Genomic DNA, 54766 nt, shown 5'->3' with positions numbered 1-54766 from the left:
GCCTGCAGCAGAGTCTCGGCGGGGCCGGCGACGTCGAACAGGTCGAGCACGACGAAGTTGTCGACGCACAGCGTCCGGCCATGGAGGAGCTGCGGTTCGACCGCGTAGGAGAACAGGCCGTGCATGTACCCTTGCGCGTTCTGCACGGTCATGATGCCCCTGGCCGCGGGCAGGCCGTCCGTCCCGGCGCCGCCCCCGCCCCCGTTCCCGGCCTTGGAACTGCTGCCCATGGTTGCGCTGTCGAGCAGCGCTGCGGCAAATGCGCGCCATTGGTCGATCCCCAGGCCCGGCGCGATGGCGCAGACCAGCGGATAGGCCTGGTCGATCTGGCGCCGACCAAGGGGTTTGGCGATGAAACTGTCGTCCATTTCAGTCCGGCCGATTGCAAGGACACTGAACGATGGCAGCCCCGGGCCGCAAGGGTCGTTGACGTAGATCAATGTTGCTGAAGCCCCCCATACACATAGTGTGCGCCATTGGAGACAGGCGCGCCCGGCGTCCCTTTCGGCATTTCCGAGTGCAACCTGTCCCGCTCCTTAACAGTACGTACCCAGTGGTGGTGCAACCCAGAAGGCGCGGCCCCACGGCCGCCCGGGGCAAACGGGAGAGATTGTATGACATCAGCGACTCTGACTTCAGGGGCCACCCTGGGCAGCCAGCGGGTGTCGGAAGACGTGCGTTACAATGAGGACGCCATCCGACTCTTCGTTATCGCTGCAGTGTTCTGGGGCGTGGTCGGTTTCCTGGCCGGCACCTTCATCGCTCTGCAGCTGGCCTTCCCGGCGCTGAATCTCGGGCTGGAGTGGACGAGCTTCGGGCGTCTGCGCCCGGTCCACACCTCGGCCGTGATTTTCGCGTTCGGCGGCAACGTGCTGCTCGCCACCTCGCTCTATTCGGTCCAGCGGACTTGCCGCCAGCATCTCTTCGGGGGCGAAGGGCTGGCGAAGTTCATCTTCTGGAACTACAACATCTTCATCGTGCTCGCGGCGCTGAGCTACGTCCTGGGCTACAGCCAGGGCAAGGAATACGCCGAGCCCGAGTGGATCCTCGACCTGTACCTGACGGTCACCTGGGTGGCCTATGCGGTCCAGTTCATCGGCACGGTGATGACGCGGCGCGAGTCGCACATCTATGTGGCGAACTGGTTCTTCATGGCGTTCATCCTGACCGTCGCCATCCTGCACATCGGCAACAACGTCAACGTTCCGGTGTCGCTGTTCGGCATGAAGTCCTACACCTACGTGTCGGGCGTGCAGAGCGCGATGGTGCAGTGGTGGTACGGCCACAACGCGGTCGGCTTCTTCCTGACCGCCGGCTTCCTGGGCATCATGTACTATTTCGTGCCCAAGCGCGCCGAGCGGCCGGTCTATTCCTACCGCCTGTCGATCGTCCACTTCTGGACCCTGATCTTCCTCTACATCTGGGCCGGCCCGCACCACCTGCACTACACCTCTCTGCCGGACTGGGCGCAGACGCTGGGCATGACCTTCTCCGTCATGCTGTGGATGCCGTCCTGGGGCGGCATGATCAACGGCATCATGACCCTGTCGGGCGCCTGGGATAAGCTGCGCACCGACCCGGTCCTGCGTTTCCTGGTCACCTCGGTCGCCTTCTACGGCATGTCGACCTTCGAAGGCCCGCTGATGTCGGTCAAGCCGGTCAACGCCCTGTCGCACTACACCGACTGGACCGTCGGCCACGTGCACTCCGGCGCTCTCGGCTGGGTCGCCTTCATCTCCTTCGGCGCGATCTACTATCTGGTTCCGGTGCTGTGGAAGCGCTCGCAGCTCTACAGCCTGCGTCTGGTCAGCTACCACTTCTGGACCGCCACCATCGGCATCGTGCTGTACATCACCGCCATGTGGGTGTCGGGCATCATGCAGGGCCTGATGTGGCGCGCCTACGACAACCTGGGCTTCCTGCAGTACTCCTTCGTGGAGACCGTCGCGGCGATGCACCCGTTCTACGTGATCCGCGCGATGGGCGGCGTCCTGTTCGTCACCGGCGCTCTCATCATGGTCTACAACCTGTGGCGCACGGCGAAGGGCGATGTCCGCATCGAGAAGCCCTATGTCACCACGCCGCACAAGGCGACGGTCGGCGCGGCCTGACGCTAGGGAAGGATGCGAGAAATGGCTCAGGATAAAAAGGGCTTCAGCCACGACCTGATCGAGCGGAACACCCTTCTGCTGATCGTGCTCGTGCTGATCACCGTGTCGATCGGCGGTCTGGTTCAGATCGTCCCGCTCTTCACGATCGAATCGACCATCGAGAAGGTGGAGGGGGTCCGTCCCTACTCCCCGCTCGAGCTGGCCGGGCAGAACATCTACTTCCGCGAAGGCTGCTACAACTGCCACAGCCAGCAGATCCGTCCGTTCCGTGACGAGGTCGAACGCTATGGTCACTACTCGCTGGCGGCGGAGTCGATGTACGACCATCCGTTCCAGTGGGGCTCCAAGCGCACCGGTCCCGATCTGGCCCGCGTCGGCGGCAAGTACTCCAACGACTGGCAGGTCGCCCATCTGGTGAACCCGCGCGCGGTCGTGCCGGAGTCGATCATGCCGACCTACGGCTGGATGAAGGACCGTCCGCTGAGCTACGGCGACATCGCCGACCACCTGAAGACCCTGAAGATCGTCGGGGTGCCCTACACCGACGAGCAGATCGCCAACGCCAAGGCCGACCTGGAAGCGCAGAAGAACCCGGACGGCGACACCGCCGGCCTGACGAAGCGCTACCCGAAGGCCGTGGTCGCGAACTTCACCGGCAGCAAGACCGTCACCGAAATGGACGCTCTGGTTGCCTACCTGCAAGTGCTGGGCACCATGGTGGACTTCACCAAGTACCAGTCCAAGCAGCTGCAGCAGTAATCGGGGGAGGAATCCATGGACTTGGATTCGATCACGGTGATGCTTCGGTCCTTCTGGACGGTGTGGTTGATGCTGCTGCTGACGGGCATCCTGGTTTACGCCATGTGGCCCGGCAACCGCCGCACCTTCGACGACGCCGCCCAGATCCCGCTCAAGGATGATGGTCAGGAGCTTTAGACCATGGCACAGAATTACAAGGACGAGCTGTCCGGCGTCGAGACCACCGGCCACGAGTGGGATGGACTGCGCGAGCTGAACAATCCGCTGCCCAAGTGGTGGCTGTATCTCTTCTACGTCTGCATCGCCTGGGCGATGGCCTATTACGTGTTCTACCCGGCCTGGCCGCTGGGCAAGACCTACACGAAGGGCATCCTCGGCTATTCCCAGCGCGAGGAACTGGACACCAAGCTGGCGGAAGCGAAGGCCGGCCAGGCCAAGTACCTGACCGCCATCGCCGCCAAGTCGGTCGACGAAATCCAGAAAGACAAGGACCTGCTGGGCTTCGCGATGGCCGGCGGCCGTTCCTACTTCAACGAGAACTGCGCCGCCTGCCACGGCGCCGGCGGCCAGGGTGCCAAGGGCTTCCCGACGCTGGCCGACGACGTGTGGCTGTGGGGCGGTGCCTCGGCCGACATCTACAAGACCATCCAGCACGGCATCCGCTCGGATGACGGCGACACCCGTGGCACCCCGAACGTCGGCATGACCGCCTTCGGCAAGGACGGCATCCTCACCCGCGATCAGATCGATCAGGTGACGGACTATGTTCTGTCGCTGAACGGCAAGACCGCCGACGCGGGCAAGGCCGAAAAGGGCAAGACCGTCTATGACGAGAACTGCGCCGCCTGCCATGGCGACGCGGCCCAGGGTGCGGTTGCCGCCGGCATCGACGGCGTCGGCGCCCCGCCGCTTCGCCAAGCCAACTGGCTCTACGGCGGCGACAAGGCGACGCTGATGGAGACGGTGACCAACGGCCGCGCCGGCGTGATGCCGGCCTGGTCCAAGCGTCTGGACGACGCGACGATCAAGTCGCTGGCGGTCTACGTCCACAACCTGGGCGGCGGCAAGTAAGCCGTCCAACCGGGGAACCGGTTCGGAACTGACCGGAAAGGCGTCGGGGGGCACTCCCCGGCGCCTTTTTCTTATGCGCAACTGGCGGTCGGACGGCCGCTTCGTTAACTTCCTGTCATTTGATCCATCGCAATGTACCTGCGGCAATCGGTCGCCATAGTGCCTCCCGACCGGCCACACACATCGTCGATCGAACGCCGCCGATCGAAAGCAGCCGACCAGTCGAAGGGCAGCCACCGACCATGAGCATCAGCACCGCCACCGGAAACCGCCCCGTCCCCCCGAAGCGTGGCAAGGCGCCGCGCCAGCCGGGATGGTACATCCCCTGGATCTTCGTCGGCGTCTTCATGATCGTCCTGGCGGTGAACATGGTGATGGTCCATTTCGCGATGTCGAGTTGGACCGGAGTGGAGACCGAGAACCACTTCATCAAGGGGCTCGGCTACAACAACGACCTCGCCGGCGCCCGCGCCCAGGCGGAGCGCGGCTGGCAGGTCGAGCCGCAATTCACCAGCACCGAGCCGCGCAAGGCGGTGATCTCCATCACCGCGCGCGACAAGCAGGGTCATGTCCTGAAAGACGCCACCGTCACCGTGACGATGATCCGCCCGACCGCCGAAGGGCACGACAAGAGCCTGACGTTGCCCTATCTGGGCGAGGGACGCTATGGCGCCCCGGTGGAGCTGGATCTGGAAGGCCAGTGGGACATGCGCTTCGTCATCACCCACGCCACCGGCGACTATCAGGACCAGAAGCGCGTCTGGGTGCAGTGACGGCGGCGACACCGCCGCGACCGGGACAGTCAGGGTGACGTTGAGATGACCGTCTGCCTCCATTGCGGACAAGAGCTGGGCGAAGGCGCGCAGAACGGGACGACGACCGCCGGTGCCGTGACCGCCGGTGACGGCGCCGGTCCCTTCTGCTGCACCGGCTGTGCCGCCGCCTACGACCTCGTCCGTGGGCTGGGGCTGGAGCGCTATTACGAGCGCCGCAGCGTCGATCCCACCGCCCGCCCGCTGCGCCCCGACGAGACCCCGGCCGCCGATTACGAGCCGCATGCGCGCGAGGAGTCCGACGGCAGCCGCAGCCTGCACCTGATGGTCGACGGCATGCAGTGCGCGGCCTGCGTCTGGCTGATCGAATCGGCGCTCAGCCGGCAGCCGGGCATCAGTCAGGCCCGCATGAACATGACCACGCGCCGGCTGACCGTGCGCTGGAAGCCTGAGGAGACCGACGCCAACGCGGTGGTCGGCACCGTGGCGCAGTTGGGATACCGCGCCGTGCCCTTCGACCCGGAACGGCTGGGCGGCGCCCAGGCCAAGAGCGAGAAGGAGCTGCTGCGCGCCATGGCGGTGGCCGGCTTCGCCATGGGCAACGTCATGCTGCTGTCGGTGTCGGTCTGGGCCGGCCACAGCCAGGGCATGGGCTCCGCCACCCGCGACCTGATGCACTGGATTTCGGCGCTGGTCTGCATGCCGGCCATCGCCTATGCGCTGCGGCCCTTCGCGCGCTCGGCGCTGTCGGCGCTGCGCCATGGCCGCACCAACATGGACGTGCCGATCACCATCGGCGTCCTGCTCGCCACCGGCATGAGCCTGTTCGAGACGATCCACAGCGGCGAGCACGCCTATTTCGACGGCGCGGTGATGCTGCTGTTCTTCCTGCTGATCGGCCGCTATCTCGACCAGCGGGCGCGCGGGCGGGCGCGGTCGGCTGCGGAACAACTGCTGGGCCTGCGCGCCAACGCCGTCACCATCCTGAACGCGGACGGCACCAGCGCCGTGGTCGCGCCGGAGCAGGTCGGCCCCGGCAGCACCATCCTGGTCGCCGCCGGCGAGCGCATCCCCGTCGACGGCCGGGTGTCCGACGGCGTGTCCGACCTCGACACCGCGCTCATCACCGGCGAGACGGTGCCGGGCACCGCGCGGCCGGGCGATCAGGTCTTCGCCGGCACCCTGAACCTGACCGCGCCGCTGCGCCTGACCGTCACCGCGGTGGGGGAGGGCACGCTGCTGGCCGAAATCGTCCGGCTGATGGAGGTGGCGGAGCAGGGCCGCGCCAAATATGTCGCCATCGCCGACCGGGTGTCGCGCCTCTACGCCCCCGTCGTGCATCTGACCGCGCTGACCACCTTCGCCGCCTGGATGCTGCTGGGCGGGGTGGTGTGGCAGGACGCGCTGATGAACGCCATCGCCGTGCTGATCATCACCTGCCCCTGCGCGCTGGCGCTGGCCGTGCCGGTGGTGCAGGTGATCGCCAGCGGTCGGCTGATGCGGCAGGGCACCCTGCTGAAAAGCCCGACCGCGTTGGAACGGCTCGCCGCCATCGACACGGTGGTGTTCGACAAGACCGGCACTTTGACCGAGGGGCGCCCGGTGCCGCAGCTCGACGGATTGCCCGCGGAGGATCTGGCGCTGGCGGCCTCGCTCGCCGCGGCCAGCCGCCATCCGCTGGCCCGCGCGCTGGCCGCCGTCGCTCCGGAGATTCCGGTGGCCGCCGGTGTGCGCGAGATCGCCGGCGCCGGCCTGTCCTTGCAGACGGCGGACGGCGAGGTGCGGCTTGGCAGCCGCCGCTTCACCGGCGCGCCGTCGGATGCCGAGGATGCCGCCGGTCCGGAGCTGTGGCTGGCCCGTCCGGGCGAGGAGCCGCGTCGGATCGTCTTCCTCGACGCCCCGCGTCCGGATGCCGCCGCGGTGGTGGCGGCGCTGAAGGCGCGCGGGCTGGAGGTGAAGCTGCTGTCGGGCGACCGCAAGGGCGCGGTGGCGGCGGTGGCGGAGCGGCTGGGCATCGCCGATTGGCGGGCCGAGCAGACGCCGGCCGACAAGACCGCGGCGCTGGCCGACCTGGCGGCGCAGGGTCGCACCGTGCTGATGGTCGGCGATGGGCTGAACGACGCCCCGGCACTGGCCGCCGCCGCGGTTTCGATGTCGCCCTCCACCGCGGTGGATGTCAGCCAGACCGCCGCCGACGTGGTGTTCCAGGGCCGGCTGCTGCGCCCGATCGTCGAGACGGTGGAGGTTTCCCGTCGGTCCGGCCGGCTGGTGAAGCAGAATTTCGGCATCGCCCTGGTATATAACCTGTGCGCCGTGCCGCTCGCGATGGGGGGGCTGCTGACGCCGCTGCTGGCGGCGCTGGCCATGTCGTCCTCGTCGCTGATCGTCATTCTCAACGCGTTGCGGCTGGCCCGCGGCGCCGTCGTCAAGGATCTTCCCGTGCGGGACAACGCTGCGCGGGAAGCCTCGGGTAAGGATTCGGGTGATGGACGAGCTTCTCTATCTGATCGCGATCGCGCTGAGCCTGGGCGGTCTGGGGCTGGGGGCCTTTCTGTGGGCGCTTAAGTCCGGCCAGTTCGACGATCTGGACGGGGCGGCCCACCGCGTGCTGTTCGACGACGATCTGCCGCCGCCCGCCCGCGCCGGGCATGAAGCGGCCAAGCCGGCGGAGGCCGGGCGCGGGCAATAGGCCCACATTCTGTGCGGGCAATGAAAGGGACGTATGCGTGCGAGGTTGCGATTCCGAGCGATTGCCACCAATATGAGCGCATGCGGAATGAAAGGCTGGGTTCGTCCATGCCACCCTTCGATATGGTTCGCGCTCGCGATAAGAGCGCTGCGACGGAAATGAATCCCTGCGGGGCCTGTCCCGTGCGCAGCCTGACGGTGTGCGCCGCGCTGGAACCCGAGGAATTGCGCCGTCTTGCCGACATTCTGCAGAATGTGCGCATCGACGCCGGCCACACCCTGTTCGCCGAGGGTGACGCCGCCGACGCGCTCTACAACGTCACATCGGGCACGGTGAAGCTGTACAAGCTGCTGCCGGACGGGCGCCGCCAGATCACCGGCTTCCTGGTGACCGGCGATTTCCTGGGGCTGGCCGTCAACGACAGCTATGCCTACACCGCCGAGTCGGTGACCAGCGCCTCGCTCTGCCGCTTCCCGCGCAAGAAGATCGACGCGCTGCTGGAGGAATTCCCCAAGATGCAGCGGCGCCTGTTCTCCATGGCGTCGAACGAGCTGGCCGCCGCGCAGGACCAGATGCTTCTGCTCGGCCGCAAGACGGCGAAGGAGAAGATCTGCTCCTTCCTGCTGATGCTGTCGCAGCGCGCCGCCCGCCGCGGCCACAAGGAAAACCCGGTCTTCGTGCCGATGAGCCGCGCCGACATCGCCGACTATCTCGGCCTGACCACCGAAACCGTCAGCCGCACCTTCACCCAGCTGAAGACCGCCGGGGTGATCTCGCTGCAGGAAGGCAACAAGGTCCTGATCGCCGACCTCGATGCGATGTACGATCTGGCCGAAGGGGCCTGAGTCCCTCGCCTTCGCCGGGTGCGGGCGTGTCGGGCAATCTTTCCACGGATTACACGGATTTAGACACGGATTTCACGGATGTTCCTCCGCAAAGCCGCAGGCTTCCGGAGAAGCATCCGGTCCGGCAAGCCATAAAAAATCCGTGTAATCCGTGCCTAAATCCGTGTGGATCTTGCCGGCTGCGCCCGCAAGCCGGCAAGGATCTGGCGCGGCATTGCGGAGCGGTCAGTCCACCGGCCGCAGTTCGAACAGCAGCCACACCAGCATCGAGACCACGAGGATGGCGCCGGCCTGATGGGCGGCGGCGATGGGGATCCACACCACGGTCAGCAGCGTGGCGATGCCCATGGCGATCTGCAGCAGGACCATGGCGCCCGATGCCAGGGCGGCGCGGCCGGCGCGGCCGGGCAGGCGGGCATTGACGACGCGAGCGGCCAGCACCAGGACCACCACGCCGGTCAGGATCGCCAGCACGCGATGGATCAGCTGGATCGCCGCGGTGTTCTCGAACGGGTTGATCCACCAGGGGGTCAGCGTGTCGACCTCCGGCGGGATCCAGTGGCCGGCCATCAGCGGGAAGGTGTTGTAGGCGAAGCCGGCATCTGATCCGGCGACGAAGGCGCCCCAGACGATGGTGACGGCGACCAGCCCCAGCGCCCAGCGGGCATGGCGGCGCAACGGCGCCGATTCCGGCCGCCAGCCGGCCAGCGGCAGCGGATCGAGCAGGCCGAACGCGGTGCGCAGCAGCAGGCCATAGATCAGGATCGCGGTGCTGAGATGCAGGGCCAGCCGGTAATGGCTGACGTTCGGCGAATCGACCAGCCCGCTCTTCACCATGAACCAGCCGATGCCGCCCTGCAGCCCGCCCAGCAGGAACAGCCCGGCCAGCTTCGGCCAAAGCTCTGCCGAGATGCGGCCCTGCATCCAGAAGCGCAGGAAGGGGATCAGGAAGACGAAGCCGATCAGCTGGCCCCACAGCCGGTGGAACCACTCCCACCAGAAGATCGACTGGAAGCCGGCCAGATCCATGTGGCTGTTGTAGATGCGGAATTCCGGTGTCGCTTTGTACAGGTCGAAGACGCGGTTCCATTCCGCCGAGGACAGCGGCGGCAGGATGCCGATCAGCGGCTTCCACTCCACCATCGACAGGCCGGATTCCGTCAGCCGGGTAATGGCGCCGATCACGGCCATGGCCAGCACCATGGCGGCGCAGACCAGAAGCCAGACGGCGATCGGTCGGTTCGGATTCGGGCGGGTGGAGGCGGCGAAGCTGTCGGAGGCGAAGGCGGTCAAGGCGGCATTCCGGAGCACGGCGGTGGGATGTTCGCCAATGTGGTGCGAACATCCCGTCCCGTCAAACTCCTCGTGCCCGGCGCCTCTTATCCGGGGCCCGCCGAGCGGCGGATCAGACGGTGCCGTCGGCGGTGGTCACCCCGGTCTGGGGCTGGGCGGTCTGGCCCTGGAACAGTGCCTCTTCCGCCGCGCGGCGGGCGACGAGGCCGGCCAGCTTGGTCGGCTTGCCGTTCACCGTGGCATAGACCCAGCGGCCGAACTGTTCGGCGGCCCCGGCGTAATCGCCGGCATTCAGCAGCTTCAGCAGGGTCGAGCTTTGCAGGCTGCCGGCGCCCAGGTTGAAGACGAAGGAGGACAGGGCGCCGCGCTGGTCGTCGTTCAGCGCCACCTTCACCAGCCCGTCGACGCGGCCCGCCGCCTCGGTCAGGTCGCAGGCGAGAAAGGCGTCGGCCTGCTCGGCGGTGATGGTCTGGCCCATCTTCACCCCGGCGGTGTGGCCGTAACCGATGGTGGGAACGCCGGCCGGGCAGAGATAGGCGTTGAGGTACAGGCCCTCGAAATGCTTCACGAGATCGACCGCGGCTTGGCAGACCGGCTTGGTGGTCATGGATGCTAACTCCCGGTTGGCGCGCCGGGCGGACACCCTCCGCCCGCAACGGGAGCGATCCTAAGCGAGATACGCGCTTAGCGGGAAGGATAGAATGCAAATTGTCGTAATTCGGCGAAAGCCCACCGGATGGGCTGCCGGAGAGTCCCGGAGAGTCAGGGTGTCAGCGTCTGCGCGGCGCCGAACAGCACGAACAGGGCGAACAGAAGCGCGAACAGCCCGGCAATGGTCGTGACCTCCAGCAGCGCCTCCACCAGCCGGCTCTCGCGATTCCGCCAGTCCACCGCCTTCCGTTTCGCCGCCATCGTCCCCTCCACCTCTGCAGCCCCGGTATTCGCTAAAATTTTAGCGAATACCGGGGCGTGGTGCTGTGACGGCAGTCACAGGGGGGAAGGGAGTTGGCCGGGATCAGTGAAGGCGGAAATCGGCGGCAGCGTGGCGAAGCTCGCCGGGGGTGATCAGGGTCTGGCTCGCCAGCCGCACCGAATGCAGCTTGCCGTCCAGATTGCGCTGCCAGAAATCGAGGAAGCGGCGCAGCACCGGATAGTCCGGCGCCTGGTCCAGCTCCTGCCACAGGTAGCACTGCAGCAGGCCGGGATGGTCCGGCATATGATAGAGAATCTCGGCGGTGGTCAGGCGGAAATCGCGGAGCTGGAGGCTGAGATCGGCCATGCGCGGTCTCCCGTTCGGTTGGGGGATCGGGTGGGTCTGGCGGTGTCCGGTTCCTCCCGGTGCCGTCCCGGTAGGAAGGCAGGCGCCGGAACGGTCGGGTCCTTCGTGACCGTTTGAAGAAATCTTGCCGCGGGGCAGGGCGGGGCGCAATGGAAAATATCAAGTTATTTCAGTGTGTTAGCAGCATGTTTCGGTGAGTGCTGCCGACATTCGCGACAAATTCCGAAATGAGCCTCTTGAATCCCCAAACCGCTTCTATTAGCTGTCTGGCACTCGCCGGGTGGGAGTGCTAACAGCCGCCGCCCGCGCCAATTCACGTCAGTCAGAACCAAGCCTTGATCCAAGGAGGCATTCCATGAAGTTCCGCCCGCTGCACGACCGCGTCGTCGTCAAGCGTCTGGAGTCCGACACCAAGACCAAGGGTGGGATCATCATCCCCGACACGGCCAAGGAAAAGCCGCAGGAAGGCGAGATCATCGCCGTCGGCCCCGGCGCCCGTGACGAGTCGGGCAAGGTCGTGGCGCTGGACGTCAAGGCCGGCGACCGTATCCTGTTCGGCAAGTGGTCGGGCACGGAAGTGAAGATCGAAGGCGTCGATTACCTGATCATGAAGGAATCGGACATCATGGGCGTCATCGAGGCCTAAGTCCTCCGCCCGTATCCTTCGAAATTTACAAGTTAAAGGAATCGAGACATGGCTGCCAAAGACGTCAAGTTCGGCCCCACCGCGCGCGAAAAGCTGCTGCGTGGCGTTGACATCCTCGCCGACGCCGTGAAGGTCACGCTGGGCCCGAAGGGCCGCAACGTCGTGATCGAGAAGTCCTTCGGCGCTCCGCGCATCACCAAGGACGGTGTGTCGGTCGCCAAGGAAATCGAACTGTCGGACAAGTTCGAGAACATGGGCGCCCAGATGGTCCGCGAGGTCGCCTCGAAGACCAACGATCTGGCCGGTGACGGCACCACCACCGCCACCGTCCTGGCCCAGGCCATCGTCCGCGAAGGCGTGACGAAGGTCGCCGCCGGCCTGAACCCGATGGACCTGAAGCGCGGCATCGACATCGCCGTCGCCGCCGTCGTCGCCGACATCCAGGCCCGCGCCAAGAAGGTCACGACCAACGACGAGATCGCCCAGGTCGGCACCATCTCCGCCAACGGCGAAGCCGAGATCGGCAAGATGATCGCCCAGGCGATGGAGCGCGTCGGCAACGAGGGCGTCATCACGGTGGAAGAGGCCAAGAGCCTGGACACCGAGCTGGACGTCGTCGAGGGCATGCAGTTCGACCGCGGCTACCTGTCGCCGTACTTCATCACCAACGCCGACAAGATGATCGCGGATCTCGAGAATCCGTACATCCTGCTGCACGAGAAGAAGCTGTCGGGTCTGCAGCCGCTGCTGCCGGTCCTGGAGTCGGTCGTGCAGTCGTCGCGTCCGCTGCTGATCATCGCCGAGGACATCGAGGGCGAGGCTCTGGCCACCCTGGTCGTCAACAAGCTGCGCGGCGGCCTGAAGATCGCCGCCGTGAAGGCCCCGGGCTTCGGTGATCGCCGCAAGGCGATGCTGGAGGACATGGCCATCCTGACCGGCGGCCAGGTCATCTCGGAAGACCTCGGCATCAAGCTCGAGAACGTCACGCTCGACATGCTGGGCACCGCCAAGAAGGTCGTGATCTCCAAGGAGACCACCACGATCGTCGACGGCGCCGGCGAGAAGGCCGACATCGAAGCCCGTTGCGGCCAGATCCGCGCCCAGGCCGAGGAGACCACCTCGGACTACGACCGCGAGAAGCTGCAGGAGCGTCTGGCCAAGCTGGCCGGCGGCGTCGCGGTCATCCGCGTCGGCGGTGCGACCGAGGTCGAGGTGAAGGAGCGCAAGGACCGCGTTGACGACGCCATGCACGCCACCCGCGCCGCGGTGGAAGAGGGCGTGGTCGCCGGTGGCGGTTCGGCCCTGCTGTACGCCGGCAAGGCTCTGGACAAGCTGGTCCCGGCCAACGACGAGCAGCGCGTCGGCATCGACATCATCCGCCGCGCCCTGCAGGCCCCGGTCCGTCAGATCGCCTACAACGCGGGCACCGACGGTTCGATCGTGGTCGGCAAGCTGCTGGACCAGAACGACGCCAACTTCGGCTACGACGCCCAGAAGGGTGAGTTCACCGATCTGGTCGCCGCCGGCATCATCGATCCGGTGAAGGTGGTTCGCACCGCCCTGCAGGACGCGGCCTCGATCGCCGGCCTGCTGATCACCACCGAGGCGATGATCGCCGAGAAGCCGGAGAAGAAGGCTGCTCCGGGCGGCATGCCGGGTGGCATGGGCGGCATGGACGACATGGGCTTCTAATAGCCCACTGTCCGGCTGTCGGTCGGTTCGGAAAGGGGCGCCTCCGCAAGGGGGCGCCCTTTTTCTTTTGCCCGGAGGGATGCGGGGGGAGCGGGGCATACAGGCATGCAGCTTGGTGTTGAGCCACTCCGCCGAACCGCCGGGCACCGCTTTCAGCGTCATCCCCGAAGGCGGGGATCCAGCCGTTTCAAGCACTTGCCCCGAAGGCCTGGACCCCCGCCTTCGCGGGGGTGACGGTCGATGAGGTGTGATTCAGGCCTCAGTCGGACGTGCGGCGCCTGTGCGAGTGCCGATGGGCCGTGACATCCCGCCATCCTGAAATGTCAAGGCGAACTCCGCCTTGCTTTGCCGCGGTCGCCTCCCAATAATCCGCCCCTCTCTTGCCGGGTGCCCCAGCGTGGGGCGCCGGCCTCCTGACTTCCGTATATTTTAACGAGGGCCTGTTCCATGCGCTCCTTCGAGGGCCAGCATTCCGACAACGTCGCCATCAAGCGCACCCGCGAGCAGAAGCAGCGCCAGCTGGTTCAGCTCAAGGAGCAGCTGGCGACGCTGAAAGCCCACGCGGCCCCCGCCATCCGTGAAGCGTTGGTCAAGCGCATCGCCGAACTCGACGCCGAACTGCGCCAGCCCGCCAAGCCGCCCCGCGAAGGTCGTGAGGGCCGCGAAGGCCGCGAGGGTCGTGGTGGCGAGGGCCGTGAAGACGCGCCGCGCCATCCCCGCCGCGAATCCCGCCCCAGCGTCTTCCGCGCCGAAGACAGCAGCGACCGCGCCGGTGCCCTGTCCGCGTCCAGCGTCTTCGCCTCGCCCCGCCGCCGCAGCTAGAGCTTCCTGCGTTCAGTATGAAACGCAGGAAGCTCCAGCCATATGTTTGGCGATCGGAGTCACGCTTCAAATCGATGCCGATTTTACGCGATCCGATCTAACGCACGGACAGCCCGATGCCCGCCGACCGCGTCGCCTCCGCCAAAGGTTCCCGTCTGGCCGATCAGGCCTGGCTGCTGATGATGCTGCCTCCCCTGTTCTGGGCTGGCAACGCGGTCCTGGGGCGCGCGGTCGCCGGGGCGGTGCCGCCCATCGGGCTGGCCTTCTGGCGCTGGTGCCTGGGCATGCTGGTGGTGCTGCCCTTCGCCTGGCCGCATCTGCGCCACGACATCACGCCGATCCTGGCGCGGTGGAAGAGCGTCCTGTTGCTGGGCACGCTGGGCATCGGCATCTACAACACCTTCCAATACATCGCGCTGAACACGACGACCGCGCTGAACTGCGTGATGCTGCAGTCGTCGATGCCGGTGATGATCGTGCTGATGAGCCTCGTCCTGTTCCGCGACCGGATCGGGGCGATGCAGGGGGTGGGGATCGCCGTCTCCCTGGTCGGCGCGACGACGCTGATCTCGCACGGCGATCCGGCGACCCTGCTGGGGCTGGAACTGAATGCCGGCGACGTCTGGATGCTGGCGGCGGTGGTGATCTATGCCGCCTATACCACGCTGCTGCGCCGCCGGCCGGCGATCCATGGCCTGAGCTTCGTCGTTGTCACCTTCGCCATCGGCGCGGTGGAACTGCTGCCTTTCTATATCTGGGAGAGCCTGAGCGGGCACCCGGTGCAGGCCAGCGGCATCACGCTGCTGGCGGTCGGCTATACCGTGCTGTTCCCGTCCATCGCCGCCTATCTGTGCTTCAACCGGGCGGTGGAGCTGCTCGGTCCCAACACCGCCGGTCTCGCCATCCATCTGGTGCCGGTTTTCGGCAGCCTGCTGGCCATCCTGTTCCTGGGCGAGCAGCCGCATCTGTATCACGGGGTCGGCATCGCGCTGATCGCCGCCGGTATTGTCCTGGCGACCCGCCGCCGGGCCTGAGCGGGGGCGGGAACTGGGGCTGGCTCGGTAATAAAGTTACCGCTAAAGAGAAATTTTCGGGCTGCGTCGGCGAAATAAAAAGCTGGGAACTGATTGTTTCCCATGGGACAAAGTTGGGAGGGTGTTTTCCGCGGACTGGTAATCGGTCCGGGAGAAGAACTTGCGAATATACTTGCGAAGTTCGCCATCCGGTTTTTTCCCGCGCCGCGGGATAGCGTCTTGATTGGGCTTCTTGTTCGGGTGTTCGCCCGTATAATATCCCCGATATCCTTTTAGACACCCCCGCTATCCCTCGCGCCTGCGGCGGTCAATAAGGGACGACCGCTAAAATACGGGTCATGGCGGCGGTTCGGTGTCGGATCGATCGTCATGTGGAGCCGGCGCTGTTCGCCGGTCCGATGTGGTGGAGGTCCCAAGATGCCCCTGCAAATGTCCGCGCCCGCTTACCAGCAAGCCGCCTGCCTGGTTCATATCGTCGACGGCGACCTGCTGTCGCGCAGCACGCTCTCGCGGGCGCTGGGCGCCGTCGGTATCGCCTGCCGGGTCCACAGCACCGCCGCCGATGCGCTGGCCGTGCTGGGCACCGCGTCCTCCTGCATCGTCCTGCGCAGCGACCTGCCGGACATGACCGCCATCGAATTCATGTCCGAGGCCTCGCTGCACGGGCATGACCTGCCGGTGCTGGTGGTGACCGAGCAGGGCGACGTCGACGCCGCCGTGGCCGCGATGAAGGCAGGCGCCATGGACTGCATCGCCCATCCCTTCGCCATCCCGGCCTTCCTGGAGCGGCTGCGCGCCTGTCTCGCCTCCGGCAATCCCCAGGCCCAGCAGCGCGACCGCAGCCGCGACGCCGTCCGCCGGCTAGCCCTGCTGAGCCGCCGCGAGTCGGAGGTTCTGGAACTGATCGTCGAGGGCAAGCAGAGCAAGACCATCGCCTGGGAACTGGGCATCAGCATCAAGACGGTGGAGGTCCACCGCGCCCGCATCATGGAAAAGACCGGCTGCCGGTCCATCGTCGGGCTGGGCCGCCTGTGGGAGGCGGCGGAGATGCTGCGCGGGCGCGACCTGCTCCATGGGCTTCCCGTCCGCCAGCCGGCCCAGCCTGCACTGATGGAAGTGGCTGCATCCTGACGCAGGGCACGAGGCGGAATCCTGGAAGTTGCGCTTCGTCCGGTTCCGGCCGGGCGAAAAATGAGACGAGACGTGTCCTTTACGTGGGCTTGACCACAAGAGGATTGTAATGTTCTGGCGATGAGCAACCAGAACGCCGACAGGAGCGGTCCTATGTTCCCCGATCATGGTCACCGTCGCATCACCGTGGCGTCGCCCGACGACATCGCCACGGCGCGTCGGATCGCGGCGGAGCGGGCCGAGGGCGTTCTGGCGGCCGACGAGGCGGCCCGGCTGGACCGGCTGGTGGCCGTGCTGGCCGAGCATGCGCTGGGCCGGCCGGACGGGACGCTGCTGATCGCGCGGATGCGGTCGGGCGCCGGTGTCGAATGCCTGGCCTACGACCGCGATCCCGCCACCGCCGAACTGCCGGCGCCTGATTCGCTTGCCGGGGTCGGCATCGCGCTGGAAACGGTTCGGGCGCAGGCCGACCGCTTCCACATCCATGTGACGCCGGGCATCGGCTCGGCGCTGCTGGCCCGCGTGCTGCGGCCCGGGGCGGACGACGCGCCGACCGCCGACGCCATGGTGCAGACCGGGACGGTCATGGTCGAGCGGAGCGGGGGCGAGGCCGCGCGGGGCGGCCCCTTCATCGACCATTGGTTCGTCGGCTGCGCGCCGGCCCGCGGCGAGTACGGCCCCTGCGGCATCGCGCTGATGATCGACGGCGACACGGTGGCCGGCGGCAATGCAGGCGTGGCTGCCGGAGCCGGATCCGATGCCGGGGGAGGTGAGGTCTATGGTCCTCCTCCCTATCCCCCCACGGTGATGACGCCCGCGGTGATCCGGCAGGTGGAAACGGTGGTCGCCGCCACGGTGCCCGGCCTGCCGGCGCCCATGGTGGTCAATGCGATCCGGCGCGATTTGAAGGGGCGGCCCGAACTGGGGCTTTCCGAGGACAAGACCCTGGCGCAGATCGGACGGGCCGCCGTCGCGGTTCTGCGATTCGACGCCAAGGCCGTCGACTATACCGCGCTCGGCACCGTGGCCGGGGCGGTGGTGCGCCCGCAGGAGCTGACGGCGCTCGGCGCGCGCTGGGCGATGATCGGCTTCAACCCGCTGGCCCCGGCCGCCGTCCATCTGCTGTGGGGACCGGGCGACCATGTCGTGCTCTACACCGGCGGATGCGCCCGGCTGCCCGCCCTGTTCATCCGCCGTGACCTGCGCACGGTCGACCCGACGCTGGCGGCGCTGGTCCTGCTGCGCGACGGCGCTGTGTGCGACGACGACCACACCATCCTGGTGCTGCGCAACCGCGCCGATCAGGTGTCGGCGTCGGTCGCCTGACGAGGCTTATCGGCCCCAGCCTTGCGGGCCGCCGGGGCGTTCCCAGGCATGCGGGTCGCCGTTGTGGTCCCGCTCCCGCTGGTGCCAGCCGCGATCGCCCCAATCGCGACCCCCCCGGCCGTGATCGTCATCCCACGAGCGGTAGCGGTAACCGGGCTGCACGATGACCGGCGGCGGCACCGCATAGACGGTGGGCGGCGGCACCACCACCGGCTCGCTGTAGGTGGGATAATAATAGGGGTCGTAGCCATCGTAGGCGACACAGCCGGACAACGCGGCGGCGCCCGCGGCCAGAAGCAGGGCGGTCAGCATCTTCGGCAGGATGGTGGGACGGACGGTGCTCATGGCCTTGCTTCCTGTCTTGCGGGGACCGGGATCGGTGAGGAAAGCGGTCATCGGTACAAACAGCCCAACCCACCCGGCTATTCCATACCTCTTTGGCGTCACCCTGTCCGGAGCAGGTGCGTCGGCGGATCGTCCATCGCGGTTTCTGATGGATGAAACAAGAACTATGAATTTCACATATCCGATTGGCGCCGTCATCCTGTGTCTCGACTTCCTCCACTGCATGAAGACGAGGCCATCATGAAAGCCATCGGCTACCGCAAGTCCCTGCCCATCACCGATGCCGACGCGCTGATCGACGTCGAGATCGACCGCCCGGCCGCCACCGGCCGCGACCTGCTGGTCCGGGTGCAGGCGGTGTCGGTCAACCCGGTGGACACCAAGCTGCGCCGCAACGCCTCGCCGGCCGAGGGTGACCTGCGCGTCCTCGGCTTCGATGCCGCCGGCATCGTCGAGGCGGTCGGGGCGGACGTGACCCTGTTCCGTCCCGGCGACGCGGTGTTCTATGCCGGCGCCATCGACCGCCCCGGCACCAACAGCGAGTTTCATCTGGTCGACGAGCGCATCGTCGGCGCCCGTCCGGCCAGCCTGAGCGTCGCCGAGGCCGCCGCCCTGCCGCTGACCGCGATCACCGCCTGGGAGATGCTGTTCGACCGGCTGGGCCTGCCGCGTGATACCAGTGAGAAAAATAATGGAGAGGGCAAGTCGCTGCTGATCGTCGGCGGGGCGGGCGGCGTCGGCTCCATCGCCATCCAGCTGGCCCGCCGGCTGAGCAAGGTCCGGGTGCTGGCCACCGCGTCCCGTCCGGAGACCGCCGACTGGGTGCGCGAGCTGGGCGCCCATGACGTGATCGACCACAGCCGGCCGATGGCGGAGCAGGTGAAGGCGCTGGGGCTGTCCGGCGTCGATTACGTCTTCTCCACCAACGCGACCGACCGCCATTTCCAGGATCTGGTCGAGCTGGTGGCGCCGCAGGGCCACATCGGCCTGATCGACGATCCGGAGCCCATCGACGTCCGCCTGCTGAAGCGCAAGAGCGTCTCGTTGCATTGGGAGCTGATGTTCACCCGGTCGCTGTTCCAGACCGCCGACATGATCGCCCAGCACGAGCTGCTGACCGAGGTGTCGCGGCTGGTCGACGCCGGAACCCTGCGCACGACGCTGACGGAAACGCTGGGACGCATCGATGCCGCCACCCTGCGCAAGGCCCATGCCCTGATCGAATCGGGCAAGGCGCGCGGCAAGGTGGTGCTGGAGGGCTTCTGATCGGCGTCCCCCCTCCGCTCTACCCCGCCAGGGCGAGCGGCGGGCGGGCCGGGCGCATCGCCGCCAGGCTCTCGACGATGAAGCCGACCAGCGGTTCGGCGAGGCGGCGATTGCGCGGCGTCTCGCCGAAGATCGCCATTTCGACATTGCCCAACTCGGGCAGGCCGTCTTCCACCCCCAGCCGGCGCACGCCGTCGGGCACCGAGGATTCGCTGAGCACCGCCACCCCCAGCCCGGCGCGGACGGCGGCCTGCACCCCCATGACGCTGGCGCTGGTGTAGACCACCCGCCAGGACCGGCCGGTCTCGCCCAGCGCCGCCAGCCCGCGGTTGCGGAAGACGCAAGGGGCCGGCAGGGCGCAGAAGGGCAGGGGACCGTCGGTCGGGATTTCCAGACCGGGGGCGGCGATCCAGCGCATCGGCTCGGTCCAGATGGCGCGGCCGCGGCCGTCGCCGGCATCGCGGCGCGAGATCACGAGGTCGAGATCGCCCCCATCCAGCGCCGAGACCAGATCGCTGCACATGCCCACCCGCACGTCGATGTGCAGGCGTGGGTGCAGCTTGGCGAAGCGGCGCAGCACATGGGGCAGATGGTCGGACAGGAAATATTCGGCCACGCCCAGCCGCAGTTCGCCCTCCGCCGCCGGTTCGGTGAAGCGGCGCACCGTCTCGTCGTTCAGGTCCAGCATGCGGCGGGCATAGCCCATCAGCAGTTCGCCGTCATGAGTCAGCGCCAGCGACCGGCTGGTGCGCTCGAACACCCGACGGCCGAGAAGATCCTCCAGCTTCTTGACCTTGACGCTGATCGCCGACTGCGTCCGCCCCAGCCGTTCGGCCGCCGCGGTGAAACCGCCGGCCTCCGCCACGGTGACGAAGGCGCGCAGCGCGTCGATCTCCAGGTCGGGCAGGGACATGAGGATGCATTCCGGATGGTCATTGGTGGGGCTTATCCTATCGCGATCGCTCATGGATGGCGAGCGGCGCATCCGGGCGGCCTGTGGGACAAGCGGCGGCCGGGCCGTTGAAGCCGGGCGGGAGCGTCCTCATTGTCAGCCCCCGGGCCTCGCCGCCCGGATGCCCGACGATGCTTGAGGAGAGAGACGTCCGATGATCCGCTTTTCCGCGCCGGCCGGCAGTATGGTCCTCGCGCTTGCCGCTGCCGCCCTGCTCGCCGGCTGCCAGATGCCGGGCACCATGCCGCCGCCGCAACAGACCGCCGCCCTGCCGCCGCCGGCCGTGCCCAAGCCGCCGCCGGAAGCCCGCGGCATCTGGATCGTCGGCAGTCCGGCCCTGCGCGGCACCGTCGATCAGGCGGCGGCCAAATATAACGGCGGCCCCGACACCAAGCCGCATCTCGACGCCCGCGGCACCGCCGCCGGCTTCCGCGCCTTCTGTGGCGGCGTCGGGCTGGACCATCCCGACATGGTGGCCTCCGACCGTCCGATCAGCGCCGCCGAATACAAGCGCTGCCGCACCGCCGGCATCACGCTGACCGAGTATGATTTCGGGCCGAAGCGCTTCGTCTATGTCAAGGACTCGCACATGATGGCGGTGCCCGGCGTCAACGACTTCGTCACCAGCTGGAGCCAGACCGGCAAACCGGTGAGCGCACCGACGGCTGGGAGCTGAGGGGCGCTCACCCCGCCGCGAACAGCCCGCCCTCGTCGGGGGCGTCGGCCGCGTCGTCGGCATTCGGGTCGCCGAGCGCGGTTTCCCAGCCCAGGGCCGGCAGGGTGATGGCGCGGGTGTTGCCCAGGCCGCTGCGGCTGGTGATGAAGCCGCGCTGTTCCATGTAGGTCAGCAGGCGGCGGCCGCGTCCCTTCGACCGGCTGCCGCAGGCGCGCGCCACGTCGGCGTCGGACGGGCAGGGGGCGTGGTCCAGCGCGGCGCGGGCCAGCAGCAGGAAGACCGGCTGGATGTCCTCCGCCAGGGTGGCGGCGACCTCCGTCGCGCGCTGCCAAGCGGGATCGTCGCCGCTGCCGGCCCCGGCGCGGGCGGTCGCCAGACGGCGGCGGAAGGCGGGCAGGGCCAGCCGGTCGCCATCCACCCCGCGGCCCCGGCAGCGCACCAGAAAATCCTGGTACAGCACGGCCAGCGAGCGGTAGGGCGCCTCCGGATCGGCCAGCACCTCGGCTAGCACCTCGTCATAACCGGCCTCGCGCTCGGCGGCCTGCTCAGGCGTTTCCTCCGGCTCCAAAGGCAGCAGGGCCGGCTGTTCGGCGGCGCTTTCGTCGGTTGACGGCGGCGGGGCGGCGGGACGGCCGCGCGCCAGCTGCGCCATCAGGTCGGCGCTGGCCGAGGTGGAGGGGCGGCGCACGTAGCGCGGCGGCTCCGGCTCGGTGGTGGTGAAGATCAGGTCGCGGGCATCCGCCACCGGGGTGGTGGGCGGCGGCATCAGGGTCGGGCTGCCGGTGCGGCCCTGGGTCTCCACCGCGCCGATGCGCAGCGGCAGCGGCCGGCGCGAGAGGGCGGGGCCGAGCGCGATGAAATGGCCGCGCTCCAGGTCACGGAACATCTCCGCCTGCCGGCGCTCCATGCCCAGCAGGTCGGCAGCGCGTGCCATGTCGATGTCGAGGAAGGTGCGCCCCATCAGGAAGTTCGACGCCTCGGCGGCGACGTTCTTCGCCAGCTTGGCCAGACGCTGGGTGGCGATCACCCCGGCCAGCCCGCGCTTGCGCCCGCGGCACATCAGGTTGGTCATGGCGCCGAGCGAGACCTTGCGCGCCTCGTCCGACACTTCGCCGGCGGCCGAGGGGGCGAACAGCTGCGCCTCGTCCACCACCACCAGCATCGGATACCAGAAATCGCGGTCGGCATCGAACAGCCCGCCCAGGAAGGCGGCGGCGTGGCGCATCTGCATTTCCGCGTCCAGCCCCTCCAAGTTCAGGACGACGGAGACGCGATGCTGGCGCACGCGGGCGGCGACGGATTGCAGGGCGGCCTCGCTGTGCTCGTCCGCCTCGACCACCACATGGCCGAAGCGTTCGGCCAGGGTGACGAAGTCGCCCTCCGGGTCGATCACCGCCTGCTGCACCCATTGGGCGCTCTGTTCGATCAGCCGGCGCAGCAGGTGCGACTTGCCGGAGCCGGAATTGCCCTGGACCAGCAGACGGGTCGCCAGCAGCTCTTCCAGGTCGAGCGTCGCGGCGCCGCCCGCGTTCGTCGCCCCCATGTCGATGCCGACCTTCATCCCGCTCGCCTCCCACTCACCCGAACCGCCTCCAAGACTGGCGGGGCCTTCCTATAGCGCAGGCGGGCGCGGCGATACGAGGATTCGATTCGGGACGGCCGGGCCGCAGACGGGGAACCACTCTCCGCCCGATTGAGCGGCGATGGCTCGGATGAGCGTTCCGGTGGTGGGGTGGGTCTTGCGGCGAAGGGCGGTTTGACTATAGTCTTGCGGACAGGAGGGTGCGGTGCCAGCCGCACCCCCCGTCCGGTCCGGTTACTTCAGCAGGTCAAGGATCGCCTTGATCAGCTGAAGCACCAGGACCAGGAGGACGAGTGCTTTTTCCACTCTGTGCTCCCAGGTAGGTGGGACGCGGGCGGTGGCCATTCCGCCGCCCGGTTCCCACCGTTGCATGCATAGCGATGCGCGATGGTGCGGGCAATGCACATTCCACCGCGCCGTGTGTGTGACGGGGTTGCGATCAACCGAAAATCCGATTCTGCCTGTTCCCCCGCGTCTGCGGAGGGAGGGCGCGTTGCGCAACACCGTGGCGCTGCGGTCATGAAACCGCAAACAAGCTCTGTTACAAGCGGGTGCTGATCTTATGCGGGATCGGCGCTGGCGGACCGAGCGATGACTGTGCTGACCACGACAAAAGCCGGGGCCATGGCCGGCGCCAAAACCGGGCGGACGGCGAATGATGCCGCCGAACCCTATGGCGCGAACTGGACCGCCGTCCGCTCCGCCGAGGGTGCCGCCGCGGCGTTCGATTGGGCATCGGCGGTCGGGCTGTTGCGCTATGCCTTCCAACCCATCGTCCAACTGCGGTCCGGCCGCTGCCATGGCTATGAGGCGCTGCTGCGCGGGTTCGAGCGCACCCGCTTTGCCAACGCGGGCGAGTTGCTGGACGCCGCCGAGGCCGCCGGCCTGCTGGCGACGGTGGAGACGGCGCTGCATGCCAAGGCGGTCGCCGCCTATCGCGCGCTGTCGGGCTGGAGCGAGGCGAAGCTGTTCCTGAACCTGGACGCCCGGTTGATCGGCCGACCCGACTCGCCCTGGCTCGCCCGTGATCCGGCGGCATCGCGCAACAGCGGCATCGTGCTGGAACTGTCGGAAAGCCGGCCGGTGCCCAGCGGCGTCGCGGTGGATGCGGCGGTGGACCGCTACCGCCAGAGCGGGGTCGGCATCGCCATCGACGATTTCGGCGTCGGCCATTCCGGCCTGCGCACGCTGTACGAGGCGCGGCCGGACTATGTGAAGATCGACCGCTTCTTCATCGCCGGCATCGACGCGGACTCGCGCAAGCGGGCGCTGGTGGCGGCCTTGGCCGGCCATGCCCATGCGCTGGGCATCCAGATCGTGGCGGAGGGGGTGGAGACTGCGGCCGAGTTCTACACCTGCCGCGATCTGGGCTGCGACTTTGCGCAGGGCTTCCTGATCGCCCGGCCGCGGGTGGATCTGACCGGGCTGCCCAACCGCTATGCGATGGTGGAGGATCTCAACCGCCAGGACCGCCGCCAGCCCAGCGAATCGCACCGCCGCCTGTCGGAGGTGATCGAACGGCTGCCGCCGCTGCGGGTGGATTCGCGCAAGACCGAGCTGCTGGACTATTTCCGCCGCGACGGCAGCGCCCCCATCGCACCGATCACCGACGAGCATGACCGGCCGCTCGGCCTGATCCGCGAGCGCGACCTGAAGCGTTACGTCTATTCGCGCTTCGGCGGGGAGTTGCTGCGCAACCGTGGCCTGGGCGACCGGCTGGACGATCTGGTCATCCGTTCACCGGTCTGCGACATCTCCACCCCGCTGGACCGGGTGATCGAGGCCTTCTCCACCGAATCCGCCGCCGACGGGATCGTCATCGTCGAGGGCGGCGCCTATGCCGGCGTGCTGTCGAGCGGCGCCCTGCTGCGGCTGGTGCATGAGCGCAATCTGGCGATGGCGACCGACCAGAACCCCCTGACCCGGCTGCCGGGCAACGCGGCGATCCTGCGCCACATCGAAGGGGCGCTGGCCGATGCGGGGCGCGGCCATGTGCTGGCCTATCTGGATTTTGACAACTTCAAACCCTTCAACGACAATTTCGGCTTCCGCCAGGGCGACCGTGCCATCCTGATGTTCAGCGAGCGGCTGAAGGCCTGGGCCGGCAGCGCCGGGGCTTCCATCGACGCCGACGCCTTCGCCGGTCATATCGGCGGCGACGACTTCTTCCTGGGCGTCAGCGGCGGCGAGGAGGGCGAGGTGCTGGCCCGGCTGGTGGAACTGCTGGCCCTGTTCCGCTCCGACGCCGAAAGCCTGTACGACGCCGAAACGCGGGTCAGCGGTGGGTTTTTGGCGAAAGACCGCTATGGAGCGCTGCGGCGCTTCCCCTTGCTGGCGGCCAGCGGCGTCGCCGTGGTGATCCCGCCCGGCGGCGGCCAGCTGACCCCCGACGCCGTCAACGCCGCCATCGCCGACCACAAGGCCGCCGCCAAGGGGGCGGAGGACAAGCTGTGCGTGGTGCGGCTGGGGTGAGTGCCTGTATCTTTCTAGTGCCGATTGTCGGCCGTCATCCCCGCGAAGGCGCTACGGGATGCACACAACTCAGACCGATATTAAGCCTCTGGAATAAAGGGTACTTTGCGTCATCCCCGCGAAGGCGGGGATCCAAGAAACTCCGCAATGAAGCCGCTCAATCGGGTGGATTCCCGCCTTCGCGGGAATGACGGCCGAGAGAAGTGTATGATGTGTGGCGCTTGTTTGAATGCTCAACTTCTGAGCAACGGCATCCTAGACCCATGGTGATCCCGATGAGCGACCACGATAGCTTCACCGATGAGCAACTCGCCGCCATGAGGCACCCGCCTCTGGCGAAGCGGGTTCGCCGTTCGACCGGTCTGTCGCAGGAGGCATTCGCCGAGCGTTTCGGCATTCCGCTGCGCACGCTACAGGAGTGGGAGCAGGGGCGGCGGGAGCCGGATGCCGCCGTTGCGTCCTACCTGCGCGTCATCGAAAAGCAACCCGACATGGTCGCCCAGGTTCTAGCGGCCGAGTGACGGCAAACCGCACCCAACTCCCTCACGCATAATCCCGGAAGCTCTCCGCCGTCGCGCGGTCGTAGCCCAGGCTGGCGCGCAGGAGCTGCAACGTGTAGGGCTCGCGCGCGGCACCCCGGCGCAATTCCTCCACCGTCATCTCCTCCACCAGACGGCCGCGGTTCATCACCGCCAGCCGGTCGCACAGGTTGGCGACGACGGCGAGGTTGTGGGTGACCAGCACCAGGGTCAGGCCGTGCTCCGCCCGCAGCCGGCGCAGCAGGTTCAGGATCTCCGCCTGCACCGAGACGTCGAGCGCCGAGGTCGGCTCGTCCAGCAGCAGGACGCGCGGCTCCAGTACCAGGGCGCGGGCGATGGCGACGCGCTGGCGCTGGCCGCCCGACAGCTGGTGCGGGTAGCGGAAGCGGAAGGCGGGGCCGAGCCCGACATCGCGCAGAACCCGGTCGATGCGGGCGTCGGCATCGCCCAGCCCGTGGATGGCGATGGGCTCGGCCAGGATGCGGTCCACCGTGTGGCGCGGGTGTAGCGAGCCGTAGGGGTCCTGGAACACCATCTGGCAGAGCTTGTAGAAACCCTTTTGCCGTTTCGGTCCCTGCTCCGTGCCGGCGACGGCGATGCGGCCGGTCCAGTCGTCGTTCAGGCCGCTGACCGCGCGCAGGACGGTGGATTTCCCGGAGCCTGATTCGCCGACGAGGCCGAAGCTTTCCCCCTCCCGCACCGACAGGGTGACGCCGTCCACTGCGGTGACGGCATCGGCGCCATCGCCGAAACTGACCCGCAGGTCCTGGATGTCGATCATCATCGTCCTTACGCCTCCAGCCAGGCGGGGTCGCGGCTCAGCACCGGCAGGTCGCCCGGCGGCTCGTCGATCTTCGGCAGGCTGGCCAGCAGGCCACGGGTGTAGGGGTGCTGGGCGGCGTGCAGTTCCGACGCGCGACAGCTTTCCACCACCCGGCCGGCATACATGATGAGGATGCGGTCGCAGAAGGAGGCGACAAGGTTCAGGTCGTGGCTGACGAAGATCATGCCCATGCCGCGCTGGGAACAGAGGTCGTCGAGGATCGCCAGCACCTGCATCTGCACGGTGACGTCCAGCGCCGAGGTCGGCTCGTCGGCGATCAGCAGGTCGGGGTCGGGGATCAGCATCATCGCGATCATGATGCGCTGGCCCATGCCACCCGACACCTCGTGCGGGTAGCGGTCATAGACCCGTTCCGGATCGCGGATGCGCACGGCGGCCAGCATCTCCAGCGCCCGGCGCTTGGCCTCGGCGGCGCCGGCCTTGCTGTGGACGCGGTAGGCCTCGGCGATCTGGCGGCCGACGGTCATCACCGGGTTCAGCGAGTATTTCGGGTCCTGCATCACCATGGCGATGCGCCGTCCGCGGATGTCGCGCATGCGCTTGGCCGAGGCCGCCAGCAGATCCTCGCCGTTGAAGGCCAGCCGGTCGGCGGTGACCCGGCCCGGCGGCGGGACGAGGCGCAGGATGGAGCGGCCGGTCATCGACTTGCCGGATCCCGACTCGCCGACGATGCCCAGCTTCTCCCGGCCCAAGGTGAAGGAGACGCCGCGCACCGCCTCGGCCATGCCGGTGCGGGTGGGGAAGGCGACGCGGAGGTTGGAGACTTCGAGCAGGGGAGTGTTGCCCGCCATCTTTTGATTGGTCATTGTCAGTCCCCCTTCGGGTCGAGCACGTCGCGCAACCCGTCGCCCAGCAGGTTGAAACCCAGGCTGACGATGAAGATGGCGAAGCCCGGCATGGCGGCGACCCACCATTGCTCCAGCACATATTGCCGGCCGCTGGCGATCATCGCCCCCCATTCCGGCAGCGGCGGCTGGGCGCCGAGGCCGAGGAAGCCGAGGCCGGCGGCGGTCAGGATCACGCCGGCCATGTCCAGCGTCGTCCGCACGATCAGCGAGGCGACGCACAGCGGCATGATATGGCCGAGGATGATGCGCAGGCTGGAGGCGCCCTGCAGCCGGGCGGCGCTGATAAAGTCGGCGCGGCGGACCGTCAGCGTCTCCGCCCGGGCGATGCGGGCATAGGGCGGCCAGGAAGTGATGGCGATGGCGATCACCGCATTCTCGATACCGGGGCCGAGCGCGGCGACGAAGGCCAGCGCCAGGATCAGCTTGGGGAAGGCCAGCGCGATGTCGGTGATGCGCATCAGCACGGTGTCGACCCAGCCGCCGAAATAGCCGGCGACCGTGCCGATCACCAGCCCGGCCAGCGGCGCCGTCACCGCCACCAGCGCCACGATCATCAGCGTCAGCCGCGCGCCATGGATCAGGCGCGAGAGGATGTCGCGTCCGAAGGCGTCGGTGCCCAGCCAATGGGCCGCACTCGGCGGCATCAGCCGGTTGTCCAGATTTTGGGCATAGGGATGGTAGGGCGCCAGCACCGGGGCCAGTGCCGCGACGACGACCAGGGCCAGCACGATCAGCAGCCCGGCGACGGCCAGCCGGTTGCGGCGGAAGGCGGTCCAGCCGGCCCAGGCGCGGCCAAGCCGGGCCTGGGCGCGGGACTGCGGCGTGTCGGTGGTCAGCCAGTCCCGCCAGCCGGCGGATCGGGTGTCGGTGTGCGCAGTCATCGGGCACGCGGATCCAGAAGGCGATAGAGCAGGTCGGACAGCAGGTTCAGCGCGATGAAGACCGCGCCGACCACCAGCGTCCCGCCCAGCACCGCGTTCATGTCGGCGCTGAGCAGCGAATTGGTGATGTAGAGCCCAAGGCCGGGCCAGGCGAACACCGTCTCGGTCAGCACCGACCCTTCCAGCAGGCTGGCATAGGACAGGGCGATGACGGTGATCAGCGGCACCGCGATGTTGCCCAGCGCATGGCGCCAGACCACGCGGGTCTCCGACAGGCCCTTCACCCGGGCGGTGGTGATGTATTCCTGACGCAGCTGGTCCAGCATGAAGCCGCGCGTCATCCGCGCGATGTAGGCGACGCTGTAGAGGCCGAGGATGGCCGACGGCAGAACCAGATGCTGGACGGCGTTCCAGAACATCTCGGTCTCGCCGGCCAGCAGGGCGTCGACGGTGACGATGCCGGTCAGCGGATCGACCATGCCCTCGTAGAAGACGTCGACCCGCCCCGGTCCCGGCACCCAGTCCAGCTTGGCGTAGAACAGCAGCAGCGCCATCAGCCCGAGCCAGAAGATCGGCACCGAATGGCCGATCAGGCCGAGCAGGCGGATGGCATGGTCGGGCCAGCGCCCGCGGTGGGTGGCGGCGAACACCCCGGCCGGCACGCCCAGCAGCGCACCGAGCACGACGGCGACCGTCGCCAGCTCCAGCGTCGCCGGGAAGACGCGCAGCACATCCTCCAGCACCGGGCGGGAGGTCAGCACCGAGGTGCCGAGGTCGCCCTGCAGCACGTCGCCGACATAGCGGAGGAACTGCTGCCACAGCGGCAGGTCGAGGCCGAGCTGCGTGCGCATCTGCGCATAGCTTTCGGCGTTCGCCCGGTCGCCGAGCGCGGACAACACCGGGTCGATCGGCACGACGCGGCCGATCAGGAACGTGACCAGCAGCAGGCCCAGCAGGGTGGCGGCGACCGTGACCAGCAGGGTCAGGCCGCGTTTCAGCGTAGGCAAGAGGACTCCCTCGCGATTTGGAGGCGCTAGGGAATCACAGTCGGGGCTTTGTGCAAAGCCCGTCAAGGGCATAGGGGGGTATGAGAGGGAAGTGGGTGCTGTGGATGCGCCCCTTGCCCCCTCCCTATCCCTCCCCCGCGTTCCGCGGGAGAGGGGATTGGATGCTAGGTGCCGTGACGATTCGCAAATGAGCGGCGGAGTTCCCTCTCCCACCGACGGTGGGGGAGGGTTAGGGAGGGGGCACCCGTCGCTTGAACTTAACCTTCAGCTCACCACGTCCCCGCCGGGCTGGGGTCGCCATGGGCGCCGGCGGCCGGCTCGTGGTGGGCGAGCCAGCGTTCGGCCTCAAGCGCGGCCATGCAGCCCATGCCGGCGGCGGTGACCGCCTGACGATAGACCTTGTCCTTCACGTCGCCGGCGGCGAAGACGCCCGCGATGTCGGTGGCGGTCGAATCGGGGGCGGTGATGATGTAGCCCGACTCGTCCATCTTCACCTTGCCCTTGAAGACGCCGGTCGCCGGCTCGTGGCCGATGGCGACGAAGACGCCGGTCACCGGGATCACGCGCTCGTCACCCGACTTGACGTTCTTCACGCGGACGCCGGTGACGTTGCGCGGGTTGCCCATGGTGCCGTCGCCCTCGCCGACGATCTCCTCCACCGTGCTGTCCCACACCACCTCGATCTTCGGGTGGCGGAACAGGCGGTCCTGCATGATGCGTTCGGCGCGGAAGCTGTCGCGGCGGTGAATGACCGTCACCTTGGTGGCATGGTTGGTCAGGTACAGCGCCTCTTCGACCGCCGAGTTGCCGCCGCCGATCACCGCGACCTCTTTGCCGCGGAAGAAGAAGCCGTCGCAGGTGGCGCAGGCCGACACGCCGAAGCCGCGATAGATCTCTTCGGTCGAGATGCCGAGCCAGCGCGCCTGGGCGCCGGTGGCGATGATGACGCTGTCGGCGGTGTAGGTGTCGCCGCTGTCGCCCTTGCAGACGAAGGGACGCTGGGTGAAGTCGACGTCGGTGATCAGGTCGAACACCATCTTCGTGCCGACATGCTCCGCCTGCTTCTGCATCTGCTCCATCAGCCAGGGGCCCTGGATCGGATCGGCGAAGCCGGGGTAATTCTCCACATCTGTGGTGATCATCAGCTGGCCGCCCGGCTGCATGCCCTGGACCATCAGCGGTTCCAGATTGGCGCGCGCGGCATAGATGGCGGCGGTGTAACCGGCCGGGCCGGCGCCGATGATGAGGACCTTGGTGTGGTGCGTGGTGGCCATGGGTCTGATCCCGCAGTGATCGGCAGAAGGGAGTTCGCGATTGGAACGGTTCTAGAAGCCAAACATATGGTCGAGGCTGAAGGCGCTGTCACCGGCGGCAAGGCAGCCATGGTAGCCGAACAGGCGGCAGGTGGTGTCGCGAATCAGCACATAGGCATGCTCGCCAGCCGCCAACCGTTCCGCTTCCGAAAACATCTCGTGATAGCGCCAGAAGCGTGAGCCGCCGCAGGGGATCGCCAGCCGTTTGCGCGCCACTTCGACGCCATCGCGCCGCACCAGGATCAGGCTGGTGTCGGAGGTGTCATGCCACCGGGTCGAGGCAGGATAGACGAGGTGGCAGAGCGTGTCCCACGGGTCGGTGCCCAGCCGCAGGAACAGGCGGGTCGACAGGCCGGGCGGCCGGCCATGGTAGCTCTGCGGCTCGTCGCGGTAGACCATCGCCATGTTGAACATGTGGCTGCCGAAGCTGGTCTCCGCCACATGGCCGGTCGTTACGTCCTCGTAACGGACCAGCGCGTGCAGCCAGCCGTCGGCGATCGTTCCAGCTTCGAAATCATAGACCAGTTCGACATGGCCCCAGCCGTCAACGACGGACTTGTCGGCGACCAGCCCGGACACGTCCAGCGCCACGCTGTCGGACCGCTTGAGGTTGCCGAAGCGGTGTTCGGCGATCTCGACGCCGTTGCGGTCATAGACGACGGCCTTCACCGGCAGCTCGGTCTGCGCCGTGCTCATCGGCGTCGGCAGCAGAATGGTGCGCCAGCGGCTCATCGGCAGCAACGGCGCCGGCAGGATGTGGCCCTTGCCGACGACGCCCTTGTCCATGGCGCCACCGGTCAGTTGCGGCAACTTGGGGTCGGGTTTCAGGTCGGTGCGCTCGACATTGGCATGGGCCATGCGGCGGCGGCCGTCGGCGGCGACGATCTCGTAGCGCGGACGGACGAAATGCTTGCCGGCCTGAACCTCGAACTGCTGCGGCCAGCGTGCCTCGGGGAACAGGCTGGCGACGTCCAGCTCGACGGTGGCGAAGGCCGGGACCGTCTGGTCGAGCCTGCGGATGTCGGCCGAGCCCATCAGGTTCAGGCCGACGGCGCCGGCCGGGATCGGCGTCGGGTGGCTGTTCTGGATCCACAGGGTCACCCGCTCGCCCTCGCGCGGGGCGGGCAGCCCGGCATAGAGGTCGGCCGGCCATGCGTTGGCGTCGTGGGTGCAGGACAGCACGCTGTCGTCGTCGCCATAGGTGTCGAGGGCGTATTTCACCACGTCATGCCCGGCGGCGCCGATGACGTGCAGGAACAGCGAGCCGCAGAAGTCGGACAGGTTGAAGCGCTCGCGCACCTGCCGGCTGTCGATCACCACGGTGCCGTCGGTCGGCGGCATCGGCTCCGTCCAGTCGGCGATGGGGCGGCCCTCGCCGTCGAACAGGCAGGCCCACAGCCGGGTGCCCTTGGCGCCGTAACGCGGCCAGTAATTGGCCGACACCACGCGGGTGTGGTGGCCGTCGCCGTCGCGGAACCAGGCGAAGTTGGTCGCCCAGTTGAACTTCGACAGGTAATGGCCGGGGTCGTTCAGCATGTCTTCCGGCACGCGCATGGCGTCGAGCGAGACGACGCCGGCCTGCTTCGGGATCAGATGCGCGATGTGGCCTTCCAGCCGCTGGGAATCGAAGGCGACGACGAAGACGGTGCGGGCGCCGCTGGACGGCAGGTCGGTCACCGGGCGGGCGGCGTGGCCGAACACCTCGCGGCCGACCTGCTCCACGTCCTGGACATAGATCCCGCCGATGTCGATCGACGACAGGTCATAGAACTCCGCCAGCCCCGACAGCAGGCCCAGCGGGTCATAGACCGCCACCGGTCCGAAGGAGGCCAACCGCGCGATCAGGATCGCGGCCTTGGGCGCCGCCAGCGGGTGGCCCACCGCCTTGAAGAAGCTGGAGCCGCCGGTGACGTTGGAAAAGGTCTCGATCCGAAGGGGCATGAGGACACACACACGCGAAAGCAATGCCAGGGCGTCGGTTATAGCCCCTTCGGCCGGGCGGGCGACAGAGATTTGCGGACGAACCCAATTTGTCCGGGGGCCGGGCGTCACATGAGGGCCGCAGGAGCGCCGTATGGGGCGCCGCCGGAGTGTCCGCCCGAAAATCGCCTCTTGTCCAAGAGCGGGTTTCGATATATCTAAGTTTTCGTTATATCGAAACTGCATCAAGAGAGGGTTCCATGTTTCGGCATCTGTTTCACAATCACGGCCGCCGCTTCTCGCGTCCGGAGTTCGACGACGAGATGGCGGAGGGTCGGGGGGAAGGGCGCGGCCGGCACGGGCGCCACGGTCATCGCGGCGGCTGGGAAGGCTGGGGCGGCCATGGCAAAGGCGGCCGGGGGGAGCGGCGCATCTTCGACCATGGCGACCTGCGGCTGGTCCTGCTGTGGCTGATCGCGGAGAAGCCGCGCTCCGGCTATGACCTGATCAAGACGATCGAGGAGATGGTCGGCGGCGCCTACAGCCCCAGCCCCGGCGTCGTCTACCCGACCCTGACTCTGCTGGAGGAGCAGGGCCACATCCGGGTCGGCGCCACCGAGGGCAACAAGAAGCTCTACGAGATCATGCCGGAGGGCACGGCGGCGCTGGCGGCGGCGGAGCCGACGGTGGCGGCGGTGCGCGAGCGCATCGCCCATGCGAAGGCCTGCCGCCAGCGTGAATCCTCGCCGCAGATCGTCCGCGCCGTCGAGAACTTCAAGATGGCCCTGCGGATGCGCCTGTCGCGCGGCGACCTGACGACGGAGCAGACCCAGGCCATCGCCGACATCATCGACAATGCCGCCCGCAGCGTCGAACGCATCTGACCGGACAGGAGACGATGACCATGGCCGCATCGACCGCGCGCATCGCGACGCCGAACGGGCGCCGCTACATGACCCAGCTGTGCAAGCATTGGGCGCACAAGTTCGAGGTCGTTTATGACGAGACCCAGGGCCTCGTCCCCTTCGGTCCCGACAGCCGCTGCCGCATGGCGGCCGACGATGCGGGGCTGACCCTGACCCTGGAGGTGGAGGAGTCCGGGCAGATGGAGCGCATGCAGGGGGTGGTGATCGACCATCTGAAGCGCTTCGCCTTCCGCGAGGATTTGGGCGAGGTGGCCTGGACCGGGGTGGGGTGAGGCGCATTTTCCCGAATCTGTCTGCGACAAATCCTGTTGAGAATTACCGCGCCGACGGTGTAAAACGGCTCTTAACCAACAGGCGGGAATGGGAGAGAAGGCGGTTTCCCACCGCCGGGCCGCCCATGGACAGATCACCGGGAGTCGTTCGTGATGCTCCGCATCTCCAAGAAGCTGATGTTCGCCATCGAGGCGGTCCTCGACATCGCCTACAACGCGGGCACCGAGCCGGTGCAGTCGGGGGAGATCACCCGGCGCCAGGGCATCCCGAAGCGCTATCTGGAACAGGTGCTGCAGCAGCTGGTGCGTGAAGGCGTGCTGGCCGGAGTGCGGGGCCCGCGCGGCGGCTACCGGCTGGCGCGGGAACGGCGGCGCATCACGCTGGGCGAGATCGTCAAGGTCGTCCGCGCGATGGAGACCGCCACCGATCCGATCGAAGAGCCGGCCGGCTCCGTGCTGGGCCATCAGGTGGTGCGCCCGCTGTGGGGCGAACTGCAGGAAGAGTGCATGGCGAAGCTCGACACCATCACCATCGAGGATCTGTGCATGCGCGCGCGCCGCGCCGGGGTGGAGAGCGAGACCGAGGACCGGATCGACTTCACCATCTAGCGCGATCGGGACGGGTTGGTGCGGATGGCCTGAAGACCCCACTTGCCGTTTGCCCCACTTGCCGTTTGACAGTGTCCCTGTGCTGGATAATGCTCCTCCCGGGGTGTTGAAATCACACATAACACAAATTTCAGAGGTGGAATCATGGCTGCACCGGAGTTCCGCGGCAAGATCTACGACAGCATCCTCGACACGATCGGCGCCACGCCGCTGGTGCGGCTGGACCGCCTCGCCGCCGAGGCGGGGGTGAAGGCCCAGATCATCGGCAAGCTGGAGTTCTTCAACCCACTGGCCAGCGTCAAGGACCGCATCGGCCGCGCCATGATCGAGGCCGCCGAGGCCGCCGGCACCATCGCCCCCGGCCGCACGACGCTGGTCGAACCCACCTCCGGCAACACCGGCATCGCGCTGGCCTTCGTCGCCGCCGCCAAGGGTTACAAGCTGATCCTGACCATGCCGGAAAGCATGTCGGTGGAGCGGCGCAAGATGCTGAAGCTGCTGGGCGCCGAGCTGGTGCTGACCCCGGCGGCGGAGGGCATGAAGGGCGCCATCCGCAAGGCGGAGGAGATCCTGGCCGCCGACCCGAACGCCTATCTGCTGCAGCAGTTCAAGAACGCCGCCAACCCGGCCGTCCACCGCGCCACCACGGCGGAGGAGATCTGGAAGGACACCGACGGTCAGGTCGATTTCCTGATCTCCGGCGTCGGCACCGGCGGCACGCTGACCGGCACCGCCGAGGTCATCAAGGCGCGCAAGCCCTCCTTCAAGGCGGTGGCGGTGGAGCCGGAGGACAGCCCGGTCCTGTCCGGCGGCATGCCCGGCCCGCACAAGATCCAGGGCATCGGCGCCGGCTTCGTGCCGGAAATCCTGAAGAAGGAGCTGATCGACGAGGTGGTGCGCATCTCCAACCAGCGCGCCTTCGAGACCGCCCGCGACGTCGCCCGCCTGGAAGGCGTGCCGGTCGGCATCTCGTCCGGCGCGGCGCTGGCCGCGGCGCTGGAGATCGGCGCCCGTCCGGAGAATGCCGGCAAGCAGATCGTCGTGATCCTGCCGTCCTTTGCCGAACGCTACCTGTCGACCGCCCTGTTCGAAGGTCTGGAGTAACACTGCGCCCGTGCGGGTGGGGGCGATCCTTGCCCCCCACTCGCAGCTTCGGTTCGCAGCTTGGCGGCGAAATTCCGGCCCGAAATTTGACGGAATTCGCCCTTTCGGCTAATCTTCCCGGTGACCGCACCGCCGTTCCGTCCGTGCCGCCGCCGGGGAGTGACCGCCATGACGGATATTACCGCCGCCACCTATGTTCCGAACCTGTCGAGCAGCGCCTTCTCCCAGTTGAAGGGGAAGACGACCAAGATCGGTTCGGACGGTGCCAACGCCGACACCCAGACCTTCACGGTCAGCAAGTCCGGCGAGTTCAATTTCAAGATCAACAACACCTTCACCAACGTCGAAATCCGCAACGACCGCAACGAGGTGGTGACCACCATCCGGTCGAAGGAATCGGCGGCGGACGCCAGCGCGCGGCTGGGACCCGGCACCTACACGGCGACCTTTTCTCAGGCCAACCGTGCGGCCGGCGTGCGCGATTATTCGATGGACGTCACCGAACGGCAGAACGTCCTGGTGACCGGTGGCGGCGCGACCTTGAAGGGCACTGCCCAGCCGCCGGCGAACGGCGACACCGGTGTCCAGAAGCACACCTTCAACGTCGTGCAGGGCGGCACCTTCACCGCCGACATCTCGCTTCCCAACACGCGCTGGGCGATGATGGACAAGGACGGCAAGGTGGTGGCCGCCAGCGACTCGGGCAAACCCGATGCGCAGCAGACCTTCCTGCAGAAACCGACCTACAAGCTGGAACCCGGTCAGTACACGATGGTGGTGGTGCCGCCGGGAGACCTGGAGAGCCCGACCGATTTCCGGTTGAGCCTAATCCCGCGCAATCCGAACCTGACGGACAGCGGCACCAACCAGGAAAGCGCCATCCAGAAGACGCTGCGCGAACGGCAGGACCGGCTGCGCCAATGGGCGTCGGAAGCGAAGCCCACGACAACCTCCACCAAAGCATAACGGGACTGGGGCCTGACAGGATCGGGGCCTGACCGGCGGCGCTGCCGGCTTGCGGAAAACGCGGCATCGAATGTTGCTGCAACGGCCCGTCCTTGCGCTATGCTGCGGGCCATGGACTTCACGGATACCCAGCTTCACCGCTATTCCCGCCACATCGTGCTGCCGGAAGTCGGCGGCATCGGCCAGGAAAAGCTGTTGCGTTCCAAGGTGCTGGTCGTCGGTGCCGGCGGCCTGGGCGCGCCCCTGCTGCTCTATCTGGCGGCGGCCGGCGTCGGCACCATCGGCATCGTCGACGACGACACGGTCGACCTGTCGAACCTGCAGCGGCAGGTGATCCACGACGAGTCGTCGCTCGGCCGCCCGAAGGTGGAGAGCGCCGCCGCCCGCATCCGGGCGCTGAACCCCGATGTCCGGGTCGAGACGCATCGGACGCGGATCAGCCGCGACAACGCGATGGAGCTGATCGCCGGCTATGATCTGGTCGCCGACGGGTCGGACAATTTCGCCACGCGCTTCCTGCTGAACGACGCCTGCTTCCTGGCCGGCAAGACGCTGGTGTCGGCGGCGATCCTGCGCTTCGACGGGCAGCTGACCACCTTCAAGGCGCATCTGGGCGCGCCGCACCCCTGCTATCGCTGCCTGTTCCCGGAACCGCCGCCGCGCGGCACCGTGCCGTCCTGCTCGGAAGGCGGGGTGCTCGGGGCGCTGGCCGGCTCCGTCGGCTCGCTGCAGGCGACGGAGGTGCTGAAGGAACTGCTGGGGCTGGGCGAGAGCCTGTCGGGCAGCCTGCTGATGATGGACACGCTCTATGCGTCCTATCAGCGCATCTCCATCAAGCGGGATCCCGACTGCGCGCTTTGCGGCGATCATCCGACGATCCACGACCTCTCCGCCCACTGACGGGCGCCACGGCAAAGACGGGAGGCGGCCGATCATGTCCACCACCATTTCCGGAACCACCGCCGGCGGTACGTCGGCTTTATCCATCGTGCTGTTCGCCGGCGGCTTCGACCGCGTCCATTACGCGCTGGTGATGGCCAGCGCCGCGGCGGCCACCAACCGCAAGGTCACGCTGTTCTTCACCGGGCGCGCCCTGCGCGCCCTGGTGCATGAGACGGAGCCGGGGGTGTTGGGCTGGCACGATCTGGACCCGGCCGATGATGGCAGCACGCCGGTGGCGCGCGACCGTTATTTCGCCACCCATGGCCTCGCCACCTTCGAGGAGCTGCTGGAGGCCTGCGTCGCCATGGACGTCACGGTGATGGCCTGCGAGATGGGGCTGCGCGCGCTGGGGCTGCCGCCCGGCGTCTCGCTGCGCGCGGATGTTCCGGTCGCCACCGGCGGCGTCGTCACCTTCCTAAACGAGGCGCCCGGCGGCAGCGCCATGCTGTTCGTTTGAAACCGTTGGAACGGACATGAGCGACAACCGCGAGATCCTCGACCTCGCCAACCGGTTCGAGTCGATCGCCACCGACGGGTTCGAAGGGCGTCCCTACCGGCCGGCGCTGTCCGACCTCGCGACCCGTGTGCGGGAGCGGCCAGGGATGGCGCCGCGCGTCGCCCATGCGCTTGGGATCATGATCCAACTGATCGGCGAGAGCGATCCCGAGGGGCGGTTCGCCGCCAAGATCGCCATCCTGCGCGAGGCGGTGGGGCTGCTGAGCGACGCCTGAGGTCAGCGCAAGGCAGCCATGCGTCACGCTGGAGATGTGTGCCCCGTCATGGGGGCGATGACACTCCAAACGAGGATGAACACCATGGCTTTCCGTTTCACCGTCGCCACCGATGCCCCGTCCCTGTACGCCACGCTGTTCGCCACCGCCAAGGCCATCCGCGGCAGCGGCCTGCCGACCGGGCTGATCCACCTGATCGACCTGCGCGTGTCGCAGATCAACGGCTGCGCCTATTGCATCGACCTGCACACCAAGGAAGCCCGCCACGACGGCCAGTCGGAAGAGCGCATTGCCGCCCTTGCCGGGTGGGAGCGGTCGGACCTGTTCCTGCCGGACGAGCGCGCCGCCTTCGCCTGGGCCGAGGTGCTGACCCGCACCCAGCATGACCGCATCGACGACGCCTATCGGGACCTGCAACGCCATTTCGACGCCGAGCAGATCGCCCAGCTGACGGTGACGGCGGCGCAGATCAACGCCTGGAACCGTGTCGGCATCGCCCAGCATGTCGAGGGCACCGCCGTCGGGATGGCGGCGTGACGGCGCTGGCCGACCCGGACACCGCGCTCGCCGCCTTCGCGGGCGAGCGGGCGCGGCTGCGCGCTCTGGCCTACCGGCTGCTCGGTTCGGTGGCGGAGGCGGAGGATGCGCTGCAGGATGCCTGGCTGCGCTGGTCCGCGGTGGCGCCCGGCAGCGTCGGGTCGGCCCCCGCCTTTCTGACCACGCTGGTGACGCGGCTGGCGCTCGACCGGCTGCGCTCCGCCCGGGTGGCGCGGGAGCGCTATTACGGGCTTTGGCTGCCCGAGCCCGAGGTCGCCGATTGGGATGACGGGTCGGAGGACGGAGCGGAATCCGAGTCGGTGCCGCTGGCGATGCTCCTGCTGCTGGAACGGCTGGCGCCGGACCAGCGGGCGGTCTTCGTCCTGCGCGAGGCGATGGATCTGGATTACGCGGAGATCGCGGCGATGCTCGGCAAGTCGGTCGAGGCCTGCCGCCAGATCATGCGGCGCGCCCGTGCCCGCATGGCCGAGCCGTCCGCCGCGATGGCCGATCCGGATGCCGGGCGTCGTCTGGCCGCCGCCTTCGCCGAGGCCAGCGTGCGGCGCGACTATGCCGCCATCGTCGCCCTGCTGTCCGACGACGCCCAGTGGCTGAGCGACGGCGGCGGGATGGTGCGGACGGCGGTCAAGCCGCTGTTCGGTGCCGACCGCATCGCCCGCTTCCTGATCGGCGTCCAGCGCAAGCGCGCCGTCAGCTTCCAATTCGTGCCGGTGCGGGTCAATGGCGGGCCGGGGCTGCTGGCCGAGCTGGGCGGGTCGTTCCGCAGCGTGCTGGCCTTCGACATCGCTGATGGTCGAATCCTGCGGGTCTATCAGGTCGCCAATCCGCAGAAGCTGGAACGGGTGCGGAGCTTTTAAGCCGTCGCCTCGTCCAGCCAGCGGTCGAGCGCGGTCAGATCGACCGGGCGGGGCAGGATGGGGAATGGCAGGTTCGGCATCCGCGGGCCGGTCATCAGGATGCGCGTCTGCGGATAGAGCATCGCCGCCAGCGCCGCGGCGCGGTCGCCCTCGTCGCCCTCATGGTCGAGCGGCAGCAATGCCACGACCGGCGCCTCCGCCCCGATGAGGGTCAGGGCCTCCAGCGCATCGGCGGTCTGCGAGACCTGGAAGCCGCGGCCGGACAGATGCCCGGCCAGCGCCTCGCGCTGGATGCGGTCGGCATCGGCGACCACGGCGCGGCGCCCGCCGTAACCCGGCATCCGGATGTTCGCTTCGATGCTGAAAGCCACGTTTCCCCTCCGTCCATCATGTTTTTATTATGGACAGACGGAGTATGCGGATGGTTGGCCGGGTTGTAAACCGCCGCTACCTGTGGTTCGACCTTCGTCGAATACGGACCACTTCGCCCTTGTGCATCAGCGCCAGCATCGGCAGGTCGCTGGGATGGTTGCCATAGCCCCAGGTGGCGGCGACCGGGCCGTTGCCGGCGATCCAGCCGGTCACCCGCTCCGCCTTGTCCAGCCGCACGCAGTTGGCGGTGCTGAGCCGGCCGGTCAGTTTGCCGTCCACCACCTCCATACCCGTCGCCAGCAGGTCGTCCACCTCCAGCCCGCGCAGCAGTGCCGGCATGTAGAGGTCGAGCGCGCCGGTTGCGACCACCACGCGGCGGCCCTGCTGGCGATGCTCCTTCAGCACGTCGAGCATCGGCTGGTGCCAGCGCACGCGCGGGACCATCCGCTCCGCCGCGGCCAGCGCGTCGGCCACCGGCAAGCCGCGCAGGGTGCGCTTCAGGTAGATCGCCTTGACCGAGCCCGGAAAATCGCAGCCCGGCCCACGGCCGCGGACATGCCGGTGCAGGGCCGACCGGATGGCGTCGGCCAGCGCCAGGGCGGCGCGGCGCCGGCCGATCACCTCGCCGACGAACATCGGCAGGCTGTCGCCGTGGATCAGCGTTCCGTCGAAGTCGAAGAAGGCCACACCGGCCGGCCCGGAAACCAATGGCCCGGAGATCGGCGAATCGGGAGCCGTCGCCAGCAGCGGCGCGGGCGGCGTGAGGCTGATCCGGGGCTCGATGCCGCGGGGCGGAACGGACGTCGTTTGCATGACCATGGTTATCCGGCCGGCGCGGTGCGGCAGGCAAGGATTTTCAAGCGGACTCCAGCCAAGTCGACCCCGGCGGCGCCGATCAATGCAGCATGGTGGGGCCGCAGGGCGTTTCGAATAGCGGTCCGTCCTCCGCGTCCTCCGCCGACCCGTCGTCGGATGCGAATTCCGGCCCGGCGGTGTCGTCCACCTCCTCCAGCTGGGCAATCAGGTCGCCTGACGCTTCCTCCAGCCCGGCCTTGACGGCGATCAGCAGGTTGATGATCTCGCCATTGTCCTGTTCCAGGCTGCGGACCCGCTCTTCCAGCCGGTCGATGCGGCGCATCAGCAGGTCGGACAGGCGGTCCAGCCGTTCGAGGACGGGGTCGGGACCCGAGCCTGCGGCGTTGGCTGCGGTCTTGGGAATGTCCGGCCCGGCCGTGCTTGGCGGGCTTTCGGGCCGGGCGTCGGGGCGTCGGTCTTGGCGATTGTCGGGACGATCATCCATGGTGCGGCCGGTTCCGGTCAGTGAGGTTTGCTCCTCGCCTAACCTTGGGCCAGCGGCCGGCAAGGTCCAGCCCGGCACCCGATGCACCCCGCAAGCGATGGCCGCCTGACCCGCCCGTCACGCGTGTGGAGATTCCGGAGAAGGGAGAGTCAGCCGGCACCCCTTGTGCGCATCGCCAGTAAGTTCCGTATACAGTTAAGACTCAGATTTATCAGTGCGGCGTTTGCGAGGAACACCGTACAGTTCCAACCGATGGCCGATCAGGTCATAGCCAAGTTCGCGGGCTATGCTTTCCTTCAGCCGTTCCATCTCATCGTTGGTGAACTCGATCACTTCCCCTGAGTCGACATCGATCAGATGGTGGTGATGATCGGTTCTGGTCTCTTCGTAGCGTGCACGGCCGTCACCGAAATCAAGCCGGTCGATGACGTGCGCCTCCTCGAACAGTCGCATCGTGCGATAGACTGTGGCGATGGAAATGCGCGGGTCGATGGCGGATGCACGGCGGTGCACTTCCTCCACATCGGGGTGGTCCGTCGCCTCCGACAGCACGCGCGAGATCACGCGGCGCTGGTCGGTCATCTTCAATCCCTTCTTCACGCACAGTTCTTCAAGGCGCGAGGGCATGGACATCCCCTGTGTTCCTGTCTTTGTTCGATGGGCGACGCTTCGCCCCTCCGGTCTCCCTGATCCCCGGGAACGCCAGCACCGAATGCCGACCGGATGTTGCATCCCGGCCGGCCCTTCGCGGCATCCCGAATATCCGAGCAATATACTGTGTTTCGGACGCATTCTCAAATACCCACGCCCCCGCCGGACGGCCGAGCGGAAGAGGCTTTGCCGGCCAAAGCCATAGTACTTTCAGGCTATCGGTCGGCGGGGACGGATGATTGGAACGGAAACCAATTGCTCATAATCCCCTGCTAGGTTTTGCCGGACAAAGCGCCGTGCAGTCCGGGACGGCGCCTGATCGGACGTGACCATGCCGGACGGGGAGGGGGAGGAGCCGCAATGACGCCATTCGATGTCCCGCCTCCCGTCCTGAAGATTCCGGGGGAGCCGGCCATGGACGAACCCGCCTTCACCGCCGCGGGGCTGGCCGTTCCGGTGCCGCCGCTGACCCTGGACCAGGAGTGTGCCGCCGCGCTCGCCCGCTTCCAACGCCAGCCGGAGCTTGCCGCCCTGCCGGTGGTCGACGGCGACGGCCGCGTCGCCGGGCTGCTGGAGCGTGGCCGGCTGCTGCCGGACGGCGGGGGTGAGGGGGGCGGCCGGCGGCTGGTCTCCGACGCGATGGATCCGCATCCGCTGCTGATCGAAGGGGCGACCCCGCTGGCGGAGATCGGGCGGCGGCTGGCCAAGCTGAAGCCGGCGGCGCTGGTGACGGGGTTCCTGGTGGCGGAGCAGGGCCGCTATCTCGGCGTCGGCACGGTGACCGGGCTGATGGCGCGCTCGGCCGAACAGACGGAGCTGCGCGCCCGCCAGTTGGAGGAGGCGCGCCGGCAGGCTGAGCAAGCGATCCGGGCCAAGACCGCCTTCCTTGCCAACATGAGCCACGAGATCCGCACGCCGCTGACCGCGATGATGGGCTTCGCCGAGTTGCTGGAGCAGGAGGTGCTGGGGCCGCACGCCATCCCGCTCTATCGCGAATATGCCCGCGACATCGCCGAGAGCGGCCGGCACCTGATGGAACTGATCAACGACCTGCTCGACCTGTCCAAGGCCGATGCCGACCGGCTGGAACTGGTGGATGGCACGGTGGACGTGGTGCGGGTGACGATCGGCACCGCGCGGCTGCTGGCCGAGCGGGCGTCGCGCCATGGCGTGAGCATCGCCACCGAGGTGCCGCTGGACCTGCCGCCGCTGCGCGCCGACGAACGCAAGCTGCGCCAGATGCTGCTGAACCTGCTGTCGAACGCGGTGAAGTTCACCCCGATCAATGGCGTGGTGACGCTCGGCGCCCGCATGGCGGCGGATGGCGCCTTGTGGCTGTCGGTGCACGACACCGGCATCGGCATGACCGGGGAGGAACTGGGCAAGGCGCTGGAGCCCTGGGGGCAGGTGGACAGCGCGCTGGCCCGCAGCCAGATCGGCACCGGCCTGGGACTGCCGCTGACCAAGCGCCTGATCGAACTGCATGGCGGCCGTCTGGACGTCGTCAGCCGCCGCGACGAGGGCACCACCATGTCGCTGGTCTTCCCGGCCGAGCGGGTGGGGCGGGGGTAGAATGTAAAAGCCCCCTCCTCCAGGGAGGAGAGGGCTTTTCCATCAGACTTTCCTGTTCAAGGCGAACCTTACGCCAACCCCTTCTCCATCGCGCTCGCCAGGCGGCGGGTGAAGGCGGCGGGGTCGGGCAGGGCCTCGCCTTCGACGATGCGAGCCTGATCAAGCAGGAGCCAGGCGGCATCCTCCAGCGCGTCGGTGGCGCCGCTGCCCTTGGCCCGTTCGGCCAGCCGCTTGATCAGGGCGTGGGACGGGTTGATCTCCAGGATGCGCTTGCCGACCTCGCCGTTCAGCTGCTTGTGCTGCTTCAGCAGGCGCTCCAGGTGCATGTCCATGTCGTTGTCGTCGGCCACCAGACAGACGGCGCTGTCGGTCAGGCGTTCGGACTTGCGGACATCCTTCACCGCGTCGGACAGGGTCAGCTTCAGCAGGGCCAGCAGGTCGGTCAGCTCGCCCTCCGGCGTCTTCTCCTCCGGCTTCTCGGCCTCTTCGCCCTTGATCTTGCCGAGATCGGCACCGCCGCGGGTCACCGACTTGAACGGCTTGCCCTCATAGACGCCGACCGACGGCATCCAGAACTCGTCGACCGGATCGGTCAGCAGCAGCACCTCGACGCCCTTGGCCTTGAAGCCTTCCAACTGCGGGCTGCGCAGCAGGGTGTCGATGTCGTCGCCGCTGATGGTGTAGATGGCGTCCTGGCCCTCCTTCATGCGGGCGACATACTGCTCCAGCGACACCAGCTCGTCGCCGGCGGTGGTGCGGAAGCGCAGCAGCTTCAGCAGATCGTCCCGGTGCTCGTAGTCCTCATAGAGGCCTTCCTTCAGCACCGCGCCGAAGTTTTCCCAGAAGCTGTCGTATTCGGCCGCGTTCTCGGTGTCCTTGGCCTTCTTCGACAGTTCCGACAGGACGCGCCGGGTGATGCCGGCCTTGATCTTCGCCAACATCGGGTTGTGCTGCAGCATCTCGCGGCTGATGTTCAGCGGCAGATCCTCGCTGTCGACCACGCCGCGCAGGAAGCGCAGGTAGGGCGGGATCAGCCCTTCCGCCGCGTCGGTGATGAAGACGCGCTTGACGTACAGCTTCACCCGGTGGGCGCGCTTGGGGTCGAACAGGTCGAACGGCTTGGTCGAGGGCACATAGAGCAGGTTGGTGTATTCCAACGCCCCTTCGGCCCGCCAGTGCAGGGTCAGCCACGGATCGTCGAAGGCGTGGCCGACATGGTGGTAGAATTCCTTGTACTGCTCGGCGGTGATCTCCGACTTCGACCGGGTCCACAGGGCCGACGCGCTGTTCAGCGCCTTGGCATCCTCACCCTCGCCGAACAGGATCGGGATGGCGATGTGGTCGGAGTATTTGCGGACGATGCCGCCGAGACGGGCTTCGTCGAGATACTCGTCGTCGCCTTCGCGCAGATGCAGGACGATCTTGGTGCCGCGCGACAGGCCATCGGTCTCGGCGATGGTGAACTCGCCCTTGCCGTCGGATTCCCAGCGCCAGCCGGTGGCCTCGCCGGCCTTGCGGGTCAGCACGGTGACCTTGTCGGCGGCCATGAAGGCGGAATAGAAGCCGACGCCGAACTGGCCGATCAGGTTGACGTCCTTCTTGCCGTCGCCCTTCTCCGCACCTTCCAGCGACTTCATGAAGGCGGCGGTGCCGGAGCGGGCGATGGTGCCGAGATTCTCGACCAGATCCTCGCGGTTCATACCGATGCCGTTGTCGGCGACGGTCAGGGTCCGCGCGTCCTTGTCGACCAGCAGGCGGACCTTGAGGTTCGGATCGTCGGCCGAGAGTTCGGGCTGGGTCAGCGCCGCGTAGCGCAGGCGGTCGCAGGCGTCCGACGCGTTGGAGACCAGTTCGCGCAGGAACACTTCCTTCTCGCTGTAGAGCGAGTGGGCGACGATGTCGAGCAGACGGCTGACCTCGGCTTGAAAACTGAGCCGTTCCTCGGTCATGGGGGCACCTTCGTTGGTTTTGCACGGGTGGGCGTCAAGACGGCGGAGATATGTGAAAGCGTCTCCGCCGTTCAAGAGGCTTGTGGCGTGCAACCGCGGGAGGTGTGCGGTTAGGTGTCGCGGTGGCGGTCTTGTGGCGGGTGCCCCCTCCCCATCCCTCCCCCGCTTCGCGGGAGAGGGGGTAGGACGCTTGTTGGCGTGGCTTTGTGCCGAAGCGGCGGCAGTTCCCTCTCCCGCGAAGCGGGGGAGGGTTAGGGAGGGGGCACCGAGCCTGACGTTTTCCCTTACTTCTTCTTCTTCGGCTGTTCCGCCGGGGCCGGAGCCGCTTCGCCGCCGCCGGCCAGCAGCGGGGTCATGTCGGCGCCGTTCAGCAGGAGCTGGCCGGCCTCCGTCAGGTCGATCTTGTAGGTGCGGACGTCGGCGCCGGTGTCGTCCTTGCCGGGCTGGCCCATGGCCTGGACCATCGCCAGACCGCCCAGCAGATCCTGGGTCTCCTTGTCGGGCTTGGCGCCGGGGGCCGGCTGCATCGCCTTCACCGCGGCGTCGATGCCGCGCAGCAGGACGGTGGCGCCGCCGGTGACGCCGAAGGCGGCCTGGGTGGCGACCTTGACCGCGCCGTTGGCGGTGCCGGCCGTCGCCGGGGTGTCGAGGTTCAGCGCGTCGATCCGCAGCTCCGTCCCGGCCTCGCCCATCGCGGCCATCGCCTGCTGCATCACCATCTCGGAGGAGGGCGGCGGCGGGGCGGCCTTGGTCTTGGCGCCCTTCTTCGGCTGGGTCTCTTCGGCCTCGGCGGCCTTGGCCAGCTCGGTGAAGGCCTTCCACAGGGCGCTGTTCGGCAGCTTGGCGACCGACAGCTTGACCTCGAAGGCGCGTGGGGTGAAGGCTTCGGGGGCCGGCGACGGCGTCATGGAGAAGTCGCGCGCCTCCATGCCCATGCTGACGGTGGACAGCGCCTGATCCAGGTCGGTCAGGCCGCTGCGGAAGGCGAGCTGGCCGAGAGAGACCTGGGTGCCGTCCTCGGGATTGACGAAGGACAGGTTGGACAGGCGCATCGCGCCGCTGATGCCGCCGAACATGCCCTGGAGCTTCGGCAACAGTTCCGCGCTGGTCGGCGCCACGCCCTTGGCGGCGGTCTGTTCCGACAGCTTCTGCAGCGCGCTGACCTTGGTCAGGTCGACGCGGGTGTAGGTGGCCTCGGCGGTGACGCCGCCGATCTTCGCCAGCTCCTTGTTCTTGTCGTCCTTCACCGACAGGCCGCCGAAGGCGAAGGCGGCCGGGCCGCTCCACAGGGTGGCGCCGCCGGTCCCGGCCTCCGGCTTCAGGTCCTGGACCATGGTCATGGAGGCGACGGAGATCTTGCCCTTGCCGTCGGCGGCGCTGACCGCGATGTCGTTGTAGGCGGCATCGACCGTCAGCAGCGTCTCCAGCGTGCCCGACCAGGTGCTGGTGAAGGACTGCTTGCCGATGGAGATGGTGGCGGCGTCGACATACTCGTCGTTGTCGTCGAGGTTCTGCACCTTGATCGCGCTGGGCAGCGTGATCGCCACGCCATACTGGCCGTCATCCTTCGGCGTCACCGACAGCAGGACGGTGCCGATGTCGAACAGCGTGCCTTCGGCATCCTCGGCCGACAGGCGGGGCAGGGCGACGTCGTAATGGTCGCCGGCCGGCTTGACGGTGGGCTCGCCCTGCCATTCGAAGCCGATGCCCTCGCCATCCTCGCTGGGCGGCGGGAACCAGCGGGGCAGGTCCTTCTTCAACGAGGCGGCGAGCGCCTTGGCCCCGGCGTCGTCGACGGCGGGGGCGGCCTGGGCGGGCGACCAGCCGGCGACCAGCGCCAGCATGCCGCCGGCGATCAGGGCGGGCCTCAGGGAACGGACCGGCAGGGCCGGGACGGGCGAAAGACGGCTGAGACGCATCGAGGAACTTCTCCCGGGTACGATTTGGGAGCACGTTAAGCTTGATACGCGAGGCCGGTCCATGCCCCTGATGAGCCAAAACCCAAGAGGCGGTTAAAAATCCAGGTCGGCGTAGTGCTTGGGTGGCGGGCAGCCGGTGATGTTGTCGGCCAGCAGCGCGCGGAAGCTGGGGCGCGACTTGATCCGGGCGTACCAGTCCTTGGCCTCCGGACTGCGGTCCCACGGCACGTTGTCGATATAGTCCAGGCAGGACAGCTGCGCCGCGGCGGCGATGTCGGCCAGGGTGAAGACCGACCCGGCCAGCCAGGGCCGCCGTTCCGACAGGAAGGCGATATAGTCGAGATGATAGGTGACGTTGGCCAGCCCGGCGCGAATCGCCGGGGCGAAGGGGTGGCCCTGGCCGGACAGCCGCTTGATCAGCTTCTCGCCCACCAGATTCTCGGTCACCTCGCGGTCGAACTTGTTGAGGAACCAGTCGGCGACCCGCCGCACCTCGGCCCGCGCCGCGATCTCGCGCGGCAGCAGGGGGGTGTCGGGATAGGCCTCCTCCAGATATTCGATCACGGCGAGGCCGCCGGCGACGACCGTCCCGTCCTCCTCCACCAGAACCGGAACCTCGGCGGCCGGGTTCAGCTTCAGGAAATCGGTGCGCCGCTCCCATGGCCTTTCGACCACGGGTTCGAAGGGCAGGGCCTTCTCGGCGAGCATCACGCGCGCGGTGCGCGACAGGGCGTGGATCGGGTGGTGGTACAGGGTTCGCATGGCGGCGCGACTTTACCGCAACGCCGCAAAGGAAAACAGCCTGCGCATCCGGGCCTGCGGGTCTCGTTGGGGGTGGGTCGGCGGGGCAGGCGGCAAGCGGTTCACCCCATCCGCGACAGGCGGTAGAGCACCAGCGTGTCCGGCTGGTCGGAGGGGGGCGCCACCGGCGTCCAGCCGTTGCGTTCGTAGAAGGCGCGGGCGGCGGCGTTGCGGGCGGCGCAGGCCAGCTCGACCGGGTGGGGGCCGCCGCGCAGCAGGGCCAGCGCCTCGCGCAGCAGGGCGGAGCCGATGCCGCGCTTGTGCCATCCGGGGTCGATGAACAGGTTGTGGATGACGCCGGCCTGGGGATCGAGCGAGACGAAGCCGACCACCGCTCCCTCCGCCTCGGCGACCAGCACCGAATCCTCGCGCACGCAGTCGTAATAATCGTCCAGACCGAAGCGGTCGGCGGGTTGCCAGGAGAAGGCTTGGCGGCGGCCGTGCAGGAAGATCTCGGCACAGCGTTCGGAGTCGGCGCTGCGGGCGGAACGGATCGCGATGCGCACCCCTTCCCCGGCCGGCATGCCTTCCTCCTTCTGCCCGTTGCGCCCGATCCTGAGGATCAACCGGATCTCCGGTCAGAGTATTCCACCGCCGGGGCGTCCGGGAACGGTCCTTTCGTCCTGTCCGGAAAATGGAGCGTTCAGCGCGTCGCCTTGTCCCCGGCCGCCTTCCCGGTGGCGGTCTTTTCGGCCGGGGGCTTCTCGGCCGGGGGCTTTTCGGCGGGAGGCGTGTCGGCGGGGGGCTTCCCGTTCGCGGCCTTCTCGCCGCCGGCGGGGGTGGTGTCCGTGCCGGTCCCGGTCCCGCCGGTGGGCGCCCGTGCCGGTTCGTTGGCGGCGTTGCCGAGCAGGCCGGCCTCGCGGTAAAAGCGCTCCGCCCCCGGATGCAGGGGAACCGAGACGTTGGCGACCGCACGGGCGGGATCGAAGTTGCGGCCCTGCGGGTGGCCTTCGGCCAGGACGCGGCGGGTGTTCTCGTGCCACAGCGCGCGGACGATGCCATAGATCAGGTTGGGATCGCGGTCGGCGCGGGTCAGCAACTCCGCCCCCAGGCTGAGCGTCGGGGTGGGGGCGCTGCCGGGGTAGGCGTTGGCGGGGATCTCGTGCTCGATGTAGAAGCGCTGGGTCCGCAGCAGCCGGTCGGCGGGCTCGCCGTCCAGCGGCACCAGCCTGATCGGCACCCGCGCCGCCACGTCGGCGACCGCCGCCACCGGATAGCCGCCGACCATGAAGAAGCCGTCAAGCTCGCCCTTCGCCAGCCGGTCGGCCGCCATGCCGGGCTTCAGGTAGAGCGGCGTGATCGTGCTTTCCGACAAACCGTAGGCGTCCAGGATCAGCCGCGCCTCCACCAGCGTGCCGGAGCCCTCCTCGCCCAGCGAGATGCTGCGGCCCTTCAGGTCGGTCATGCGGTCGATGAAGCCGTCGGAGCGGACGACGACCTGGATCGCCTCCGCATAGAGCATGCCGAGCGAGCGCAGTTCGGTGAACGGGCGCTTGCCGGTGAAGCTGCCGGTGCCGCTGTAGGCCCAATAGGCGACGTCGGCCTGGGCGAAACCGGCCTCCACCGTGCCGGCGCGCAGCATCTCGACATTGTCGACCGAGCCGTTGCTGGCCTGTGCCACCACGATCAGGCCGGGAATGCCGCAGCTTCCCCCCTTGTCGCAGGGGCGGGAGCCCGGCGGGTTGGAGATGGCGTTGGCGATCAGCCCGCCGATCGGGAAATAGGTGCCGGCGGTGGTGCCGGTGCCGATGCGGAAATAGCGCAGATCCTGCGCGGCGGCAGGGCCACTCAGCAGCAGGCCGGCGGACGGCAGCAGCGGCGCCAGCGCCACCCCGCCCAGCAGGCGGCCCAGCAGACGGCGGCGGGTCAGGGTGGGCATCTGGGAGGCGGACATGTCGGGACTGTCCCGAAGTCCCGGTGAGGGGAGCCCCGGCGGGGTAAGGCAGGCTTTGGCGACTGCGCGGGGCACCGGGGCGTTCCGTTCGTCTGGCCCGTTGGTCCCGGAAGGGAGGGGCGGGGCGGGAAGGAGGGGCGTGTCCTCAAAGATTTCCGCGCAACCCCGTCATTTCAAGGCGCAACCGGTCAAATCACGCCGACGAGGTCAAGAACGCCGGCGACTGCTACCGCACCGCCACACAGCCGCACCGCGCGCTCTGACTCGGCCTGCGTCACCGCGACCGACAGCCCCAGCCCGCCGCAGGCGACCAGCATCAGCCCGGCGGCGAAACCGGCCCAATAGAGCGGCGGTCCCTGGTGGGCATGGCCGTGGAACACGGCAGCGACCGCGGCGATCAGCACCGCCAGCACGGCCGGCGCCCGTACCCCCAGCGCCACCAGCGACCCGACCACCAGCAGCGAGGCGGCGAGGCCCGGTCCGGCATAGGGCAGCCGAACCCCCATCTGCGCGGCGAAGCCCGCCGCCAGCGCGGCGGTCACTGCGGCGGCCGGAACCTGCCACACCGCGGTGCCGCCGGCCTGTCCCGCCCACATGCCGATGCCGAGGATGCCCAGCAGATGCTGCAGCACCCACACCGGCGTGGTCAGCCCGGTGCCGAAGGCCCCCGTCAGCGTCGTCATGCGCCCGCATCCCCCATCCCGTGTCGCTCCGGCAGCCGGTATGGCGGCTGAGGCGGGGCGGGGTCAAGCGGTCAGGCTCCAGGTCGGGGAGGGGAGAAGGCTACCGCGCCAGCGGGTCACCCCACTGCCGCAGGTCGTTCTCTCGCTTCATCAGATCGCGCTGGCCCAGCGGGTCGAGCCGCCCCATCGCGTCGTCGGTGCGCATGCGGTCGACCTCCGGCCGGATCAGGTCGCGCTTGAAGGCGTCGGTGGCGCTCTGGGACGAGGGCGGCGGCGGCACCGGGATCGGGCGCGGCGGCTGGGGCAGGACGGCCGGGTCGGGCGGGGGCGACGAACTGCCGCGGCGGCGCTTGGGCGGCGGCCGGTCGGTGTCTCCCGAGTCGCGGCGTGCTTGCGGCTCTTCGGCCTGCCGGGCCTGAGCCTGGGGAGCGGGCTTCGAGTCGGCGCGCGACTGCTCCGCCTGGATCTGGCTCCAGGTCCGCCGCTCGCCGCCGGGAATCACCGTCTGCTCGTGGATCGGCGGAAAGGCCTGGGCACGGCCGGGCATTTCGTCGCGCAGGTCCGGTGGCGCACAGGCACCGGCCGCCAGCAGGAGAACGAGCGGAGCCAGACGGCGGGCGGGGAACGGGAGATGTGGGGTCATTGATTGAATGTCGGCACTGCTGATCGTTTCGGCAAGATGACCCCAAAGGAGGGACTCCCCTTGCGGCCAAGCCAGCGCTATGATGTTCTTTGTTTGTTCTGAATTGTTGAGTTTCGTATGACGCACCTCCCTCGCCACCCGCACGCTTCTCCCTCTCTCCCCCGGGGAGAGGGTCGGGGTGAGGGGGATGCGCGGCGGGACCTTCAGGAAGATCCTGCAACGCACCCCCCTCACCCTAACCCTCTCCCCGGGGGAGAGAGGGGATCTCAATACGGTCAGGAGAGTGGTTCTTGCGGTAGGTTGGAGAGAAGCCGTCGCCGCATCCTCGCCCTGTGGCTCCCACGCCTATCCACCGACGCGCGGGAACGGCTCATGCCGCCGGACCTGCGCGCGCGTCCCCTGGCCCTGCTGCGGACGGAGCGCCAGCGGCGGATGGTGGTGGCGGTCAACCGGGCGGCGGCGGTGCTGGGCATCGCTCCCGGCCACACGCTCAGCGATGCCCGCGCGCTGGAGCCGGCGCTGGAGGTGGCGGAGGCGACGCCGGAGGCCGATTCGATCCTGCTCGGCCGCATCGCCGACTGGGCGCGGCGCTACAGCCCCTGGACCGCGGCGGACGAGCCGGACGGGGTAGTGATCGACATCACCGGCTGCGCCCACCTTTTCGGCGGCGAAGCGGCGCTGGCCGCCGATCTCACCGGCCGGCTGCGCGCCGCCGGCTTCGCCGCCCGCGCCGCCATCGCCGACACCCCCGCCGCCGGCTGGGGGCTGGTGCGGTTCGGCAATCCGGAAGAGCGGCGGCGGGAGGCGCTGGACGGCCTGCCGCTGGCCGCCCTGCGTTTGGCCCCGGAAATGGTGGAGGGGCTGCATGCGCTGGGCCTGCGCCGGATCGGCGACCTGCACGCCATGCCGCGGGCGGGGCTGGCGGCAAGGTTCGGGGGCAGGTTGCTGCAACGTTACGATCAGGCCTTTGGCCGGCTGGACGAGCCGATCTCGCCACGCCGGCCGGTGCCGGACCATCGCGAGCGCCTGACCTTCGCCGAACCGATCGCCACGCCCGAGTCGATCGCCGGAGCGCTGCGCCATCTGCTGGGCCGGCTGTGCAAGGGGCTGGAGGCGGCGGGGCAGGGCGCGCGCCGGTTGCGGCTGGACGCCCACCGCACCGACCAGCGGGTGGACGACGAGCCGCAGAGCCTGACGCTCGGCACCAGCCGCCCGACCCGCGACCCGGCGGTGCTGGCCCGGCTGTTCGCCCCGCTGCTGGAACGGATTGAACCAGGGTCGGGGCCGGGGCCGGGGCTGGAAACGCTGGTGCTGTCGGCGACCGAGACCGGGCCGCTGTCGGCCGTCCAGACCGGCCTGGATGGGGAGGAGGTTGACGGCGGATTGGCCGAACTGGTGGACCGGCTGACTCTGCGGCTGGGGGAGCGTGCGGTGCTGCGGCTGGTGCCGCGGGAAAGCTGGCTGCCGGAACGCTGCGTGGCGCCGCATCCGCCGCTGGAGAGGTTGCCGGAGCCGAAGCCTTGGCCGGCGGGACAGCCGCGCCCGTTGCGCCTGCTGACCCCGCCCGAGCCGGTGGAGGCCACCGCCCCGCTGCCCGACGACCCGCCGCTGCAATTCGTCTGGCGCGGCGTGCGCCACCGCATCAGCCGGGCCGAGGGGCCGGAGCGGATCGAATGCGAATGGTGGCGCGGGGAAGGATCGCTGGGGCTGGCCGTGCGCGATTACTACCGCGTGGAGGATGGCGACGGCCGCCGGTTCTGGCTGTTCAGGGCCGGGCTGTACCGGCCGGGAGAGACCCCGCGCTGGTTTCTGCACGGGTTTTTGGGGTGAGGTGCAATTGCCCCCTCCCTAACCCTCCCCCTCTTCGAGGGAGAGGGGACTGCCGTCGCTTCGGCAGCTACGTCACGCCGCAAAGCTCCTGCCCCCTCCACCGCCGAGGGCGGGGGAGGGATGGGGAGGGGGCAAACAGGCGAGGACTTACCCCAGCCCCTTCTGCCCCATTTCAAGGAACTTCTCGCGGCGCTTGGCGCGCAGGGTGGTGCCGTCCAGGCCGTCCAGCTCGCCCAGCGACTCCTCGATGCAGTCGCCCAGCTTCTTGATCGTCTCGGCCGGGTCGCGGTGGGCGCCGCCGATCGGCTCGCTCACCACATGGTCGATGACGCCCAGTTCCTTCAGGTCCTGGCTGATCAGGCGCAGCGCGATGGCCGCCTCGCCCGCCATGTCGGAGCTGCGCCACAGGATCGACGCGCAGCCTTCCGGCGAGATCACCGAATAGATGGCGTGTTCCAGCATCAGCACGCGGTCGGCGGTGGCGATGGCGATGGCGCCGCCCGAGCCGCCCTCGCCGATCACCGAGGCGACCATCGGCACGTTCAGCCGCAGGCAGCGCTCGATGCTCTTGGCGATGGCTTCGGCCTGGCCGCGCTCCTCCGCCTGGACGCCGGGGAAGGCGCCGGCGGTGTCGACCAGCGAGACGACCGGCAGCTTGAAGCGGTCGGCCAGATCCATCAGGCGCTGGGCCTTGCGGTAGCCTTCCGGCTTCGCCATCCCGAAATTGTGGCGGACGCGCGATTCGGTGTCGTTGCCCTTTTCCTGGCCGATCACCACCACCGAGCGGCCGCGGAAGCGACCCAGCCCGCCGATGACCGCGCGGTCCTCGGCGAAATGACGGTCGCCGGCCAGCGGCGTGAAGTCCTCGATCAGGCCGTTCACATAGTCCAGGCAGTGCGGCCGATTGGGGTGGCGGGCCACCTGAACCTTCTGCGCGGGCGTGAGCTTGGCGTAGGTCTGCCGCAGGAGCTTGTCGACCTTGGCCTGCAGCTTGGCGACCTCGTCGGCGATGTTGATGTCGCCGGCGTTGGTCAGGTGCCGCAACTCCTCGATCTTGCCTTCAAGCTCGGCGATCGGCTTTTCGAATTCCAGGAAGGTCTGCATGCCGGACACGGGTGGTTGGCGAGGCGCACAAAAAAGCGCGCGCTTGGTAGCACGCCCGGCGCGCCTGCGCCACAGCGGAAAGATGCGGGACAGCCTGGGAAGGGTTCCGCGACGAACCCACAGGGTTTATCCTTATCCGCCGGGAAATTCCAAGCCTAATCGTTGCCCGGATCGTGCAAGGCGGATCGCTGCATGTCGCTCTTCCCCCAATCCTTCAAGGACCATTTCTCCGGCCATGCCGGCGATTACCGCGCCTTTCGTCCCACATATCCGCCCGGTCTGGCCGCCGCCCTGGCCGATGCGGCGCCGGCCCGCGAACTGGCCTGGGACGTCGGTTGCGGCAACGGGCAGTTCTCCGTTTCGCTGGCCGACCATTTCGCGGCGGTCCACGCCACCGACGCCAGCGCGGAGCAGATCGCGCAAGGCCAAGCGCATCCACGGGTTCGCTATGCCGTCGCCCCGGCGGAGGACAGTGGATTGCCTGACGGCTGCTGCGACCTGATCGTCGCGGCACAGGCGGCGCACTGGTTCGACCTGGGGCGCTTCTATGCCGAGGTGCAGCGGGTGGCGAAGCCGGGGGCGGCGGTGGCGCTGGTCTGCTACGGCCGGCAACTGCTCGACGATCCCGTGCTGGATCCGGTGGTGGAGCACTTCCACAACGGCACGCTGGGACCCTATTGGCCGGCCGACCGCTGGAAGGTGATCGAGGGCTATCGCGGCATGGAGTTTCCGTTTCCGGAGCTGCCGGTGCCGCCGCTGGCGATGGAGGCGGTTTGGACGCTGCCGCGGCTGCTCGGCTACATGAACACCTGGTCGGGGGTGAAGGCGGCGGCCAAGGCGCTGGGGCGAAACCCGCTGGAGGCGTTCGCCGAGGAGATCGCGCCGCTGTGGGGCGATGCGGAGACGGAGCGGCGGATTCGCTGGCCGCTGACGGTTCGGTTGGGGCGGGGGGGGGGGGAGGAGGGTT

Annotated in this window: 57 protein-coding genes (1 of these 57 cut by a window edge); 31 read left to right on the top strand and 26 right to left on the bottom strand. The window is 68.3% G+C overall.

All coding sequences use genetic code 11. The annotated features are described in order from the left end of the window. Positions 1 to 368: the 5' portion of a hypothetical protein gene (locus tag TSO5_RS04080; RefSeq protein WP_109150367.1), read on the bottom strand. The gene continues 211 nt to the left of window position 1, outside the view; 368 of the gene's 579 nt are visible here — the first part of the coding sequence; it begins with the start codon at positions 366 to 368; its stop codon lies beyond the left edge, outside the window. Between the two features lie 246 nt (positions 369 to 614). On the opposite strand from TSO5_RS04080, the gene ccoN reads away from it, so the two are divergent. The 8 genes from ccoN to TSO5_RS04040 all read left to right on the top strand — a co-directional run bounded on the left by ccoN (position 615) and on the right by TSO5_RS04040 (position 8248). Beyond that, the gene (ccoN, locus tag TSO5_RS04075) at positions 615 to 2111 is read left to right on the top strand and encodes a cytochrome-c oxidase, cbb3-type subunit I (RefSeq protein WP_109150366.1); all 1497 of its coding nucleotides are present in this window, start codon (positions 615 to 617) and stop codon (positions 2109 to 2111) included. Between the two features lie 21 nt (positions 2112 to 2132). Beyond that, positions 2133 to 2870 (top strand): cytochrome-c oxidase, cbb3-type subunit II, encoded by a 738-nt coding sequence (ccoO, locus tag TSO5_RS04070; RefSeq protein WP_109074327.1) that lies wholly within the window; start codon positions 2133 to 2135, stop codon positions 2868 to 2870. 15 nt (positions 2871 to 2885) lie between these two features. Next, entirely contained in the window at positions 2886 to 3047 is a 162-nt protein-coding gene (locus tag TSO5_RS04065; RefSeq protein WP_012972963.1) for a cbb3-type cytochrome c oxidase subunit 3, read from the top strand. Positions 3048 to 3050: 3 nt separating this feature from the next. Beyond that, a complete protein-coding gene (gene ccoP / locus TSO5_RS04060) occupies positions 3051 to 3941 on the top strand; it encodes a cytochrome-c oxidase, cbb3-type subunit III (protein ID WP_109150365.1) in 891 nt (296 codons plus the stop codon). A gap of 242 nt (positions 3942 to 4183) precedes the next feature. After that, positions 4184 to 4714 (top strand): FixH family protein, encoded by a 531-nt coding sequence (locus tag TSO5_RS04055; RefSeq protein WP_109150364.1) that lies wholly within the window; start codon positions 4184 to 4186, stop codon positions 4712 to 4714. Positions 4715 to 4759: 45 nt separating this feature from the next. Beyond that, positions 4760 to 7279, top strand: coding sequence for a heavy metal translocating P-type ATPase metal-binding domain-containing protein (locus TSO5_RS04050; RefSeq protein ID WP_109150363.1), 2520 nt, complete (start codon positions 4760 to 4762; stop codon positions 7277 to 7279). Continuing rightward, positions 7200 to 7403 carry a cbb3-type cytochrome oxidase assembly protein CcoS gene (gene ccoS, locus TSO5_RS04045; protein ID WP_109074323.1) on the top strand — a complete coding sequence of 68 codons (204 nt, stop codon included), beginning with the start codon at positions 7200 to 7202 and terminating at the stop codon, positions 7401 to 7403. Before TSO5_RS04050 ends, ccoS begins: the two co-directional genes overlap by 80 nt. 182 nt (positions 7404 to 7585) lie before the next feature. After that, positions 7586 to 8248, top strand: a complete 663-nt coding sequence (locus TSO5_RS04040; RefSeq protein WP_244434101.1) for a cyclic nucleotide-binding domain-containing protein — start codon at positions 7586 to 7588, stop codon at positions 8246 to 8248. A 225-nt stretch (positions 8249 to 8473) separates the two neighbouring features. Here the strand turns inward: TSO5_RS04040 and TSO5_RS04035 are convergent, their stop codons facing one another. The 4 genes from TSO5_RS04035 to TSO5_RS04025 all read right to left on the bottom strand — a co-directional run bounded on the left by TSO5_RS04035 (position 8474) and on the right by TSO5_RS04025 (position 10820). Further along, entirely contained in the window at positions 8474 to 9541 is a 1068-nt protein-coding gene (locus TSO5_RS04035) for a COX15/CtaA family protein (RefSeq protein ID WP_109150362.1), read from the bottom strand. A 112-nt stretch (positions 9542 to 9653) separates the two neighbouring features. Next, positions 9654 to 10148 (bottom strand): lysozyme, encoded by a 495-nt coding sequence (locus tag TSO5_RS04030; RefSeq protein WP_109150361.1) that lies wholly within the window; start codon positions 10146 to 10148, stop codon positions 9654 to 9656. A 155-nt stretch (positions 10149 to 10303) separates the two neighbouring features. Beyond that, positions 10304 to 10453, bottom strand: coding sequence for a hypothetical protein (locus TSO5_RS32590; RefSeq protein WP_158282350.1), 150 nt, complete (start codon positions 10451 to 10453; stop codon positions 10304 to 10306). 103 nt (positions 10454 to 10556) lie between these two features. After that, positions 10557 to 10820 carry an usg protein gene (locus tag TSO5_RS04025; protein ID WP_109150360.1) on the bottom strand — a complete coding sequence of 88 codons (264 nt, stop codon included), beginning with the start codon at positions 10818 to 10820 and terminating at the stop codon, positions 10557 to 10559. Positions 10821 to 11175: 355 nt separating this feature from the next. Between TSO5_RS04025 and groES the strand changes: the two genes are divergently transcribed. The 6 genes from groES (at position 11176) to TSO5_RS03995 (ending at position 17471) form a co-directional block, all read left to right on the top strand. Next, positions 11176 to 11466, top strand: coding sequence for a co-chaperone GroES (gene groES, locus TSO5_RS04020; protein ID WP_042702035.1), 291 nt, complete (start codon positions 11176 to 11178; stop codon positions 11464 to 11466). 48 nt (positions 11467 to 11514) lie between these two features. Beyond that, positions 11515 to 13158, top strand: a complete 1644-nt coding sequence (gene groL / locus TSO5_RS04015; RefSeq protein WP_109074319.1) for a chaperonin GroEL — start codon at positions 11515 to 11517, stop codon at positions 13156 to 13158. A gap of 447 nt (positions 13159 to 13605) precedes the next feature. After that, positions 13606 to 13980, top strand: coding sequence for a hypothetical protein (locus tag TSO5_RS04010; RefSeq protein WP_109074318.1), 375 nt, complete (start codon positions 13606 to 13608; stop codon positions 13978 to 13980). Positions 13981 to 14096: 116 nt separating this feature from the next. Further along, positions 14097 to 15014, top strand: a complete 918-nt coding sequence (locus tag TSO5_RS04005; RefSeq protein ID WP_109150359.1) for a DMT family transporter — start codon at positions 14097 to 14099, stop codon at positions 15012 to 15014. A gap of 429 nt (positions 15015 to 15443) precedes the next feature. Beyond that, positions 15444 to 16145, top strand: a complete 702-nt coding sequence (locus TSO5_RS04000) for a LuxR C-terminal-related transcriptional regulator (protein WP_247870582.1) — start codon at positions 15444 to 15446, stop codon at positions 16143 to 16145. 153 nt (positions 16146 to 16298) lie between these two features. Next, a complete protein-coding gene (locus TSO5_RS03995; protein WP_109150357.1) occupies positions 16299 to 17471 on the top strand; it encodes a hypothetical protein in 1173 nt (390 codons plus the stop codon). A 6-nt stretch (positions 17472 to 17477) separates the two neighbouring features. Here the strand turns inward: TSO5_RS03995 and TSO5_RS03990 are convergent, their stop codons facing one another. After that, positions 17478 to 17816 carry a hypothetical protein gene (locus TSO5_RS03990; protein ID WP_146203680.1) on the bottom strand — a complete coding sequence of 113 codons (339 nt, stop codon included), beginning with the start codon at positions 17814 to 17816 and terminating at the stop codon, positions 17478 to 17480. A gap of 240 nt (positions 17817 to 18056) precedes the next feature. Between TSO5_RS03990 and TSO5_RS03985 the strand changes: the two genes are divergently transcribed. Continuing rightward, positions 18057 to 19082: a zinc-binding alcohol dehydrogenase family protein gene (locus TSO5_RS03985; protein ID WP_109150355.1), complete on the top strand. Its 1026-nt coding sequence runs from the start codon at positions 18057 to 18059 to the stop codon at positions 19080 to 19082. 19 nt (positions 19083 to 19101) lie between these two features. Here TSO5_RS03985 and TSO5_RS03980 read toward each other — a convergent pair whose 3' ends face one another. Next, a complete protein-coding gene (locus TSO5_RS03980; RefSeq protein WP_109150354.1) occupies positions 19102 to 19995 on the bottom strand; it encodes a LysR substrate-binding domain-containing protein in 894 nt (297 codons plus the stop codon). 193 nt (positions 19996 to 20188) lie between these two features. On the opposite strand from TSO5_RS03980, the gene TSO5_RS03975 reads away from it, so the two are divergent. After that, positions 20189 to 20710 (top strand): substrate-binding domain-containing protein, encoded by a 522-nt coding sequence (locus TSO5_RS03975; protein WP_109150353.1) that lies wholly within the window; start codon positions 20189 to 20191, stop codon positions 20708 to 20710. A 7-nt stretch (positions 20711 to 20717) separates the two neighbouring features. Here the strand turns inward: TSO5_RS03975 and TSO5_RS03970 are convergent, their stop codons facing one another. Beyond that, entirely contained in the window at positions 20718 to 22271 is a 1554-nt protein-coding gene (locus tag TSO5_RS03970; RefSeq protein WP_109150352.1) for an ATP-binding protein, read from the bottom strand. A 612-nt stretch (positions 22272 to 22883) separates the two neighbouring features. Here TSO5_RS03970 and TSO5_RS03965 point away from each other — a divergent pair. After that, entirely contained in the window at positions 22884 to 24764 is a 1881-nt protein-coding gene (locus tag TSO5_RS03965) for a GGDEF domain-containing protein (protein ID WP_109150351.1), read from the top strand. A 275-nt stretch (positions 24765 to 25039) separates the two neighbouring features. Continuing rightward, complete coding sequence (locus TSO5_RS03960; protein ID WP_247870581.1) at positions 25040 to 25285, top strand: helix-turn-helix domain-containing protein; 246 nt, start codon at positions 25040 to 25042, stop codon at positions 25283 to 25285. Between the two features lie 22 nt (positions 25286 to 25307). Here the strand turns inward: TSO5_RS03960 and TSO5_RS03955 are convergent, their stop codons facing one another. The 6 genes from TSO5_RS03955 to TSO5_RS03930 all read right to left on the bottom strand — a co-directional run bounded on the left by TSO5_RS03955 (position 25308) and on the right by TSO5_RS03930 (position 32137). After that, positions 25308 to 26087 (bottom strand): ABC transporter ATP-binding protein, encoded by a 780-nt coding sequence (locus TSO5_RS03955; RefSeq protein WP_109150349.1) that lies wholly within the window; start codon positions 26085 to 26087, stop codon positions 25308 to 25310. A 5-nt stretch (positions 26088 to 26092) separates the two neighbouring features. After that, positions 26093 to 26953 carry an ABC transporter ATP-binding protein gene (locus TSO5_RS03950; RefSeq protein WP_247870580.1) on the bottom strand — a complete coding sequence of 287 codons (861 nt, stop codon included), beginning with the start codon at positions 26951 to 26953 and terminating at the stop codon, positions 26093 to 26095. 2 nt (positions 26954 to 26955) lie between these two features. Further along, positions 26956 to 27876, bottom strand: coding sequence for a nickel transporter permease (gene nikC, locus TSO5_RS03945; protein WP_109150348.1), 921 nt, complete (start codon positions 27874 to 27876; stop codon positions 26956 to 26958). After that, entirely contained in the window at positions 27873 to 28883 is a 1011-nt protein-coding gene (locus TSO5_RS03940; RefSeq protein ID WP_109150347.1) for an ABC transporter permease, read from the bottom strand. The genes nikC and TSO5_RS03940 overlap by 4 nt, the downstream gene beginning before the upstream one ends. A gap of 269 nt (positions 28884 to 29152) precedes the next feature. After that, positions 29153 to 30157, bottom strand: coding sequence for a thioredoxin-disulfide reductase (gene trxB, locus TSO5_RS03935; protein WP_109150346.1), 1005 nt, complete (start codon positions 30155 to 30157; stop codon positions 29153 to 29155). A 51-nt stretch (positions 30158 to 30208) separates the two neighbouring features. Continuing rightward, positions 30209 to 32137: a hypothetical protein gene (locus tag TSO5_RS03930; protein ID WP_109150345.1), complete on the bottom strand. Its 1929-nt coding sequence runs from the start codon at positions 32135 to 32137 to the stop codon at positions 30209 to 30211. A gap of 239 nt (positions 32138 to 32376) precedes the next feature. On the opposite strand from TSO5_RS03930, the gene TSO5_RS03925 reads away from it, so the two are divergent. The 10 genes from TSO5_RS03925 to sigJ all read left to right on the top strand — a co-directional run bounded on the left by TSO5_RS03925 (position 32377) and on the right by sigJ (position 39081). Then, entirely contained in the window at positions 32377 to 33000 is a 624-nt protein-coding gene (locus TSO5_RS03925; RefSeq protein WP_109074303.1) for a PadR family transcriptional regulator, read from the top strand. 20 nt (positions 33001 to 33020) lie between these two features. After that, on the top strand, positions 33021 to 33314 hold the full coding sequence (locus tag TSO5_RS03920; protein WP_109150383.1) for a DUF2218 domain-containing protein: 294 nt from the start codon (positions 33021 to 33023) through the stop codon (positions 33312 to 33314). Between the two features lie 153 nt (positions 33315 to 33467). Beyond that, a complete protein-coding gene (locus tag TSO5_RS03915) occupies positions 33468 to 33923 on the top strand; it encodes an Rrf2 family transcriptional regulator (protein ID WP_042701959.1) in 456 nt (151 codons plus the stop codon). A 144-nt stretch (positions 33924 to 34067) separates the two neighbouring features. Further along, positions 34068 to 35027 carry a cysteine synthase A gene (gene cysK / locus TSO5_RS03910; protein ID WP_109150344.1) on the top strand — a complete coding sequence of 320 codons (960 nt, stop codon included), beginning with the start codon at positions 34068 to 34070 and terminating at the stop codon, positions 35025 to 35027. A gap of 168 nt (positions 35028 to 35195) precedes the next feature. Further along, positions 35196 to 35993 (top strand): hypothetical protein, encoded by a 798-nt coding sequence (locus TSO5_RS03905; protein ID WP_109150343.1) that lies wholly within the window; start codon positions 35196 to 35198, stop codon positions 35991 to 35993. A 111-nt stretch (positions 35994 to 36104) separates the two neighbouring features. Further along, positions 36105 to 36893, top strand: coding sequence for a molybdopterin-synthase adenylyltransferase MoeB (gene moeB, locus TSO5_RS03900; RefSeq protein ID WP_199230799.1), 789 nt, complete (start codon positions 36105 to 36107; stop codon positions 36891 to 36893). A 34-nt stretch (positions 36894 to 36927) separates the two neighbouring features. Beyond that, positions 36928 to 37392, top strand: coding sequence for a DsrE family protein (locus tag TSO5_RS03895; protein WP_109150341.1), 465 nt, complete (start codon positions 36928 to 36930; stop codon positions 37390 to 37392). Between the two features lie 16 nt (positions 37393 to 37408). After that, on the top strand, positions 37409 to 37666 hold the full coding sequence (locus TSO5_RS03890) for a hypothetical protein (RefSeq protein ID WP_109150340.1): 258 nt from the start codon (positions 37409 to 37411) through the stop codon (positions 37664 to 37666). An 84-nt stretch (positions 37667 to 37750) separates the two neighbouring features. Beyond that, entirely contained in the window at positions 37751 to 38203 is a 453-nt protein-coding gene (locus TSO5_RS03885) for a carboxymuconolactone decarboxylase family protein (RefSeq protein WP_109150382.1), read from the top strand. Next, positions 38200 to 39081, top strand: coding sequence for an RNA polymerase sigma factor SigJ (gene sigJ / locus TSO5_RS03880; RefSeq protein WP_109150339.1), 882 nt, complete (start codon positions 38200 to 38202; stop codon positions 39079 to 39081). Before TSO5_RS03885 ends, sigJ begins: the two co-directional genes overlap by 4 nt. Here sigJ and TSO5_RS03875 read toward each other — a convergent pair. The 4 genes from TSO5_RS03875 to TSO5_RS03860 all read right to left on the bottom strand — a co-directional run bounded on the left by TSO5_RS03875 (position 39078) and on the right by TSO5_RS03860 (position 41380). Beyond that, complete coding sequence (locus tag TSO5_RS03875) at positions 39078 to 39452, bottom strand: response regulator (protein ID WP_109150338.1); 375 nt, start codon at positions 39450 to 39452, stop codon at positions 39078 to 39080. The genes sigJ and TSO5_RS03875 overlap by 4 nt on opposite strands. Positions 39453 to 39528: 76 nt before the next feature. Then, positions 39529 to 40266 (bottom strand): HAD family hydrolase, encoded by a 738-nt coding sequence (locus TSO5_RS03870; RefSeq protein ID WP_109150337.1) that lies wholly within the window; start codon positions 40264 to 40266, stop codon positions 39529 to 39531. 82 nt (positions 40267 to 40348) lie between these two features. After that, positions 40349 to 40753, bottom strand: coding sequence for a hypothetical protein (locus TSO5_RS03865; protein WP_109150336.1), 405 nt, complete (start codon positions 40751 to 40753; stop codon positions 40349 to 40351). A gap of 195 nt (positions 40754 to 40948) precedes the next feature. Beyond that, entirely contained in the window at positions 40949 to 41380 is a 432-nt protein-coding gene (locus tag TSO5_RS03860; protein ID WP_085090580.1) for a Fur family transcriptional regulator, read from the bottom strand. Between the two features lie 384 nt (positions 41381 to 41764). Between TSO5_RS03860 and TSO5_RS03855 the strand changes: the two genes are divergently transcribed. Next, positions 41765 to 42976: an ATP-binding protein gene (locus TSO5_RS03855; protein ID WP_109150335.1), complete on the top strand. Its 1212-nt coding sequence runs from the start codon at positions 41765 to 41767 to the stop codon at positions 42974 to 42976. 68 nt (positions 42977 to 43044) lie between these two features. On the opposite strand, the gene htpG is transcribed toward TSO5_RS03855, so the two are convergent. The 7 genes from htpG to TSO5_RS03820 all read right to left on the bottom strand — a co-directional run bounded on the left by htpG (position 43045) and on the right by TSO5_RS03820 (position 50865). Continuing rightward, positions 43045 to 44925, bottom strand: coding sequence for a molecular chaperone HtpG (gene htpG, locus TSO5_RS03850; RefSeq protein ID WP_109150334.1), 1881 nt, complete (start codon positions 44923 to 44925; stop codon positions 43045 to 43047). 284 nt (positions 44926 to 45209) lie between these two features. Beyond that, positions 45210 to 46844: a hypothetical protein gene (locus tag TSO5_RS03845; protein ID WP_109150333.1), complete on the bottom strand. Its 1635-nt coding sequence runs from the start codon at positions 46842 to 46844 to the stop codon at positions 45210 to 45212. A gap of 93 nt (positions 46845 to 46937) precedes the next feature. Then, positions 46938 to 47606 (bottom strand): glutathione S-transferase family protein, encoded by a 669-nt coding sequence (locus TSO5_RS03840; protein WP_085087706.1) that lies wholly within the window; start codon positions 47604 to 47606, stop codon positions 46938 to 46940. Positions 47607 to 47707: 101 nt separating this feature from the next. Then, on the bottom strand, positions 47708 to 48169 hold the full coding sequence (locus tag TSO5_RS03835) for a GNAT family N-acetyltransferase (protein ID WP_109150381.1): 462 nt from the start codon (positions 48167 to 48169) through the stop codon (positions 47708 to 47710). A gap of 119 nt (positions 48170 to 48288) precedes the next feature. Beyond that, positions 48289 to 49539, bottom strand: coding sequence for a TAXI family TRAP transporter solute-binding subunit (locus TSO5_RS03830; protein WP_282183483.1), 1251 nt, complete (start codon positions 49537 to 49539; stop codon positions 48289 to 48291). Between the two features lie 188 nt (positions 49540 to 49727). After that, positions 49728 to 50222, bottom strand: coding sequence for a HupE/UreJ family protein (locus TSO5_RS03825; protein WP_109150332.1), 495 nt, complete (start codon positions 50220 to 50222; stop codon positions 49728 to 49730). Between the two features lie 100 nt (positions 50223 to 50322). Then, complete coding sequence (locus tag TSO5_RS03820) at positions 50323 to 50865, bottom strand: hypothetical protein (RefSeq protein ID WP_109150331.1); 543 nt, start codon at positions 50863 to 50865, stop codon at positions 50323 to 50325. Positions 50866 to 51237: 372 nt separating this feature from the next. Between TSO5_RS03820 and TSO5_RS03815 the strand changes: the two genes are divergently transcribed. Beyond that, positions 51238 to 52695 (top strand): DNA polymerase Y family protein, encoded by a 1458-nt coding sequence (locus TSO5_RS03815; RefSeq protein WP_247870579.1) that lies wholly within the window; start codon positions 51238 to 51240, stop codon positions 52693 to 52695. Positions 52696 to 52842: 147 nt separating this feature from the next. Here the strand turns inward: TSO5_RS03815 and TSO5_RS03810 are convergent, their stop codons facing one another. Further along, positions 52843 to 53799, bottom strand: a complete 957-nt coding sequence (locus TSO5_RS03810) for an acetyl-CoA carboxylase carboxyltransferase subunit alpha (protein ID WP_109150329.1) — start codon at positions 53797 to 53799, stop codon at positions 52843 to 52845. 192 nt (positions 53800 to 53991) lie between these two features. On the opposite strand from TSO5_RS03810, the gene TSO5_RS03805 reads away from it, so the two are divergent. Next, a partial coding sequence (locus tag TSO5_RS03805; RefSeq protein WP_109150328.1) for a class I SAM-dependent methyltransferase occupies positions 53992 to 54766 on the top strand: 775 nt, incomplete at its 3' end.

The organism is Azospirillum sp. TSO5 (genome assembly GCF_003116065.1).
Lineage (GTDB): Bacteria > Pseudomonadota > Alphaproteobacteria > Azospirillales > Azospirillaceae > Azospirillum.
The sequence above is the reverse complement of the archived record's forward strand: the minus strand, read 5'-3'. Positions and strand labels throughout refer to the sequence as shown.

What these genes read in the sequence shown, in the direction of transcription:
- TSO5_RS03950 (WP_247870580.1), bottom strand. Translation starts at nt 26,953, where the DNA reads ATGACCAATCAAAAGATGGCGGGCAACACTCCCCTGCTCGAAGTCTCC.
- groES (WP_042702035.1), top strand. Translation starts at nt 11,176, where the DNA reads ATGAAGTTCCGCCCGCTGCACGACCGCGTCGTCGTCAAGCGTCTGGAG.
- TSO5_RS03810 (WP_109150329.1), bottom strand. Translation starts at nt 53,799, where the DNA reads ATGCAGACCTTCCTGGAATTCGAAAAGCCGATCGCCGAGCTTGAAGGC.
- TSO5_RS03870 (WP_109150337.1), bottom strand. Translation starts at nt 40,266, where the DNA reads ATGCAAACGACGTCCGTTCCGCCCCGCGGCATCGAGCCCCGGATCAGC.
- TSO5_RS03895 (WP_109150341.1), top strand. Translation starts at nt 36,928, where the DNA reads ATGTCCACCACCATTTCCGGAACCACCGCCGGCGGTACGTCGGCTTTA.
- nikC (WP_109150348.1), bottom strand. Translation starts at nt 27,876, where the DNA reads ATGACTGCGCACACCGACACCCGATCCGCCGGCTGGCGGGACTGGCTG.
- TSO5_RS03830 (WP_282183483.1), bottom strand. Translation starts at nt 49,539, where the DNA reads ATGTCCGCCTCCCAGATGCCCACCCTGACCCGCCGCCGTCTGCTGGGC.
- TSO5_RS03990 (WP_146203680.1), bottom strand. Translation starts at nt 17,816, where the DNA reads ATGAGCACCGTCCGTCCCACCATCCTGCCGAAGATGCTGACCGCCCTG.
- TSO5_RS03955 (WP_109150349.1), bottom strand. Translation starts at nt 26,087, where the DNA reads ATGATGATCGACATCCAGGACCTGCGGGTCAGTTTCGGCGATGGCGCC.
- trxB (WP_109150346.1), bottom strand. Translation starts at nt 30,157, where the DNA reads ATGGCCACCACGCACCACACCAAGGTCCTCATCATCGGCGCCGGCCCG.
- TSO5_RS04000 (WP_247870582.1), top strand. Translation starts at nt 15,444, where the DNA reads ATGTCCGCGCCCGCTTACCAGCAAGCCGCCTGCCTGGTTCATATCGTC.
- ccoN (WP_109150366.1), top strand. Translation starts at nt 615, where the DNA reads ATGACATCAGCGACTCTGACTTCAGGGGCCACCCTGGGCAGCCAGCGG.
- TSO5_RS03840 (WP_085087706.1), bottom strand. Translation starts at nt 47,606, where the DNA reads ATGCGAACCCTGTACCACCACCCGATCCACGCCCTGTCGCGCACCGCG.
- TSO5_RS03975 (WP_109150353.1), top strand. Translation starts at nt 20,189, where the DNA reads ATGATCCGCTTTTCCGCGCCGGCCGGCAGTATGGTCCTCGCGCTTGCC.
- TSO5_RS03905 (WP_109150343.1), top strand. Translation starts at nt 35,196, where the DNA reads ATGACGGATATTACCGCCGCCACCTATGTTCCGAACCTGTCGAGCAGC.
- TSO5_RS04010 (WP_109074318.1), top strand. Translation starts at nt 13,606, where the DNA reads ATGCGCTCCTTCGAGGGCCAGCATTCCGACAACGTCGCCATCAAGCGC.
- TSO5_RS03835 (WP_109150381.1), bottom strand. Translation starts at nt 48,169, where the DNA reads ATGCCGGCCGGGGAAGGGGTGCGCATCGCGATCCGTTCCGCCCGCAGC.
- TSO5_RS04030 (WP_109150361.1), bottom strand. Translation starts at nt 10,148, where the DNA reads ATGACCACCAAGCCGGTCTGCCAAGCCGCGGTCGATCTCGTGAAGCAT.
- TSO5_RS03925 (WP_109074303.1), top strand. Translation starts at nt 32,377, where the DNA reads ATGTTTCGGCATCTGTTTCACAATCACGGCCGCCGCTTCTCGCGTCCG.
- TSO5_RS03860 (WP_085090580.1), bottom strand. Translation starts at nt 41,380, where the DNA reads ATGCCCTCGCGCCTTGAAGAACTGTGCGTGAAGAAGGGATTGAAGATG.
- TSO5_RS03985 (WP_109150355.1), top strand. Translation starts at nt 18,057, where the DNA reads ATGAAAGCCATCGGCTACCGCAAGTCCCTGCCCATCACCGATGCCGAC.
- TSO5_RS03920 (WP_109150383.1), top strand. Translation starts at nt 33,021, where the DNA reads ATGGCCGCATCGACCGCGCGCATCGCGACGCCGAACGGGCGCCGCTAC.
- TSO5_RS04005 (WP_109150359.1), top strand. Translation starts at nt 14,097, where the DNA reads ATGCCCGCCGACCGCGTCGCCTCCGCCAAAGGTTCCCGTCTGGCCGAT.
- cysK (WP_109150344.1), top strand. Translation starts at nt 34,068, where the DNA reads ATGGCTGCACCGGAGTTCCGCGGCAAGATCTACGACAGCATCCTCGAC.
- TSO5_RS03865 (WP_109150336.1), bottom strand. Translation starts at nt 40,753, where the DNA reads ATGGATGATCGTCCCGACAATCGCCAAGACCGACGCCCCGACGCCCGG.
- TSO5_RS04065 (WP_012972963.1), top strand. Translation starts at nt 2,886, where the DNA reads ATGGACTTGGATTCGATCACGGTGATGCTTCGGTCCTTCTGGACGGTG.
- TSO5_RS03855 (WP_109150335.1), top strand. Translation starts at nt 41,765, where the DNA reads ATGACGCCATTCGATGTCCCGCCTCCCGTCCTGAAGATTCCGGGGGAG.
- TSO5_RS03890 (WP_109150340.1), top strand. Translation starts at nt 37,409, where the DNA reads ATGAGCGACAACCGCGAGATCCTCGACCTCGCCAACCGGTTCGAGTCG.
- ccoO (WP_109074327.1), top strand. Translation starts at nt 2,133, where the DNA reads ATGGCTCAGGATAAAAAGGGCTTCAGCCACGACCTGATCGAGCGGAAC.
- ccoS (WP_109074323.1), top strand. Translation starts at nt 7,200, where the DNA reads ATGGACGAGCTTCTCTATCTGATCGCGATCGCGCTGAGCCTGGGCGGT.
- TSO5_RS03980 (WP_109150354.1), bottom strand. Translation starts at nt 19,995, where the DNA reads ATGTCCCTGCCCGACCTGGAGATCGACGCGCTGCGCGCCTTCGTCACC.
- TSO5_RS32590 (WP_158282350.1), bottom strand. Translation starts at nt 10,453, where the DNA reads ATGGCGGCGAAACGGAAGGCGGTGGACTGGCGGAATCGCGAGAGCCGG.
- ccoP (WP_109150365.1), top strand. Translation starts at nt 3,051, where the DNA reads ATGGCACAGAATTACAAGGACGAGCTGTCCGGCGTCGAGACCACCGGC.
- groL (WP_109074319.1), top strand. Translation starts at nt 11,515, where the DNA reads ATGGCTGCCAAAGACGTCAAGTTCGGCCCCACCGCGCGCGAAAAGCTG.
- TSO5_RS04055 (WP_109150364.1), top strand. Translation starts at nt 4,184, where the DNA reads ATGAGCATCAGCACCGCCACCGGAAACCGCCCCGTCCCCCCGAAGCGT.
- moeB (WP_199230799.1), top strand. Translation starts at nt 36,105, where the DNA reads ATGGACTTCACGGATACCCAGCTTCACCGCTATTCCCGCCACATCGTG.
- TSO5_RS03915 (WP_042701959.1), top strand. Translation starts at nt 33,468, where the DNA reads ATGCTCCGCATCTCCAAGAAGCTGATGTTCGCCATCGAGGCGGTCCTC.
- TSO5_RS03995 (WP_109150357.1), top strand. Translation starts at nt 16,299, where the DNA reads ATGTTCCCCGATCATGGTCACCGTCGCATCACCGTGGCGTCGCCCGAC.
- TSO5_RS03965 (WP_109150351.1), top strand. Translation starts at nt 22,884, where the DNA reads ATGACTGTGCTGACCACGACAAAAGCCGGGGCCATGGCCGGCGCCAAA.
- TSO5_RS03970 (WP_109150352.1), bottom strand. Translation starts at nt 22,271, where the DNA reads ATGAAGGTCGGCATCGACATGGGGGCGACGAACGCGGGCGGCGCCGCG.
- TSO5_RS03815 (WP_247870579.1), top strand. Translation starts at nt 51,238, where the DNA reads ATGCCGCCGGACCTGCGCGCGCGTCCCCTGGCCCTGCTGCGGACGGAG.
- TSO5_RS03825 (WP_109150332.1), bottom strand. Translation starts at nt 50,222, where the DNA reads ATGACGACGCTGACGGGGGCCTTCGGCACCGGGCTGACCACGCCGGTG.
- TSO5_RS04025 (WP_109150360.1), bottom strand. Translation starts at nt 10,820, where the DNA reads ATGGCCGATCTCAGCCTCCAGCTCCGCGATTTCCGCCTGACCACCGCC.
- TSO5_RS03960 (WP_247870581.1), top strand. Translation starts at nt 25,040, where the DNA reads ATGAGCGACCACGATAGCTTCACCGATGAGCAACTCGCCGCCATGAGG.
- TSO5_RS04050 (WP_109150363.1), top strand. Translation starts at nt 4,760, where the DNA reads ATGACCGTCTGCCTCCATTGCGGACAAGAGCTGGGCGAAGGCGCGCAG.
- htpG (WP_109150334.1), bottom strand. Translation starts at nt 44,925, where the DNA reads ATGACCGAGGAACGGCTCAGTTTTCAAGCCGAGGTCAGCCGTCTGCTC.
- TSO5_RS03930 (WP_109150345.1), bottom strand. Translation starts at nt 32,137, where the DNA reads ATGCCCCTTCGGATCGAGACCTTTTCCAACGTCACCGGCGGCTCCAGC.
- TSO5_RS03845 (WP_109150333.1), bottom strand. Translation starts at nt 46,844, where the DNA reads ATGCGTCTCAGCCGTCTTTCGCCCGTCCCGGCCCTGCCGGTCCGTTCC.
- TSO5_RS03820 (WP_109150331.1), bottom strand. Translation starts at nt 50,865, where the DNA reads ATGACCCCACATCTCCCGTTCCCCGCCCGCCGTCTGGCTCCGCTCGTT.
- TSO5_RS03885 (WP_109150382.1), top strand. Translation starts at nt 37,751, where the DNA reads ATGGCTTTCCGTTTCACCGTCGCCACCGATGCCCCGTCCCTGTACGCC.